Raw genomic sequence first — 55,555 nt, 5'->3', positions numbered from 1 at the left:
CGCCATCGCCAGCGCCTGCTCGTGATGGGTGAAGACCGTCGCGAGCCGCGGGTGCGTGCCCAGCGAATGGTTGAGGTGCATCGCCCCGCCCCCGGTCAGCATGAAGACATGCGCGATGCCGTGATCGGCGAGCCGTTCGGCCACCCAGTCGGAGAGCTTCACTAGAGTCATGGTTTCCATCCGTTGGAGATCGCAGTGCGGCGGATCGCCTCGTCGAGGCCGATGGTGGGCACGACGCCCAGTTCGCTGCGGATCGATTGCGTCGAGGGAACGTAGCGGCCGGGGTTCCAGCCGGGATCGGGCCTGCCGAGGATCTCCACGCCGGGTCCGCCGAGCAGCGTGGCGGTGCGCCGGGCGAGGTCGGCGATCGACACCGCCTCCTCCGATCCCATATTGTAGGTCGCGCCGCTCCGCCCCGCGATCAGCAGCGTCCAGAGCCACATGGTCAGATCGGCGGCGTAGAGGTACGAGCGCACCGCCTGTCCCGATCCCTCGACTCGGATCACCTGGCCGGCCATCGCGTCGCGGATGAAGTTGCCCGCTGCGAAATGGATGTCGAGCGAGAGCAGGGGCCCCAGCAGCGCGAAGATTCGCGCAGTCACCACGTCGAGCCCGAACTGCTTGCCGTAGATCGCGCAGAGCATCTCGGCCGCGCGCTTGCCCTCGCCATAGGCCGAACGCGGATCGCGCGGGTCGGGGCCGCCGTGCCAGTCCTCGGCAACATGAGGGACGTCCCAGGGCTGCGCGCCATAGACCGCGCCCGAGCTCAGGAACAGGAGGCGCGCGCCGGGCTGCGCGGCAGCGAAATCAAGCGCGCGCCGCGTGCCGCTCACGATCGTATCGAACATCCGCCGGGGGTCGTGCGCATTGAGCGCGGCGCTCGCGTCGGTCGCGGCGTGGATGATGTGCGTGAAGCGCCCTTCCGGCGCTGCGAATCCGGTGACGTCGCCCGCGACGAGCCGGAACCGCTTGGCCAAATGCGGCGCGCGCGCGGCGAAAGCGGCCGGATCGCGGCTCAGCACCGTTACCTCGGCGTCGATCCTGGAATGCGCCAGCGCCTCCAGCATCCAGCGCCCGATGAACCCGGTCCCGCCGGTCATGAAGATGCGCGCCCCGCCCAGCCGCGGCCAGAGCGGCGCCAGCGTGCGATCGATCGCATCGAGGTCCTCTTCGAAGATCATGCCGGGACCAGCCCCAGCGTCGGCCGATATGCGCGGTGCGCGCGCACCACCTCGGAAATCGCGTCGAGCGACAGCGCCACCACGATGGCGACGACCAGCCCCGGCCGCAGGAAATGACCTATGGCCAGCCCGAACTCGGGGTTCACCGGCCGCCCGCCGAGCCAGCTGTTGATCGAAAGCTCGAGCACGGTCGAGAGCGGCCAGTCGGCCACCAGGCAGAGCAGATAGGCGCAGACGATCGCCACCGCCTGCCCCCCACGCCGCCACGGCTCGAGCAGGACGAGGAACAGCAGGAAGGTCTGGGCGTAGCCGCCCGGCGATTGCGTCACGAGATAGGCGCCCAGTAGAATTGCCGCGATCCGATACGCCGGCAGCGCGCGCGGCTGGAGCCAGGCCGCGGCGAGCGCGAGCAGCGCGATCCCCTGCGTCGAGCGGATGACCAGCGGCACCAGCCACTCGATCATTTCGACGGTGCGCGACGGCACGAACTGAAGCACCGGAATCTGCGATCCGCGGATCAACAGCAGGGGGGCATAACTCGTCGAATAATGGACTTCGTTCCAAACTTGGCCGCTCTGGAACACCACCCAGTTGGCGGTGTTCGCCGCCAGCTCCATCGGCGTTCCCGAGCCCACGAGCGCGAGCGTGACGAGATAGAGCGCCACGGTCGCCACCCCCGCGAGCTCGAACGGGCGCCATTCGCGCTTCACGGCGTGCGCGAGAACCGGGAGCAGCAGATAGGGCTTGAAGTTGATCGTCGCCGCCGCCGCGAGTGCACGCCAGCGCGCCGATTGCACAAGCGGCCCGTGCGCGACCACGAAGGCAGCGAAGGCGACGAGGATCAGGTTTCCGCGCTCGAGCGTGAACAGCAGCGGCAGGCCGAGCCCGAAGCCGATCGTGCGCATCGGTGCGGTGCGCGGATCGGCGCGGCGGAAGCTCAGCCAGACCAGCGCCACGTCGAGCAGGTAGAAGCCCAGGATCGTCGCGCGGCCCAGCCAGTCGCAATCGCGCGCGTGAAAGGGCGACTGAAGGTAGCAGCCGGGCAGGCTGAACGCGTCGAGGAACACGAACGAGAGCGGCGGATAGATGCTCCGCCACACGTCATAGGCGCCGGGGTTGTTCGCCCAATAGGCCGTGTTGAACCAGTCCATGAATGTGTCGTTGGTGTCGAACACGAAGGGCTGGGGCAGATAGCCGGCCTGGTCGAACTGATAGGCAGTCCAGCCGAGGCTCACGACGACCGCGAGCGCGAGCATGACTTCGCATATGAGGCGGAGCCGCTCCCTCACGGCCGGCGGATCAGCACGCGCGCGGCGGGCCGCTCGCGCCCCGCAGGGAAGTTGATCCGCTCCTCCTCGATCACCAGCGGCACGTTGCGGCTGCGTTCCGCGAGCATGCGCACCTGCTCGCCGATCAGTCCCAGGAAAAGCAGCAGCGCCGCGAACATCGCGAAGCCGATCGTGAAGCCCAGCAGCGCCCAGGCGGGACCATCGGCCGCGAGCGCGACGAGCGTCGCGACGAACAGCAGCAGCGCTATTCCGGCCGCGCCGAACGAGAGCGCGATCGGCAGCCGCAGCAGCGACTTGGCCGATCCGGCGAGCCCCGAGAGCGCGAAGGAGAAGAGCGCGCCGAAGTCGTTCTTGCTCTCCCCCGCTGCGCGCTGCGGGCGATCGAACGGCACCACCGCGAGGCGGAACCCGCTCTCGACGAGCATCCCGCGAAAAAAGGGCTCGGGCTCGTTCCAGGCCGCGAGCGTATCGACCACCTCGCGGTCGAACAGGCCGAAGCCGGTGGCGCCGGGGATCACCGGATAATCACCGAACCGCCCGAGGAAGGCATAGCCGAGCCGCCGCGCGAGCCGGAGCAGCGGCGACGCGCTTTCGGAGCGGCGCTGGCCGAGCACCACCTGCGCGCCCGCGCGCCACTGGCGGACGAATTCGCCGATCATCTGCGGCGGGTCTTGGAAGTCGGCGCACATGCCGATCACCGCCGCGCCCTCGGCCTGGTAGATGCCATAGGTCGGCGAGCGCATCTGGCCGTAGTTGCGGTTGTTGAAGATTGCGCGGATGCGCTTGTCCGCGGTGCACAGCCGCCGCATCAGCACGCGCGTGGCGTCGGTCGAGCAATTGTCGATCAGGATGATCTCGTGACTCCGTGCGTGCAGCATCGCCTCGGCAGTGACCGCGGCGCAGATCGCCTCGACATTCTCCTCCTCGTTGAAGCAGGGAATGACGATCGAGAGTTCGGGCGTCCCGTCGTTCACGGCTCGGTGCCCGCGCGCCGCCCGAACCGGAGGTCGATGCCGGTCGCGGGGGCATAGACTTCGGTGAAGAGCGCCGCGACGATCACCAGCAGGAGCAGTGCGACTGCGGGGATGTTGTATTTACGATCCGCGTCGAGCCTCGGGGCCTCGATCACCTGCACGTCGGAAGCGGAGTCGGCCGCCAGCGTCTCGACCGCGACTTCCTCCGAAGAGCGCGCATAGACTTCGTACAGCGCCTGCGCGAAGCGATAGTCGCGGTAGCGGTTGAGATATTCGCCGGAGATCTCGGTCAGCCCCGCGACGTTCGGCCCCGATGCGCCGCTGCCGGGGCTGGTGGTGCGCGCGATCTGCGCGCGCAGCGACTGTACTTCGGTCCGGACCGCCGCGAGTTGTGGATTCTCCGGGCCCTGGAAGCGTTCGAGCGTCTGCAATTCGACCAGCTTGGCCTGGAGCTGCGCCTCCAGCCCGGCGCGCAGCGACAGCGCGGCGCCGAGCTGCGCCTCGGGCTCGGCTAGCCGGTTCTGGCGTCGGAAGTTGTTGAGCGCCGCCTCGGCGGTGACTACCCGGTCGGCCGCCTCCTTGAAGCGCGCGAGCACCACTTCGCGCTTGCGCTTCACGCGATCACGGCCGAGCGCAATGATCCGGTCGCTGATCGCGGCCACATAGGCGCGCGCCAGCGCCTCGGCCTCACGGGGATCGTGCGTGCGCGTCTCGACCTCGACGATCCCGCCGGTGAGCGAGTGGATGTCGACCTTCTTCGCCAGCGCCACGCGCGCCGCTTCGACGCTCGAATAGCCGCCGGGGCCCACCAGCTTGAGCCGGCGGATCACATCGTCGGTCACTTCGGTGCCGCGCCCGATCGCCAGGTAGAAATCGATCGGCTGCTTCGCTCCCCCGAACAGCGCCGCAAAGCCCTGAAGTTGCCCGCCGAGCGCGTTCATCATCGATCCGAGACCAATGCTGCTGCTGTCCTGCGGCACCACCTTGGCGCGCGCGACCCAGGGCCGGGGCACCACGCACAGCACCGCGAGCAGCAGCGCCAGCGCCGCATAGCCGCGCAGCCGCCAGCGCCGGTCAGCCAGCAGCGCCGCGATCCGCTCCACCCGGCTCATTCGGTGATCGCCTGGACCGAAGCGAGGCCGACTAGCCCGCCGAACAGCGTGCCGGTGATGTCGCGCAGCCGCGCCCAGAACTCGCCTCGATCGGCTTCGATAGGCACGTAGATCAGGTCGCCCGGGAGCGCCGGGGCGCGCAGCACCCGCTTGCCGTTGGAAAGCACGGTGCCGTTGGCGCGCACCACGAAGATCTCGCCCTTGTCGCCGAGCTTCTGCACGCCGCCGGCCGCCGTGACGAAGTCGCCTACCGTCGCCCCGTCGCGCCACGCGAAGGAGGCTGGCGTCGGAACCGCGCCGAACACGCCCACCGTCACCGGCCGGGGCGGCACATAGATGGTGTCGTTGTTCTCGAGGATCAGATCATTCGGCAGCGCAGTCGCATCGACCGGAAGGTCGAACACCAGCCGCCCGCTCGGCTCGCGCTTGCGCAGCTGCTCGACCACCGAGCGTACCAGCGCGAGGTTCGCCGGCTGGACGAGCTGCGCACGGTTGACCGACGTCACCGGCTGCGCGGTGAGCAGCAGTTCGACATCCTCCACCGCACGCTCGAAGCTCAGCCTTTGCTGTTGCTTGACGCTCTCGCGCGTGATCACGCTGGCATAGGGAAAGGCCTCGCGCGTGAGCCCGCCCGCCTGCGCCACGACATCGGCGAGCCGCGTGCCGGGCTTGAAATAATAGCGGCCGGGCTTCGCCACTTCACCGCTGATCGTCACCAGCACCGACTGCTGCTGGAGCGGGCGCGCGATGCCGGTGTTGGAGAGCACGCGCACCACTTCGCCACGCTGCGCCTTGCGCGTCTGCGCCTCAGCGGCGCTCACCTGCTGCCAGCCGTCGTCGCGGCCGAGCGCGTCGAACACCATCAGCCGCGTCGCGTCCGCCACCGTGCTGACTCCGCCCGCGTAGAGCACGGCGTCGGCCAGCGTCTCGCCGGGGCCGACTTCGAAGATGGCTTCGTGGTTGACGCTGCCGATCACCGCGACCTGCTCGCCCGCGGGGGCGATGTAGAGCACGTCGCCGTTCTGGAGCATCGCATCGCCGCTGCGGTCGCCCTTGAGCAGCAGGTCGTAGAGGTCGAAGTCGGAGACCAGCCTGCCGCCGCGGCGCAGCTGGATCGATCGGAAGCTTCCCCCCGCCGCCGGGCCACCGGCTGCGAGCACGGCATTGGCCAGCGTCGACAGGCTGCCGAGCGTGTACGAACCCGGGGTCGCCGCGAAGCCGGTGACATAGACGGTGATGCCATGCAGCCGCCCCGGGGTCACTTCGAGCTGGAAGCTCTTGTACTGGCGCGCGACCTGGCGCTCGATCACGCCGTGCACGTCGCCGTAGCGCACGCCGCCGACGCGGATCGCGCCCACCCGCGGCACGAAGATGCGGCCCTCGCTGTCGACCACCAGCCGCAGGTTCGATGCCTGCACCGATCCGGTGAGGCCCAGCAGCAGCTCGTCGCCGGGGTTGAGGCGGTAGTCGGGCGGGATGGTGGTGGTCGGCGGCGCCGTGAAATCGCGTGCGCTCGGCACTAGCAGCTCGGCGCCGAAGCGGCGCAGCGGCTTGCCGACCATGTCGGAGACGAGCTGCTCAAACTCATTGGGCGGTGCGATCGGCTTCGTCGGCACGGGCCGAGCGGGTGCTTCGGTCCCACCAGTCTCGGGAGGCACGCCATCGAGCACCACCGGCTGGAAAGGCGCAGGCTCGACCGCGGGAATCGCGGCCTGGCTCGCTGCCGCGCGGCGCGCCGACGGGTCCCCCTGCTGCTGCGCTCCCGTCGCCACCGGCGAGGCAAGCTGCGCGGCAGCAGCCGGCGCCAGCAGCAGGGCGAGCGCGCAGCCGAACGGCCGCATCCATCGAACGATCATGCAAGAAACTCTTCGACTGGAGTCAGGCCGCATTCTGGCCCGAGCAATATTTCCGCGGCGCGCTGCAGCAGCTGCGCGCCCGCAGCCGCGAGCAGGCCATAACCGCCGCCGACACGATAGGGCGTCCCGTCCCAATGAATCGCCCGCCCGCCGGCTTCGGTGAGGAACAGCACGCCGGCTGCGTGGTCCCAGGGGAGCGTGCGCTGGAACAGCGCGACGTCATTCTCCCCGAACACGATCCGCGGATAGCTCTCGGCGGCACAGCGCGGGACCGGCGTCAGATCGAAATGCCGGCTGGCATGCGCATGGACGCGCGTGCGCCGCTCGGCGCTCAGGAAATGCGTGCCGAGCGCCGCGATCGCCGTCCGCGCCCCGCTCGGCCGCGCGCGGACGCGCTCGCCATCGCATGTCGCGCCCCGGCCCAGCGCGGCATGGCACAATCTTCCGCTCAGCGGGTCGAGCAGCCAGCCCTGGATCGGCTCGCCGTCCTCGACCAGCGCGACCATCATGCCGAACGGCGATCGCCCTGCTGCGAAATTCGCGGTGCCGTCGAGCGGATCGATCAGCCAGACCAGTCCCTCACCGATTCCGTCGAGCAGCGCCGGGTCCGCCTCGGCAGCCTCCTCGCCGACGATCCGGGCGCCGAGATCGAGCGCGGCGAGGCCATCGTGCAGCCGGCGCTCGGCCTCCCGATCGACGATCGTGACGACTTCACCCGGGCTCTTTTCGGCGATCTCGTGCGCCGCGAGCATGCGGAAGCGCGGCGTCACCACTCGTTCGGCAACGCCGCGCATCAGCGCCGAGACTTCGTCACGAAGCGTCATCGGCAATCAGGCAGCCACGCTCTTGAGTTGGGCGCGGGCGGCGGTGCGCTCGCGCTCCTGGATCATGCGGATGCGCGGCAGATCCTCATCGGCGATCGCGCGATAATAATCGCGCTTGTTCTCGAGCCAGGCGAGCTCGAACGCCACGGCGTTCGCGATTCCCCCTTCGAAATCCGCCATCTCCGCCGCCGCGCCGTCGAAGATCACCTTGCGGGTTTCGAACCGGTCGAGCCGGACGCTGCGGATCTCGCGGAGCGCAGGCCCCGCCTCCACTGCAACCGATCCGCCCACCACCAGCTCGAGATCCTGCTCTGCGCAGTGATGCGCGGCCACGAGCACCGCATCGGTGATCTCCCGCGCGTTGATCGCGCCGCGCGGCAGCCCGCGCGACAGCGTGAAGTCGACCCGCCCGAACACGATGCCGTCGAGCTCGCCCTTGGCGAAGGGCAGCATCGCCTGGAGGTTGCGCAGCGTCGCCTCGGTCTCGAGGTTGAAGAGGAACTGGGTGCCTTCGGGATTGGCGCCATAGGTCTTGGCCTTGGCGTCCACGAACTTGGAGAGCGCATAGGGCGTCTCCACCATCGGCGCGATGATATAGTCGATGCCGTAGAGCTTGGAAGCGTGGAGATCCGAAACCGCTTCGCAGCCGCCGATCTTGAGCGCGACCCTCAGGTCGGCACGATAGGCGAGTTCGAGCAGGCGAAGCAGCTCGTCCGGGCGCGTGCCTTCGGCTTCGAACTCCGCCTTCACCGCCACTACGCCGAAGCGGTCGCGGCCTTTCTTGAGCATGTCGAGCATGCGGCGTTCCGTTGCATTCATCCTCGCCTCCCGGGTACAGAGCGGTTACTAAGGCCGTGACGGAGCCTCGATGCGCTTTCCGTAAGGCTTTGCAGCGATCGAAAAATTTTCCCGCGGAGGCATGCGGGATCGCCCGATCGGCTCCGTCTTCGGGCGATGCCCGGATTTTCCACCCTCCCGCTCCCGCTCGTCCTCTGGCTGATTTCGGGCGCCGGCGCGGGTCCGCCGGCAGAGCTCCCCACGGGTAGCAGTCCGGTGTTCCGCGCGCGGATGATGGACTGGTCGGCAGCGCCTCCTCCTGCGCAACCCTCCAGCTCACCGGTCCAGCGCAGCGGACACGCAGTGCTGCCGCGACTCTCCTCCGGCTTCGGCCATCGCAGCGATCCGATCCACGGCGCCCGTGCGATGCATGCGGGGATCGACATTCCCGGCGCCCTGGGCACGCCGGTGCGGGCCTCCGCCTCAGGCGTCGTCCGCTTCGCGGGCAGCGCGGGCGGCTATGGCCAGATGGTCGAGCTCGACCATGGCAATGGCCTGAGCACCCGATACGGCCATCTCGCGCGCCTGCTGGTGCGGCCGGGCGCGAGCGTGGCGCAGGGCGAGACGATCGCGCTGATGGGCTCCACCGGCCGGTCGACCGGCAGCCATCTTCATTTCGAAGTCCGCGCGGGCGGGCGCGCCGTGAACCCGCTGTCCTATCTCACGGGGTCCACAGCGGCCGAGCCGCACAGCGGCGTCATGACATCAACTTCAGCAGAGCCCCACCGTTCGGCCTTTGCCCGGGCACGCGAGGGACAACGGGATTGGCAAGCGTGCCGCGAAGTGCTTTGCGTCGCGCCATGACCGCTGAAGGCGAGAATGACGGGCTCCGGCAGGTGCTCCTCCACGAGCGAAGCCGCCTGCTTCGCTTCCTCGCTGCGCGCGGCGCGGGCGACGAGGCGGAGGACGTGCTCCACGATCTGTGGCAGCGTGTCGCTTCGGTCGCGGGGCAGCCGATCGGCGAACCCGTCTCCTATCTCTTCCGCGCCGCCGAGAATCTGATGCGCGATCGGCGGCGATCGATGGTCAGCCGCCAGCGCCGGCAGCACGAGTGGCACAGCACCAGCACTTCCACCGAAGAGGAACCGCTCGGCGAACGCGTGCTGATCGCGCGCGAGCAGCTTCGCCAGGTGAAGGACACGCTCGCCACGCTCGGCCCGCGCGCCGAGCTGGTGTTCCGGCGCTACCGGCTGGACGGAGTCGGCCAGGCGGTGATCGCGCGCGAATTGGGAGTCAGCTTGAGCTCGGTGGAGAAGGATTTGCAGAAGGCTTATCGTGCGCTGGCCGATCTCAGGACGCGGTTCGATGCGGAATAGCAGGGTGGGCTACGTCTCGACAGGCATATGGGCATGACCGCGCATCCACCGGAAACCGCCGAAACGGCTCGCCTCTGGGCGATCCGCGTCAACGATCCGTCGTTCGACGATTGGGACGGTTTCACCCGCTGGCTCGAATCCGATCCGGCGCATCTCGCCGCCTATGACGCCGCGATCGAGGACGATTCCTGGGCGGCGGAGCTGTTCGCGCATGAGCCGAAGCCGCTGCCCACACCCGTGCAGCGCCCGCGCCGGCGATGGCAGTTCGCCGGGGGCGCAATCGCCGCCGCCATCGCCGCAGTCGGCGGATGGGCAGTGCTCGACCGCGATTCGCCGCCCCAGCGGATCGCCACTGCGCCGGGCGAGCACCGCACGATCGACCTGGCCGACGGTTCGCGCGTCATCCTCAACGGCAGCACGCAAGTGACGATCGACCGCGACACGCCGCGCCATGTCGAGCTCGCGCAGGGCGAGGCGCTGTTCGAGGTGCGTCACGACGCAGGCGATCCGTTCGTCGTCGTCGCGGGGGCCACGCGGCTGGTCGATGCCGGCACCGTGTTCAACGTGGTGCAGGACGGCGGCGCGCTCGACGTGGCGGTCTCCGAAGGCGCGGTGATCTACGAGCCCGGCCCCGCCCAGATCCGGCTGGATGCCGGCGCGGCACTCTCGCGGGCGAGCGCCGATGCCGCTCCGGTCGTGCGCAAGGCGGCTCCCCAGACGGTGGGAAGCTGGCGGACGGGCGAGCTGCAGTTCCGCAACGCCTCGCTGGAGGAAGTTGCGCGCGACCTGAGCCGCAACATCGGCCAGCCGATCCAAGTGCGGAGCGGGGCGAGGGCGAAACCCTTCTCGGGCACGCTGCCGCTGCGCGGGCGGCCCGAGGAGGTGCTGGCAAACATAGGTCCGCTGATCGGCGTGCGGTTCGTGCGGGAAGGAGATGGGTGGACGATGGCCCCTGTCGATGGTGCGCGCCGCTAGCCTGATCCCTTGGATTGCGCTGATGGCTGCGGTTCCTGCCCAGGCGCAGGACCGGGCGGCCGAAGTTGCCGTGCCTGCGTCGCGGCTCGAAGACGCGATTCGCGCGCTCAGCCGCCAGACCGGCGCGAGCATCGGCTTTCGCGATCCCGGCTTCGCGGAGCTGCGCGTGCGACCGGTGCGCGGCCGCTTCACCGCAGGCCAGGCGCTCGAGCGCATGCTTGCCGACAGCGGCGTCCGCGCGCGCCGCGTCGCGCCCGCCGCCTATCTGATCGAGCGGCAGCCCAAGCGTGCGCCCTCCCGCCGCATCGCCCGCGCGCCGTCCCCCTCGCCCGTTCCGCCCAGTCCGGAGATCGAGCCACAGGAGATCGTGGTCACCGGCACCAAGCGCGACGTGCCGCTCAGCGCCTATCCCGGCGGCGTGCAGATCATCGACGGCGATCGCCTCACCGCTGCCGACGGGCTGCGCGGCACCGGTGCGATCGAGGCGCGCGTCGCCAGCGTCGTCTCGACGCACCTCGGCCCCGGCCGCAACAAGCTCTTCATCCGCGGCATCGCCGATTCGAGCTTCGTCGGTCCCACTCAGGCGACCGTCGGCCAATATTGGGGCAACAGCCGCATCACCTACAGCGCGCCAGACCCCAGCCTGAAGCTCTACGACGTACGCAGCGTCGAAGTGCTCGAAGGGCCGCAGGGCACGCTCTACGGTGCAGGATCGCTCGGCGGCGTGGTGCGCGTGGTGCCCCAGGCGCCCGATCTCACCAGCTTCGGCGGCAGTGCCTGGGCCGGGGCGCAGGCCATCCAGCACGGCCAGCCGGGTGTCGACGGCGGCGCGGTGCTCAACCTGCCACTGGTCGAGGGTCGGCTGGCGTTGCGCGCGCTGGCCTTCGGATCGATCGAGGGCGGCTATATCGACGATCACGGCCGCGGTCTGGAGGACGTCAACGAGGTCCGCACCGTCGGCGGTCGCGCCGCGCTGCGCTTCGAGCCCGGCGACGATTGGACGATCGACGTCAATGGCGTCGGCCAGCGGATCGACGGCGCTGACGGCCAATATGCCGAGCGCGGCGGCGACGGGCTCAGCCGGTCGAGCACGATCGCGCAACCCTACGACAATGAATTCTGGTTGGTCGACTTGGTCGTGCGCAAGCAATGGGGCTCGCTCGAGCTCACCTCCTCGCTTGGCTACGCGCGGCAATATGCGTTCGAGGAGTTCGAAGGAGCCGAGCTCGTCGATCCGGCCGATCCCGCGCTGATGCCGGAGGCGAGCGCGTCTCCGGCAGCCTATTCGCAGACCAACCGCATCCAGATGATCACCGCTGAGACGCGCCTCGCTCGCCGCGGGCCCGACGGAACCGGCTGGCTGGTCGGCGTGAGCCTGCTCCACAACGAAGCGCGCGCCAATCGCCGGATGGCCGCGCCCGACGTGCGCTCATCGCTCACCGGCGTCCGCAACGAAGTCGACGAAGCGACGCTCTACGGCGAGGGCACCGTCGCGCCGGTCGACCGGCTGACGCTCACCTTCGGCGGGCGACTGACTCATTCGCGGCTCACCGGCGATGCCGAAGATGTCGCCACCCTCAGCGCCTTCCGCTACGATCCCGGCGCTCGCGCGGACCGCGAGGAGACCCGGCTGCTGCCCTCCGCCGCGCTCGCCTGGCGCTCCAGCGACGCGCTGACGCTGTTCGCGCGCTACCAGCAGGGCTTCCGCCCCGGCGGAATCGCCGTCCGCCGCGATTTCATCCAGCGCTTCACCGGCGACCGCGTCGCCACCACCGAAGTCGGCGCGCGGTACAGCGACACCGGCTTCGACCTTTCGCTCAGCGGTTCGTGGAGCGTGTGGAGCGATATCCAGGCCGACCTGATCGACGGCTTCGGCTTTCCCACCACTGCCAATGTCGGCGACGGGCGCGTGCTCTCGGTGGGCGTCGCCTCACGCTGGCGCCCGACCCCCGGACTGGAGATCGACGCCGCGCTCTATCTCAACGACAGCAAGGTCACCGACCGCACTGTGGTGACACTCCCCGCCTCGACCGGTCTCGACCTTCCGGATCGCACGCTCGATCTCGACAATTTCGAGCGGCTGCCCAACATCGCCGACGCGACCGGGCGGGTCGGAGTCACCTACACCACGCCGCTGTCGGGCAATCTCGGCCTCGATGTCAGCAGCTTCGCCCGCTACGTCGGCAAGTCGACCCTCGGCGTCGGCCCGATACTGGGCCAGCTCCAGGGCGATTACGTCGATACCGGACTCGAAGTCCGCGTGGGAACGCAGCGCCGCGGCATCAGCCTGTCGCTCACCAACCTGCTCGACGCGCGCGGCAACCGCTTCGCGCTCGGCTCCCCCTTCCAGATCCGCGACCGCAACCAGATCACCCCGCTCCAGCCGCGCAGCATTCGCCTCGGCTTCGACCTGGCGTTCTGACGCGCGGGCGATCAGCGCGAATGGTAGAAGTCGTACACCTGTCGCGCCACCGCCGCCGAGACCCCCGGGGCCTTCTGCAGATCCTCCAGGCTCGCCGAGCGTACTGCGCGCGCTGTCCCGAAGTGCATCAGCAGCGCCTTCTTGCGCGCGGGGCCGATGCCGGGGACTTCGTCGAGCGGGCTCGCGCCGATCGCCTTTGCGCGCTTCTGCCGGTGCGCGCCGATGGCGAAGCGGTGGACTTCGTCGCGCAGCCGCTGGAGATAGAATAGCACCGGTGAATTGACCGGCAGCGTCAACTCGCGCCCGTCCATCAGGTGGAAGACCTCACGCCCCTCGCGCCCGTGATGCGGGCCCTTGGCGACGCCGACCAGGCACACGTCCTCGATCCCCAGATCCTCGAGTACGCCGCGCGCCGCATTGAGCTGCCCGCGCCCGCCGTCGATCAGCACCAGATCGGGCCAGTCGCCCTGCGTCCGATCGGGGTCCTCGCTCTGCGCGCGGGCGAAGCGGCGGCCGAAGACCTCGCGCATCATCGCGAAATCGTCGCCCGGCACGGTCTCCGCGCGCTTGATGTTGAACTTGCGATACTGGTTCTTGCGGAACCCCTCGGGCCCGGCGACGACCATCGCCCCCAGCGCATTGGTGCCCTGGATGTGGCTGTTGTCATAGACTTCGATGCGATCCGGCGGCTCGGGCAGCTCGAAGATGTCGGCGATCTCGGCGAGAAGCTTGGCCTGGGTGGTGCTCTCCGCCAGCCGCCGGTCCAGCGCCTCCACGGCGTTGCGCTTGGCCTGATCGAGCAGCCGCCGCCGCGCGCCCCGTTGCGGCATCGACAGCGCTACGCGGTGCCCCGCCCGCTCGCACAGCGCCTCGGCGATCAGCTCGGCCTCGCCCAGCTCGCGATCGACGAATATGTTCCGCGCCGGGGGCACTTCCTCGTAGAATTGCATCAGGAACGCGCCGAGCACTTCGTCCTCGGGCACGTCCTGGGTGTGCGCGGGAAAGAAGCTGCGGTGGCCCCAATTCTGCCCGCTGCGGATGAAGAAGGCTTCGATCCCCATCACCCCTGCCTTATTTGCCAGCGCGAAGATATCGGCGTCGCCCACCCCCTCGGCGTTGATTGCCTGGCTGCCCTGGATGAAGGTGAGCGCCTTCAGCCGGTCGCGCAGCACCGCCGCGAGTTCGAAGTCCAGGTTCTCCGCCGCGGCCTGCATCTGCTGGCCGAGCTTCTCCTGCACCTTGGTCGACTTGCCCTGGAGGAAGTCCTTGGCATCGCTCACCAGCTCGGCATAGGCCGGCGCATCGATCCGCCCCACGCACGGCGCCGAGCAGCGGCGGATCTGGTAGAGCAGGCACGGCCGGTCGCGCGTCGCGAAGAAGCCGTCGGTGCAACTCCGCAGCAGGAACAGCTTCTGGAGTGCGTTCAGGGTCTGGCGCACCTGTCCCGCCCCCGCAAACGGCCCGAAATAATCGCCCTTGTAGCGCCGCGCGCCGCGGTGGAGCTGGACGCGGGCGAACGCGTGATCCTGCCGCAGCAGGATGAAGGGAAAGCTTTTGTCGTCGCGCAGCAGCACGTTGTACGGCGGGCGGAAGCGCTTGATCAGCTGCGCCTCGAGCAGCAGCGCCTCCGCCTCGTTGTTGGTGGTTACGATCGTCATCGACCGCGTCTGCGCCACCATCCGCTGGAGCCGCTTCGAAAGCCGCGTCACCTGGGTATAGTTGTTCACCCGGTTCTTGAGCGCGCGCGCCTTGCCGACATAGAGCACGTCGCCGCGCGCATCCTGCATCCGGTAGACTCCCGGGCGCGCCGGCAGCGTCTTCAAGACGTTGCGGATCGCGGCGACCCCGGCCTCGAGGTCGGGAGCCTCGGTGCCGCGCACCGCATAGGTGGCCTTTTCCTCGTTGAACCGGCTGGGAGAATTGGGGTCGGACATGCGCGACCGACTTAGGGACTCCTCTCGCGGCTAGCTACCCGTCTCGGCTGTCCGAGTACCGCCGATACTCCCTCGTGCTCCTGCGGAAGCAGGAGCCCCGGGGTCACAAGCAACATCGCTCTTGGCTCTGGGCTCCTGCTTTCGCAGGAGCACGGGGTTGGTGACGCGGGCAAGACCGACCAGTTCGTCTTCAAGTTCAGAAACCGAGCCGAGCCCTTATACCCTTATCCTCCCCCGCCAGGGGGAGGTGGCGCCGAAGGCGACGGAGGGGGAGGAAGCCCGCCGCAATGTTCTGGCATCCGCCCCCTCCGTCATGCTGCGCATGACACCTCCCCCTGGCGGGGGAGGATAGGAGGGCGCTCACTCCTTCGCCGCCTCGCGCTCGATCCGCGCGGCCTCGGCTTCGATCTGGTTCATGATCTCCGCGGCGCGCGCGCCGATGTCGTCGCGCTTGCGGTGATCCTCTTCGTGGCGTTGCACCGCGAGCACGACCATCAGCACCGCGAGCAGCAGCATCACAACTCCTGCGATCTGGAGCCAGCGATATTGGGGATCGGAAGCCATGGCCTCGTCCTTAGCACGCCCACCCGCCGCCGCCAGCGCTTGACGCTTCGCATCGCCGATGCTCCATTTTCGCGATGATCCGCACTGCCGTTCTCGCGCTACTCTGCGCCACCGCCGCTCCTGCCCTCGCCCAGACCCAGGCCCCACCCGCTGCGGTGGAGAGCAGCGAACTTCAGGCTGCGCTCTCGGCCCAGCCGCACCCGGTGGCGATATTCGTGCTGGGCGACGGACCGGGCCGGGGTGCCGCCGCGGGGCTGGCCGACCCGACCACCGGCCGCCGCCTCACCATCGATACGCCGATGCGGATCGCGAGCAACACCAAGACCTTCGTCGCCGCCACGGTGCTGCGGCTGTGGGAAGACGGCCGGATCGGCCTTGATGCGCCGATCGGTCCCTTGCTCGATCCCAAGCTCGACGCGCTGCTCCGCAAGGACGGGTACGACACCAGCAAGATCACCGTCCGCCACCTGCTCAGCCACAGCGCCGGGCTCTACGATCATGGCAGCGACGATCGTTTCGTCGAGGCGATGCGCAACGACCCGAAGCGCCGCTACACGCGCGAGAGCCTGATCGGGCTGCTCGTCGAATGGGCCGATCCGCAGACCCAGCCCGGCACCGAATTCCGCTATTCGGACGACGGCTATATCCTGCTCGGCGACATCGTCGAGCGGATCGCCGGCAAGCCGCTCGCCGCGGCGGTGCGCGAGCAGCTGGGCCTCGACCGGCTCGGGCTGCGCTCAACCTATTGGGAAGTCTACGAGCAGCCCCGCCCCGGTGCGCCCGAACGCGCCCGCCAGTTCCTGGGCGAGACCGACGTGACGCATGTCGATCCCTCGCTTGACCTGTTCGGCGGCGGCGGGCTGGTGATGTCGCCGCGCGACCTGGCGACCTTCATGAAGGCGCTGTTCGAGGGCCGCGTGTTCAAGCGGCGGCGCACGATCGAAGTGATGCTCACCGAGGGGCAGCACAAGGACGCCGACAAATATCGCTTCGGCATCTTCGTCCGCCACACCCCCGCGGGCGACATCTATTGGCACAGCGGCTTCTGGGGCACCTGGGCAGGCTATTCGCCCACCACCGGGATCGCCGTGGCGGGGATGGCCACCCGGCAGGGCGGGTTCAAGGCGATGATGCCGATCGTCGACGACCTGCTCGCGCCGAAGAAATAGCGGCCGGAGTCGCCGCGGCCAGTTTTGACTCTTTTCACGGAAACGGCGCGCATCTCGCAATATTCTTGCGCGGCGCGAAGGCGATTGCGGACCTGTCAAAGAGCGGCGGGGTCCCCGGCGATGCGAGCCAAGCAGGCGAAATCCTACATTGCAAGTGAAGCCGGGTGAGCCAGGACGCCGTGGTAGCAGACATTAAGCCCCTCCCCTTCAGGGGAGGGGTTTGGGGTGGGGGCTGTCTGCGGATACGTCCGTCTCGGTGAGACACATGCCCCACCCCAACCCCTCCCCTGAAGGGGAGGGGCTTAGGAACGAACGAGCACCAACCACAGCCCGCAAAGAAAAAGCCGCCCCGGATAACCCGGAGCGGCTTGGATTTCCTCGCGACGGTTAGCGCGGCTCAGTTGAGCCGGCCGATTCCCGAGATCGTCTTGTCGACCAGCGCCTTGTCGGTGCTGGCGTCGTGCTTGGTGGCGATGATCGTCGCGGCGGCCCTGGTCGCGGCTTCGGCGGCCTTGGCGCGGATTGCCTGGATCGCGGCGCGCTCGGCGGCTGCGATCTTGTCCTCGGCCATCTTGGTGCGGCGCTTGGTGAGCTCCTTGGCGTCGGCCTCCGCCTTGGCGAGGACGGCCTTGGCCTCCTCGTCGGCATGGGCGAGCATCGCCTGGGTGTCCGCCTCGAGCCCGGCGATCTTGCGCGCATATTCATCGCGCAGCGTCTCGGCCTCGGCGCGGAGCTGCTTGGCTTCCTCGAGCCGGTTGCGGATCTCGGCGATCTTGGCGTCGAGCCCGCGCCCGATCAGCGCCGGAACGCCCTTCCACACCAGCACGAGGAGGAAGGCGAGCATCGCGATCGATACCCACACGGTGGCGTCGAGCCCGAACACGGTGGGGTCCGGATGCTCCTCGCTCGGGCCGCCATGCTCGATCGTCACTGCCTTGGCGCCGGTCTCGGGAACGCCCATGCCTTTGCCGTGCGCCGCGGCGTTGACGTTGTCGGCGTAAGTGGGATGTGCTGCCTCAGCCATTGAGCGCTGCCTTCACTGCCTTCTTGGCCTCGGCGGCCGTCACCTTGGCGCCCGAGAGGCGCGCGACGATGTCCTGCGCCGCTTCGGCCGCCACTGCCTCGATCTCGGTGGCCGCTGCCGCGCTCGCCTCGGCGATCCGCGTCTCGGCCTCGGTGATCTTGGCGTCGATCTTGGCGGCCGCGGTCGCCAGCGTCTTCTCGGCCTTGGCGCTGCCCTTGGCGCGGGCGTCGGCGATCCGCTTCTGCACCGCTTCGCGCGCAGCATTGTCCTGCGTGCGCCAGGCTTCCTCGGCCGCATCGGCCGCAGCGCGGGCGGCCTCGGCCGCCGCCAGGTCGTCCGAAACCGTCTTGTCGCGCTCGTCGACGGTCGAGAGCACCTTGGGCAGCATGCCCAGGCCCACGACGAGGAAGACGAGGCCGAACGTCAGCAGCGTCCAGAAAATCTGGGACGCATAGGTTGCGGCGATCTGTTCTATCTGAGGCATTTTGATCCTGCCCGAATGCGGGCCGGCTGCGTGCCGGCCCGGACACGGAATGTTAGGCGACGAAGATCAGCAGCACTGCAACGACGAATGCGAGCAGGCCGAGAAGCTCGGCGGCCGCGAAGCCGATGAACATGTTGCCCTGCTGGCTGGCAGCCGCACCCGGATTGCGCAGCGCGCCCTGCAGGAAGGCGGCGAAGACGTTGCCCACGCCGAGCGCGGCAAGGCCCGCACCGATTGCCGCGAGGCCGGCGCCGAGGAACTTGATCGTGTCTGCTTCCATTTGAGTAACTCCTTGATAAAATTTCGATTGAACTCGGATACGAAAGATCAGTGATGGTCGTGCAGGTGCACGGCATCGTTGATGTAGAGCGAGGTCAGCAGCGCGAAGACATAGGCCTGCACGCCCGCCACCAGCATCTCCAGCGCAGAGACGCCCGCCATCAGCGCGAAGCTCGGCACGCCGACCAGGATGCCCAGGCCCGCGCCGGCATTGCCCGCGTTGATGATGAAGCCCGCCAGCACCTTCAGCAGGATGTGCCCCGCGGTCATCGCCACGAACAGTCGCAGTGCGAGGCTGAAGGGGCGAACCATGAACGACACGAACTCGATCGGCGCCACCAGCAGCAGCACGGGGATCGGCGTGCCCTTGGGCGCGAACAGCGAGAAGAAGCGCAAGCCATGCTTGGCGAAGCCCACGACCAGCACGATCGAGAAGCTCAGGATCGCCAGCACGCCGGTGACGGTGAAGTGGCTGGTGACCGTGAAGGGATGGAGGCCGACAATGCCGAAGGGCAGCAGCCCCAGCACGTTGGCGAACAGGATGAACATGAACAGCGAGAAGACATAGGGCGTGAACTTGCGCCCTTCCTTGCCGATGTTCGCCTTGAGCAGGTTATCGATGAAGCCGGTGAAGCTCTCGACCATCATCTGCCAGCGGCCGGGCACCATCTGGCGCTTGAGGCCGCCGAGCATGAACACCCACAGCGCGACCGCGGCCGCGCACATCCACAGCGCCGAGTTCGTGAAGGCGATCTGGTGCCCGGCCAAATTGAAGCCGTCCCAGATCGTCTGCACCTCGAACTGGTGCATCGGGTCGATCTTGCCTGATTCCGCCGCCACGCTGGTGCCCTGGTCCCATATTAGCCAAAGCGCCCGAAGGTTCACTTCGAGCGCCGATTCGAAATCCTGATGATGTTCCTGAACGCGCTCACGATTCCGAGGAAAAGGAGAGCGAGCAGGAGCCACGGGGAGGTGCCGAGCAGCCAATCGAGGGTACCCCCGATCACTGCCCCTCCGACCATGCTTCCGATCAGTTCGGCGAGCACGCGGTTGCCCATGCGATAGTTGCTATCGCCCGGTTCCGCGGCGCCGGTCCTGATCGCCTCGTCCGATTTCGCCCGCTTCAGCCGCGCGTCGAGTGCGGCGATGCGGGGATCCTCGGGCAAGGGGTCCGGTCCGGGCTCGTTTTCGGCCATTTCGCCTCTCCTATCAGCCGTTTCCGGCAGGTCCAGGCGCAATGTGCCGAGGGCGAGCCCGCCAAGGCAGGGGCGCTTTAGGAAGGGTGGCCGGGTGAGTCAACACCGGTGGCTTCTAACCCTCTACCGCTTGCGGGAGAGGGTGGCCGAACGGAGTGAGGCCGGGTGAGGGTGAGTAGTAGCCGCACCGGAATCGTTTCGCCACATCGGACTCACCCTCACCCCGACCCTCTCCCGCAAGCGGGAGAGGGAGATTGCGCGCCGGCCAGCCTCCGCGCATACCTCCACCCATGCCCGCCGACGCTCCCGACAACTCCGGCCACCGCGCGCGTCTGCGCCAGCGGCTGTTCGAGGGCGGACCCGAGGCGCTGCTCGATCACGAGCTGATCGAATATCTCCTCGCGCTGGCGATTCCCCGGCGCGACACCAAGCCGCTCGCCAAGGCGCTGCTCGCCGAGTTCGGCGGGATCGCGGGGCTGCTCACCGCCGATGCCGAGGCGCTGGCGCGCGTCGAGGGGATGGGCGAGACCAGCGCCGCCGCGCTCAAGGCCGCGCACGCCGCCGCGCTCCGGCTGCTGCGCGCCGAAGTCGCCGAGCGCCCGGTGCTCGCCAATTGGCAGGCGCTGCTCGACTATCTGCGCGCCGACATGGCGCCCCACGCGATCGAGCGGGTGCGTGTGCTCCACCTCAATTCCAAGAACATGCTGATCCGCGACGAATTGATGTGGACCGGCTCGACCGACGAGTCCGCGGTGTACGTCCGCGAAGTGATCCGCCGCGCGATCGACCTGGGGTCGGCGGCGATCATCCTCGTGCACAACCATCCCTCGGGCGATCCCGCGCCCAGCCGCGCCGACATCGACATCACCCGCAACATCGCCGAGGCCGGCAAGCGCCTCGGCATCGCGCTCCACGATCATGTCATCATCGGCACCCAGGGCCATTCGAGCCTGCGCGCAATGGGGCTGATCTAGAGGAGCCTGAGACGGCGTTGCAGAGGCGTGCCGCAGCTCAGAGAAGATAGACGACGACGTAACGGAAGACGAGCGCCGACATCACCACCCTGCTCCCGCGTTTGCCACGAACGAACATCGCCGCCAGCATCAATATGACGAGGATGAAGGTCAGCGCCATCGGCAGCGGGCGAGCCAAAAGCGCAGCCAGCGCCGGAACGCTTGCATACCAGCCGAGCTGGCACAGCAACAACGCGAACAGGATGCCGATCACGATCCGCCGTACGCGGAAGAAGTGGGCGTCGAAGTCCGGCTGCTCCTCGATCCCGCGGGGGAAGACAAGGTGGGCAGCAAGATAATAGGCGCTGGCGAAGACGGTAACCGCCATCAGCGCCTTGCCGGACACGCCGACGATATCGCGCACAGTCCAGGCCGCCTGCCAGAAGGATAGCAGGTCGAGCATGACGAACGCGCCGAGCAATGGCGTCAGCCACCCGATCCGTGCAATCGATCGCGGTCGCAATCGGACCTCGATAGCACGCGCAAGACCACCGAGAACTTCCGCGAGCGAGAGCCCGAGAAGGAGTCCGAACAATGCGAAAATGAACTCGAAATCCGACATCGTGCGCCCCCCACGCCTGGCCTTGGGCTATAGTGCCCTCGGCCCCGCGGCAAGATCTCGGTAGGGAAGTGCTATCGCCGCGGTCTCCGGCGGAGTGGCACCGGCACGGGCCTGCAACCTGGTTCAGCGCGGCTCGGGCGGCGGTGCGGGGGGATCGGTGGTCGGCTGGGTCGAGGGACTCTGCGGCCTGGGCGTCGGGCTCTGGGTGGGGGACGGCGAGGGTGTCGGCTGGCTCGCCTCGGTCGCCGGCGGCGGGTTCGGGGTCGGTGCCGGATCGGCGGGAACCCCGTCGGGCACCTCGTCGGGCTCGTCGGTCTTGGGTGCCGTGTCGTCCTCGGGCGGCGCGTCGGGCGTCGGGACCGGCGTCTCGCGCTTGTCCTGATCCTGCTCGGCCGGCTTCATCTCCTGCGCCAGGCCCGGTGCCGCGATCAGACAGGTCGCGGCCAGAAGCATTGCCTTCATCATCGTGCATTCTCCTGACCGACCAACCAGGCGATCCCCGCGCCGGTTCCGCCGCCCCGGCGTTGCGGCACCGCCTTGCCCCTGCTAGGGGCCGCCCCGTCGCAATCCGCTGGCCCGGTGCCATGCGGCAGCCTGCCCTCGGAAAGGAAAACCATGGTCCCCCGCTATGCGCGTCCGGAGATGACCGCGATCTGGTCGCCCGAAACCCGCTTCGCCATCTGGTTCGAGATCGAGGCGCACGCGACCGAGGCGCTGGCCGAGCTCGGCGTGGTGCCCAAGTCGGCCGCCAAGGCGCTGTGGGACTGGTGGGCGACCAAGCCGGCGATCGACGTCGCCGCGATCGACGCGATCGAAGCCGTGACCAAGCACGACGTGATCGCCTTCCTCACCTGGGTCGCCGAGCAGGTCGGCGACGAGGCGCGCTTCATGCACCAGGGCATGACGTCGAGCGACGTGCTCGACACCTGCCTCTCGGTCCAGCTCGCCCGCGCGTCGGACATCCTGCTCGCCGATCTCGACAAGCTGCTCGAAGTGCTGGAGCGCCGCGCGAAGGAGCACAAGCTCACCCCGACGATCGGCCGCAGCCACGGCATCCACGCCGAGCCGGTGACCTTCGGGCTCAAGCTCGCCGAGGCTTATGCCGAGTTCAAGCGCAACAAGGAACGCCTCGTGGCCGCGCGCTCCGACATCGCCACCTGCGCGATCTCGGGCGCGGTCGGCACCTTCGCCAATATCGATCCGCGCGTCGAGGCGCATGTCGCCGAGAAGCTCGGCCTCTCGGTCGAGCCGGTCTCCACCCAGGTCATCCCGCGCGATCGCCACGCGATGTTCTTCGCGACGCTGGGCGTGATCGCCAGTTCGATCGAGCGGCTCGCGGTCGAGGTCCGCCACCTGCAGCGCACCGAAGTGCTCGAGGCCGAGGAATATTTCTCGCCCGGTCAGAAGGGCTCGTCGGCGATGCCGCACAAGCGCAACCCGGTGCTGACCGAGAACCTCACCGGCCTCGCCCGCATGGTGCGCAGCGCGACGATCCCCGCGATGGAGAATGTCGCGCTGTGGCACGAGCGCGACATCTCGCACTCGTCGGTCGAGCGCTACATCGGCCCCGACGCGACGATCACGCTCGATTTCGCGCTCGCGCGCCTCACCGGGGTGATCGACAAGCTGCTCGTCTACCCTGCGCGGATGCAGAAGAACCTCGATCGCATGGGCGGGCTCGTCCATTCGCAGCGCGTGCTGCTCGCGCTGACGCAAGCCGGCGTCAGCCGCGAGGACAGCTATCGCCTCGTCCAGCGCAACGCGATGAAGGTGTGGGAATCGGACGGTGAGCTCTCGCTGCTCGAGCTGCTCAAGGCCGATCCCGAAGTCACCGCGGCGCTCTCGCCCGCGGAGCTCGAGGACAAGTTCGACCTCGGCTACCATTACAAGCACGTCGACACGATCTTCGACCGCGTCTTCGGCTGATCCCGCCCGGGGTTGTCCCGTCCTTCCAATGTAGGATTTCGTCACCTACCTCCTCTGCCGGGGCAGCAGGGGAACGGTGATGGCGATCACGGCGTCGGTCGGCAGGGACGGCATCAATGCGCGCGGCGACGTGCGCGAGGTCCAGCGGCTGCTCAACCGCTGGCGCGCGGCAACCGGCCAGCCCGCGCTACCGGTAGACGGCGACGCCGGCCCGCGCACCGTTGCCGCGATAGAGACCTATCAGGCGCAGGTCCTGGGCATCGCCCGGCCCGACGGGCGCGTCGATCCGGGCGGCCGGACGTGGCGCGCGCTCGCGGTCGAAACGGCTCCGGCGATACCGCTCAGCGGCGCCGACTGGTGGCATGCCAACCAGGCACGCTTCCCCAACAGCGCCTCGCTCGCCGACCTCGCCTCGCCTTTTCGCCAGCGCGCGACCGCGTTCGTCGAGGCGATGCGCGCGGCCGGCGCCCGGGTGGCGGTCACCTCCACGCGCCGCAACGCCACTCGCGCGGCGCTGATGCACTACAGCTGGAACGTCGCGCGCGGCGCGATCGACCCTGCCGACGTGCCCGCGATTCCGGGCGCCGCGATCCGCTGGGACCATGGCGACTCCGCCGCCTCTCGCCGCGCTGCTCAGGCGATGGTCGAGCTGTTCGATATCGCTTTTGCGCCCTCGCTCACCTCGCGCCATATCGAGGGCCGCGCAGTCGACATGACGATAAGCTGGTCGGGCACGATCCGAGTCGAGCAACGCTCGGGGCACAAGGTGGCGATCGGCGCGCCCCGCTCGGGAGCGGAGAACCGCGCGCTCCACGCGGTGGGCGCCACCTATGGCGTGCACAAGCTGCTCAGCGATCCGCCGCACTGGAGCGACGACGGCCACTAGGGTTCAGACCCTGATCAGCGCACCCCCAGCCGCTCCATCGTCTGCTCGTCCGCAGGGAAGAAGGCTTCGATCGCCAGCTCGTCGAGCGTCACGTCGCGCGGCGTGCCGAAGATGGTGGTGGTGCTGAGGAAGCTGAGCGCGCCCAGCGGCGTATCGAGCCGCAGCGGCACCGCCACGCTGTCGAATGTCCCCGCATCGCCCGAGCCTTCCGCGCTGGGATAGGACCAGAGCTCGTCGAGCAGCGCGGCGAGCTCGGGATCGCTGGTCAGCCACGCCTGGCGCCGCAGCCGCTCGAGCAGATGCGCGCGCCATTCGCCCAGGTTGCGGATCCGCGGCGCCAGCCCCTCGGGATGCAGGCTCAGCCGCAGCACGTTGACAGGTCCTTCGAGCAGGTGCGGCGCCACGCCTTCGAGCAGCGGTGCCACCGCGGCATTGGCGCTCACCATGTTCCAGTGCCGGTCGATCGCGAGCGCCGGGAACGGCTCGTGCCCTTTGAGCACCAGCTCGATCGCGCGCCGCGCGGCGGCAAGCTCGGGGTCGTCGAGCGGGCGCTCGGCATAGACGGGCGCATGGCCCGCGCCGAGCAGCATCGCGTTGCGCTCGCGCAGCGGCACGTCGAGATGCTCGGCGAGCAGCAGCACCATCTCGCGGCTCGGCCGCGCGCGCCCGGTCTCGATGAAGCTCAGGTGCCGCGTCGATATTTCGGCTTCGAGCGCCAGGTCCATCTGGCTGAGCCGCCTGCGCTGGCGCCATTCCCTGATCTGCTCGCCGAGTGGCCGGACCTGAAGCTGCATCGCTCTCTCCTTCGCCCCGGAGCTACAGGCTGCGCCGCGCCGATCCAATTACCTGCGACGTAATCGACTTGCTCGCTGCAACCGCCATGCTTGGCGGGTCCTCAAGCAAGGGAGACCAACATGACTGCCAATTCGATGCTCCGCCCGATCCTCGCCTTCGACGCCGCGACCTGCGCCGCGATGGGCCTGCTGCTCGCGCTCGCCGCCGAGCCGGTCGCCGCGATCACTGCGCTTCCGGTGCCGCTGCTGCGCGAGGCGGGAATCATCCTCCTTCCCTTCGCGGCCTTCGTGCTCTGGGCAGCGAAGCGCGGCGGCGGCTGGCCGGTACGCGCCGTGATCGCCGCGAACATCGCCTGGGTGGCGGCCAGTCTCGCGCTGCTCGCCAGCCCCTGGAACGGCAATGCGTTCGGCATGGCCTTCGTGACGATGCAGGCCGCCACGGTCGCGCTGCTCGCCCTTCTCCAGTGGCGCGGGCTCGGGCAAGCAGCCACTGCGATCTGACCGACGATCAGAACCCCTCCCCTTCGGGGGAGGAGTTCGTATCTCACCAAACCGTCCGATGCCCGCTCAAGCGGCAGGCATCGGCATTTCCGTCTTGGCGTCGCCGATCATCCCGGGCGTCCCGCCGACGATCATCCTGCCGCGCAGATCGGGCAGGGCGAAGGCCGATCCGCCGCCGCCATAGGTGTAGCCGAGCAGCGAGAAGAGCGCCTGGAATTGCGCCTCCGGCATCATCGTGCCGTTGCACGCCATCCACCCCGCGGGCAGCTCGACTCCGGCATAGGCCAGCACCTGCCCCAGATACGCCTCATTGTCGGGGAAGCTGCCGTCGCCGCTCGGCATGGGATAAAGGCCCTCGGCGCAGATCGCGTAGTTGAGCCCCAGCCCGGGGAGGGTTCCGGGGACCTTCTGGCCCAGCGCGACGCCTTTCCCCGCGCCCACCGCTGCGGCACCGCTCAGGTTGGGCAGCGCGAAGCTGGAAACGCCGTCGCCGCCATAGAGGGTGCCGATCACCGAAAAGAGTTCGGTATAGGCGCTGATCTGGAGCAGCGAGCCGTCGCACGCCAGCCAGCCGGCCGGTGCGCGCCCACCGCCGAACGCCGCCACCGCGCCGGCGGCGGGCGCCATGCCGCCGCTCTCGGTCGCGATCATATAGGTCATCGCCAGGCTTTCCGCGCCGCTCTGCCCGGGCGCGCCTCCCACGATGCTGCGCTTGTCGAGATCGGGGAGCGCGAAATTCTGCCTCCCGTCGCCGCCATAGCTGCTGCCGTAGATCGAGTAGAGCACCGGATATTGATTGATCGACAGCAGCTGGCCCTTGGCCTGCGGCGCGTTGAAGGCCGGCCCGGCGCCGGCATAGCTCTGGATCATTCCCACGCTGAAGGCGGGCGCCCCTTCATAGGACGGATAATAGCCGTTGGTCGCAACGAGCTGCTGCACCGCAAGCGTCGACATTGCATTTCTCCCCCAGAGGCGCGGATTCGCGCCCGGGAGGAAGCTATGCCTTTCCGCATATTCCAGCAATCATGCAGGACCGGCGGACCGGAGCCGCAGGCTGTCAGCCCAGCGCCGCCTTGATCTTGGCGAAGAACCCCGTCGCTTCGGGGCATTCCTCGCCGGTCTCGGTCGCGCGGAATTCCTCGAGCAGTTCGCGTTGTCTTGCGGTGAGCTTGCTGGGCATCTCGACCTCGAGCCGCACCACCAGATCGCCGCGTCCGCGCCCCTGGAGCACGGGCATGCCCGCGCCGCGCTGGCGCACTTCGCGGCCGGGCTGGGTGCCCGGCGCGATCCGGATCGCGATCTTCTCCCCGTCGAGTGCGGGAAGCTCGATCTCGCCGCCCAGCGCGGCCGTGGTGAAGCTGATCGGCGCGCGCATAGAGCGTGGTGCCCTGGCGCTCGAAGATCGCGTGCTGCTTCACATGGAGGAAGATGTAGAGGTCGCCCGCCGGCGCGCCGCGCGCGCCTGCCTCGCCTTCACCCGAAAGCCGGATGCGCGTGCCTTCGTCCACGCCCGGGGGCACGTTGATCTTGAGCGTCTTGGTCTTGTCGGTGCGCCCCTCGCCGCGGCAGTCGCGGCACGGATCGGCGATCACCTGGCCCGCGCCGTGGCACATCGGGCAGGTCCGCTCGACCATGAAGAAGCCCTGCTGCGCGCGCACCTTGCCGTGGCCGTGGCAATGGCCGCAGCTCTTGGCCTGGGTGCCCGGCGTCGCGCCGGTGCCGCTGCAGCTGTCGCACACGCCCGATACGTCGACGGTGACTTCGGTGGTGGTGCCGTGGAACGCCTCTTCCAGGCTGATTTCCATGTCGTAGCGCAGATCGGCGCCGCGCAGGTTCGGCCGGCCGCCACCGCGCCCACCCATGAACTCGCCGAACACGCTTTCGAAGATGTCGCTGAACGCCCCGAAATCGGCGTTGCCGTGCGGTCCGCCGCCGCCCATCCCGCCGTTCTTGAACGCGGCATGGCCGAACCGGTCATAGGCGGCGCGCTTCTGCGGGTCCTTCAGGCATTCATAGGCTTCGCTGATCGCCTTGAACTTGGCTTCGTGATCCTTGCACCCCCCGTTCTTGTCGGGGTGATACTTCATCGCCAGCTTGCGATAGGCGGATTTGAGCGTCGCTTCGTCCGCCCCGCGCTCGCATTCGAGCAGCTCGTAATAATCGACTTCGGTGGTCATCTAAACCCGGCCCCCGGAGATTCCCCCGTCACCCCCGCGAAAGCGGGGGCCCATCTTCCATCCGTACAGCCTAGCACGGCGGCCGGGAGATGGGTCCCCGCTTTCGCGGGGATGACGAGCGAAATCCATGTTTTACGCCTTGTTGTCGTCCACCTCGGAGAACTCGGCGTCGACGACTTCCTCGCCGCCTGCCTCCGAACCGGCCGCCTCGCCCGCGCCTGCCTGGGGCGAGGCATTCTCCGCGGCCTGCTTCTCGTAGATCGCCTGGCCGAGTTTCATCGCCACCTGCGCGAGCGCCTGCGACTTCTCGGTCATCGCGTCGGCATCGCCGCCCTCGACCGCAGACTTGGCCTCAGCGATCGCGGCCTCGATCTCGCCCTTCAGCGAAGCGTCGACCTTGTCGCCATTCTCGGCGAGCTGGCGCTCGGTGGTGTGGATCAGGCTCTCGGCGTTGTTCTTCGCCTCGGCCGCGGCGCGCCGCTTCTTGTCCTCTTCGGCGAACTTCTCGGCGTCGCGGACCATCGCTTCGATGTCGTTGTCGCTGAGCCCGCCCGAGGCCTGGATGCGGATCTGCTGCTCCTTGCCGGTGCCCTTGTCCTTGGCGGAGACGTTGACGATGCCGTTGGCGTCGATGTCGAAAGTGACTTCGATCTGCGGCACGCCGCGGGGCGCCGGGGGAATGCCGACCAGGTCGAACTGGCCGAGCATCTTGTTGTCCGCCGCCATCTCGCGCTCGCCCTGGAAGACGCGGATCGTCACTGCCTGCTGATTGTCGTCAGCGGTCGAGTAGACCTGCGACTTCTTGGTCGGGATCGTGGTGTTGCGGTCGATCATCCGGGTGAACACGCCGCCCAGCGTCTCGATGCCCAGCGACAGCGGAGTCACGTCGAGCAGCAGCACGTCCTTGACGTCGCCCTGGAGCACGCCCGCCTGGATCGCCGCGCCGATCGCCACGACTTCGTCGGGGTTCACGCCGGTGTGCGGCTCCTTGCCGAAGAACGACTTCACGATCTCGCGCACCTTGGGCATGCGCGTCATGCCGCCGACGAGCACGACTTCGTCGATCGCGTCCGCCTTGAGGCCCGCATCGGCCAGCGCCTTGCGGCACGGCTCCAGCGTGCGCTGGATCAGGTCGTCGACGAGCCGCTCGAGGTCGGCGCGCGTGATCGACTTGACCAGGTGCTTCGGCCCGTTCTGGTCGGCGGTGATGAAGGGCAGGTTGACCTCGGTGGTCGCCGCCGACGAAAGCTCGATCTTGGCCTTCTCGGCAGCTTCCTTCAGCCGCTGCAGCGCGAGCTTGTCCTTGGTCAGGTCGATGCCCTCGGCCTTCTTGAACTCGTCGGCCAGGAACTGGACGATCTTGGCGTCGAAGTCCTCGCCGCCCAGGAAGGTGTCGCCGTTGGTCGCCTTCACTTCGAACACGCCGTCGCCGATCTCGAGGATCGAGATGTCGAAGGTGCCGCCGCCAAGGTCATAGACCGCGATGGTCTTGTTGTTGTCCTTGTCCAGGCCATAGGCGAGCGCCGCGGCCGTCGGCTCGTTGATGATGCGCAGCACGTCGAGGCCCGCGATCTTGCCCGCGTCCTTGGTCGCCTGGCGCTGCGCGTCGTTGAAATAGGCCGGAACGGTGATCACGGCCTGGGTGACCGTCTCGCCCAGATACTGTTCGGCGGTCTCCTTCATCTTCTGCAGGATGAAGGCGCTGATCTGCGACGGCGAATATTCCTCGCCACCCGCCTTGACCCACGCGTCGCCATTGGGGCCGCGCGCGATCGTGTAGGGCACCAGCTCGGTGTCCTTCTTGGTCACGGGATCGTCGAAGCGGCGGCCGATCAGGCGCTTCACTGCGAAGATGGTATTGTCGGGATTGGTCACTGCCTGGCGCTTGGCCGGCTGGCCGATCAGCCGCTCGCCGTCCTTGGCGAAGGCGACGATAGACGGCGTGGTACGCGCGCCTTCCACATTCTCGATCACCTTGGGCTTGCCGCCTTCCATCACTGCGACGCAGCTGTTGGTCGTGCCCAGATCGATACCGATAACTTTAGCCATGGTCCCTCGTTGGCCCCCAGTCCGAAATCAAAAACAGTTCGAAGTCAAAAAACTTGCCTCCCGCACCCCTGAACAGGCGATGCGGCGCGGCAGTCCGTGAGCGGATATAGGTGCGGTTCGGCTTGCCGCAAGACGGAGGAAAATCTACGAAGCCCCACGCTTTGAAAGGGATGTGGATGCGCGGATTTGCCGGGATTGTTGCAGTGGCGCTGCTCGCCGCCGGATGCCAGCAGGCCCCGGCCGAGACCCGCGTCGACGGCGCCTGGGTCCGCCTCCCCGCCGTGTCCGGCCGGCCGGGCGCGGCCTATTTCACCGTCCACGGCGGATCGAAGGGCGAGACGCTGCTCCAGGTTTCCACCCCCGCCGCAGTGCGCGCCGAGCTCCACGAGACCATGGATCATGCCGGCACCAAGTCGATGCGCCCGGTCCGCGACGTGGCGGTGCCCGCGGGCGGCACGCTCGCCTTCGCGCCCGGCGGCAGGCACGTCATGCTCTTCGACATCGGCCCCAATGTGAAGCCCGGGGACACCATCCCGCTCGGCGTGGCGTTCGCCGGCGGCCGCACGATCGTCGCACCGGCCAAGGTCGTCGGCGCGGGCGATCCGCCGCCGGGGGAATAGCTTTCCCGCCTTTCCGTCCCTCGGGCCGGGGTGACGAAGCAATTGGGCAGCGCTATCCTCCCGCTCTCACGGGAGGGAGCCCAGCATGACCCAGATTCTCGATCGTTTCCGTTCGTCCACCTGGGGCTGGCTGCGCGGCACGCTCGCCGGCTGGGGCACGCTGCTGCTGCTGCTCGTGGGGCTCGGCGGCTCGATCTGGGCGCTCGCGCAGCGGCCGGTCGAAGGCTGGGCCTGGCTTTTCCCCGCGATGCTCGCCGCGGGAATCGCGATCTTCCTCGCCAAATGGTTCGGCAATCTCGCCACCACCTATGTGGTCACCGAAGACCGGCTGATCCTCCACAAGGGCATCTTCGTGAAGTCGATCGACGAGGTCGAGCTCTACCGCGTCAAGAATGTCCGCATCGATTTCTCGCTGATCAACCAGATGGCCGACATCGGCTCGATCGGCATCGTCTCTTCCGACGAGACGACGCAGGGCGCCCCGCTGGTGCTGCGCCACGTAGACCGCGCCCGCACACGCCGCGAGCAGCTGCGCGACCTGGTCAACGCCGCCCGCAGCAGCCGCGGCGTGCGCGAGATCGACATGATCCACGAGGATATCGACCGCATCTGACCTTCGTTCGCACATCCGCGAAATTGGGGAGCCGCCACGCTTCGATACGATCGCAGAAAATTTTTTCGCGGCCCTGTCGAATCCGCCGCAACCCGTTCGTCGTGTGAGCGAGGCCGCATGGGCTTCGATGACCCAAGGAGACGAAAGATGCGTGTAATGGTATTCGTGAAGGCGACCGAGGACAGCGAAGCGGGCGCCCCGCCCCCGCCCGGACTGTTCGAGGAAATGGGCAAGTTCAACGAGGAGCTGATCGCTGCCGGCGTGATGCTCGGCGGCGAGGGCCTCAAGCCTACGTCGCAGGCCAAGCGCGTCGCGTTCGACGGCCCGAGCCGGTCCGTGATCGACGGCCCCTTCGCCGAGACGCGCGAGCTGGTCGCCGGCTATTGGCTCTGGGAAGTCAAGGACATGGCCGAAGCCGTCGAATGGGTGAAGCGCTGCCCCAATCCGATGCCGGGGCCGAGCGAGATCGAGATCCGCCCGGTCTATGAGCTGGCCGATCTGGAAAAGTGGATGACTCCCGAAAGCGCGGAGATCCACGACCACAACCGCGAGCAGCTCGAAAAGCGCTGACGCTGCGGGTCGCCGCCGCTTCCCCGATCGGCTATCCGACGGAGCATGGCGGCGACCCCAGCCCTAGAGGCCGTCGAGGCGGTCTTCCGGATCGAGCGCGCGCGGCTGATCGCCGGGCTGGCGCGGATGACGCGCGACATGGACGCCGCCGAGGACCTGGCGCAGGACGCGCTCATCGCCGCGATCGCCGAATGGCCGAGGAGCGGCATCCCCGATCGCCCCGGCGCCTGGCTGATGGCAACCGCCAAGCGCCGTGCGATCGACGGTTTCCGCCGCGCGGCGATGGCGGAGCGCAAGCACGCCGAGATCGGCCGCGAGGCCGAGGGCGAAGCCGACCGCTCGATCGAGCGAATCGAGGCTGCGATGGACGACGATGTCGGCGACGAGCTGCTCGCGCTGATCTTCACCGCCTGCCATCCGATCCTGTCGGCGGAGGCACGCGCCGCGCTCACGCTGCGGCTGATCGGCGGGCTCACCACCGCGGAGATCGCGCGCGCCTTCCTCTCCACCGAAACCACGATCGCGCAGCGCATCGTCCGCGCCAAGAAGACCATTGGCAGCGCCGGCCTGGGGTTCGAGGTCCCCCGCGGCCCCGATCGCGCCGCGCGCCTCGCCTCGGTGCTCGAGGTCGTCTACCTGATCTTCAACGAAGGCTATGCGGCCACCGCGGGTGAAGACCTGATCCGCCCCGCGCTCTGCGCCGAGGCACAGCGGCTCGGCCGCATCCTCGCCGGCCTCGCGCCAGAGGAGGCCGAGGTCTGGGGGCTGCTCGCGCTGATGGAGCTCCAGGCCTCGCGCCTCGCCGCACGCGTGGGGCCAGACGGCGCCGCCATACCCCTCCCCGAGCAGAACCGCGCGCGCTGGGATCAGCTCCTCATCCGCCGCGGCCTCGCTGCGCTGGAGCGCGCCGAGGCGCTCGACGACACCGGCCCCTATGCCCTCCAGGCCGCGATCGCCGCCTGCCACGCACGCGCGCACCGGCCGGAGGATACCGACTGGCCGCGGATCGCCGGCCTCTACGATCGCCTCGCCGCAGCGATGCCGTCGCCGGTGGTCGAGCTCAACCGCGCCGTCGCGTATTGCATGGCGTTCGGCCCCGCGGCCGGGCTCGCGCTGGTCGACGCCATCGCCGACGCCGCGGCGCTCCGCAACTACGCCCCGCTCCCCGCCGCCCGCGGCGACTTCCTGTTCCGCGCCGGCCGACTCGCGGAGGCGCGCGAAGCCTTCGAAGCAGCCGCCGCCCTCAGCACCAACACCCGCGAACGCGACTTCCTCCTCCGCCGCGCGGCGGCCTGCGGGTGAGGCGCAATCCTCCCCTGCCAGGGGGAGGTGGCATGCGAAGCATGACGGAGGGGGAGGTAAGCGACCAACCAACGGCGTGCGTCCTCCCCCTCCGACGCCTTCGGCGCCACCTCACCCCTTGCGGAGGAGGATTGATGGCTCGCAAGCTCGCCGCTTCCGACATGCGCCAAAAGTCGATACCCCTCCCCCATGACCACCCGCCCCCTCACCGAAGGCGAGACTCGCCTTGCCGCCTCCGTGTTCGGCGACGCGATCGACTATCGCACCGCCCGGGTCGCAAACCGCAAATGGGCCTTCTTCCAGCCTGCCGGCACCACCATGGCGCCGCTCGGCACGATCCATTTCCACCCCAGGGGCGGGCTCTATCACGAGGATTTCAGCCAGGCGGAGCTCGGCGTCCAGGGACTGTTCGTCCATGAGCTGGTGCACATCTGGCAGCATCAGAAGGGCATCTTCCTGCCGCTCAGGCGCCATCCCTTCTGCCGCTATGCCTATGCGCTCAAGCCCGGGCAGAAGTTCGAGAAATACGGGCTCGAGCAGCAGGCCGAGATCGTCCGCCACGCATTCCTGCTGCGCCACGGCGCGCAGGTCCCCGGCGCGCCTTCGCTCAGCCAGTACGAGAGCCTGCTCCCCTTCCGACCCGCCTGAGGTTCACTCCACCCGTTCGCTGCGCGGATCGAGCCCGAGCTTGGGCGGCCGCGGAGGCGCCGGGCGAGGCTGGGCGGCCGGACGCGGTTGCGGCGCCGGACGCGCAGCAGCCGGGGGTGCGCTGCGCGGCGGCTGGGTGATGCGGGGCCGCGGCTGGGCTGCAGGCGGCGTCATGCGCGGAGCCGAAGTTCCCGCCCCCGCCGGACGCTCGCGAGACCAGGGCCTCCCCTCGGGACGCGGGCGCGGGGTCGCAGGCGCCGTATTCTCAGCCCCGCCGGGCCGCGGACGCGGACGCCAGAGCCCTCCGCCGGGGCGGCGCGGCCGCTCGCCCGCCGCGGGAGGCACGGGCACGGTCGCACCTGGCTCGGCGGCTTCGATGGGCTCGCGCGCGACCGGCTTGTCGGGACGCGGGCGCGGGCGATCCGGCCGGCGCGGGCCGTTCCAGTCCGGGCGCGGCCGATCGGGCCTACCCGCCCCGGGCTGGCGCGGACCATCGGGACGGTCCGGTCGCCCCACGCCCGGCCGGTTCGACCCGCCGGGACGGTCCGGACGATCAGGCCGCGCCTCGCCCGGGCGCCGCCAGCGGCCCGGCGGCGGTCCTTCGAACCCGCCCGCGCGCCAGCGGCGGAACGCTTCGGAAAGGTCGCGCCGCCGCAGCTGCTCGGCTTCGATCCGGTGGCGCCAGTCGCTCGCGCGCACCTTCTCGCGGTGGCGGCGCCATTCGGGATAGCGCTGCGGGCCCGTATCCCAGATCTGGATCATGCTGGTGAAGAGCAGCGGGCTGGTGTCGATCCACGCCTGGGTATCCACCGGCTCCCACTGCCCCTGGGTCAGCGTCGCGCGGATCCGCCGCGCCCGCGCGAACAGCGCCATCGCCTCGGTCAGATAGGCCGCGCCCTCCGCCCGCGGCAGCGCCCCGCCGTCGGGGCCATAGACCACCGCCACCTGGTCGCCCTCGAAGCCGAAGCTGCGCCCCGGCTCCACCGCCAGGAACGGCGCCATCTCGTCCGGCTCGAAATAATAGCTGCGCATGCCGTCGCGCCCGTCCTCGACGACGATCCAGTAACCCGCCTCGGTCTGCCACGCCCAGGGCTCGGCGCCTTCGAAGGCGAAGCTGTGGTCGGGCGGCGCGTCGCCGATCGCTTCCCACAGCGAGTCCGCGCGGTCGATATAGGCATAGGCGTCGACCACCTCGGCGGCGGTATAGGCAGGCACCGGCACGGGCGCATAGCCATAGCCGTCGCCATAGCCTGCCCCATAATCGCTCATCGTGCACGCCGACAGCGCCAGCGCCGCGACGCCGATCGCTCCCAGCCGCATCCTCTGCCCTCGCCGCATCTCGGCCTCCTGTTACGTGCGCCCAGCATCCGCCCGGGTCACTGAACGCCGGCTGACCGTTGCTGCGCAGTAACCGGTTGAATTTGCAAGGCCGTCCCAATCCGGGCCGCCTAGGGAGCGCCTTCACAGCCGCAGGAACAGCGCCAGGCTCAGGCCCTCGCCGATCTTCTCGGCCTTCTCCGCGATCGCTTCCGCCTCGCCGGGCGGAAACACCTCCGCCGCGGTCTCACGCCACAGCGCCAGCCAGCGCACGAACATCTCGGGCGTCAGCCGTGCGCCGTGCTTCAGGTGCGCCGCCACCGGGCTGCCCTTGTAGCGTCCGCTCGTCAGCATCACCGAAGACCAGAAGGCCTGGATCCTGCCCAGATGGTGCGGCCAGTCTTCCACGGCGTCGTCGAACACCGGCCCCAGCAGCGCGTCGACCCGCGCCCGGGCGTAGAATTGTTCCACCTGTTCGGCGAGCTGTTCCTCGGTCATGCCGCGCGCGATACACCGGCACCGCCGCCCTGCCGATGCGACAAAAGGTCTCAGCGCCTGTTTGCGGTACCTGCCCGCTCCCCCACCCGGCCACCCATAGGATACTGGCGTGGGTGGCCGGGTGGGGAGCGGGCGGAGCAGCCCAAGGTTCCGGCGATGCGCAGCATCGATGGAAAGGCTGCGGAGGGCGGTGCCGCCTGGAAATGCGCTCTTCCGCGCATTTCCAAACAGACTCTCAGCGCGCCGGAGCGCGCGATGCCGGAAGGGGGAGGATGCCACGACAGTGGCACACCTCCCCCACCCCGCTCAGAACGAAGCGCGGACGCCGAAATTATACCGTGCGCCGGTGTCCTGGAGCATCAGGAAGCGGTCCTCGATCACCGACCATTCCTCCACGCGCGCGTTGGTGATGTTGACGCCCTGGACATAGAGCTGGAAGTTCGGCGTCACGTCATAGGCCAGGTTGAAATCGAGCTGGCCATAGGCCGATCGGTTGCGCGGCCGCGCCTGGTCCGAACGGCAGGCGCGCAGATAGTCCGAGCGCCAGTTGTAGGAAGCGCGCGCCGACACGCCGTACTTCTCATAGAATACGCTGCCGTTGGCCGAATGCGGCGACAGGCCGTTGTAGCCGCACTCATAGTCGGACAGCGCGATGTCGCGATTGGCCTCGCTTTCGACATAGGTGTAGTTGCCCGCCAGGCCGAAGCCCGATGCGAATCCGTCGAGGAAGTCGAACGCATATTGGCCGCCCACCTCGATCCCGCGGATGAAGCCGGTCTGGCCGTTGCGCGTGCGGGTATCCTGGAACACCCGCCCGAACCGCTCGACCGGCAGCGTCTGGAGCTCGAGGAAGTCGCTCAGGTTCTTGTAGAATCCGCCGATGCTCAGATAGCTGACCGGCGACAGATACCATTCCAGCGACAGGTCGTAGTTGGTCGACTTGAACGGCTGCAGCGAAGGATTGCCGCCGCTCGACAGCGGCACGGACACGCGCCCGCCGAACGAATTGTCCACGCCCAGATCGGTCAGCGTCGGCCGGGTCACCGTCTGCGAAAAGGCCGCGCGCGCGATCAGATTCTCGGTCAGATTCACCTTCAGGTTGGCCGAGGGCAGCGCGTTGACATAGCTGTTGCGCACCGAGACCGGCACGGCCTCGCCGAACTGATATTGCAGCGTGTCGTCGCCGGGGGTGTTGGTGATGTTCAGCACCGGCTGGGCGAACCCGCGCGAGAGGGTCTGGGTGCGGACCACGCGGATGCCGGCGTTGCCCGACCAGTTGGTTCCGCCGAAGTCCATCGCGAAATAGGCCGCCGTCACTTCTTCCTGCACGTCGAGCCGGCTGTTCAGGTTCTCGCGCACGCCATAGGGCCCGCCCGGCAGCGCCAGCAGCCGCGCGGCCTCCGCCGCCTGCTCCTCGGCGGTGCGCCCCTGCCGCGGGCGGGCGAGGTTCGCCGGATCGGACATGAACGCGATCACCGCGCGCGGATCATAGGTGAAGAATTGCGCAGGCACATTCTCGCTGCCCGAGACGCCCGTCAGGAAGTCGTCGAGCATGAAGGGCTGGAGCAGCGAGGGGTCCATCGGGATCTCATAGCCGCAATAGGCGCAGTTCCCGTCCCGGTTGCTCTGGTTGCGGCGCACCTTGCTGCGATCGGAATAGAAGAAGCCGATCCGCACTGCCTTCAGCGGGCTGTCGTGCACCCTGAGCTTGGTGTCGAGGTGGAATTCGGAGCCCTTGTCCTCCACGCGATTGTCGTCGACTCCGGTGAAGTGCGCGCGCATCAGCGAGGGATCGGTGATGTTGCCCGAATTGGAGACGATCGGCAGGTCGTTGCCCTTGTTCAGATCGAAGCGCGGGCTGGTCTGCGCCAGCGATCCGACCACCACGAACATCCCCGGCGCGCGCTGCTTGGCGCGCGTGGTGGAGGCGTCGAACTGCACCTCCACGTCCTCCGACGGGTTCCATTTCAGGTTGCCGCCGATCTGGTAGCTGTTGGTCAGCCGCTCGCTGGGATTGACGATATTGTCGTTCTGCGAAAGCGACACCGCGTCCGCCAGCGCCGGATTGGCGGCCAGGAACTGCTGGCCCGGGCGGTTGAAGCCCAGCACGGTGCCGTTCTCGTCCGTCTCCATGCCGATGTAGGGGGCGGAGAAGAAGTTCGCGAAGATGTTGCGGTCGCTATAGACGTCGAACTTCGAATAGATGCCGTCCAGGGTCACCAGCAGCGTGTCGGTCACCTGCGCCTGGAAGGTGCCCGAGACGTTGATGCGCTTGCGGCGGTCGAGCTGGCGCGCGAACTGGACGTTCTGCGGCGTATGCACGTCGCCGGGCGTGGTGACGATCGCGCCGGGGGTAAGCCCGGTCGAATCCGCGGTCCCGTTCACCACCCGCTGCGGCCCGAACAGCCAGCCTTCGGTGCGCACATAGTCGAGCTGGCTGTAGCGGTCGGTGTAGGACCCCGCCAGCACGATGCCGATCGTCTTGTCTTCGTTGGTGTAGGAGGTGACCGCCGACAGATCGGGGCTCACCTTGTCGCGCAGCGTGTCATAGATGCCGCCCGCCGATGCGGCGATGTGGAAGCCGCTGCGCCCTTCCAGCGGGCGGGCGGTGATGATGTTCACCGTCGCGCCGATTCCGCCTTCCTGCAGCTCGGCCACGCTCGACTTGTAGACGTCGGTACGCTGGATCATGTTCGAGGACAGCACGTCGAACGAGAATTCGCGCCCCGGATTGTCGGTCGCCATCACGCGGCCGTTGACCAGCACCGTGTTGAACTCGGGCCCCAGCCCGCGGACGGTGATGAACTGGCCCTCGCCGCCCGAACGATCGATCGCCACGCCGGTGATGCGCTGGAGCGATTCGGCGATGTTGGCGTCGGGAAACTTGCCGACGTCCTCGGCCGAGATGCTGTCGACGATCAGCTCGGCGTCACGCTTGACTCGCGCCGAAGAGGCAAGGCTGCCGCGGATGCCGGTCACCACCACTTCGTCGGCGGGCGGCGCGTCCTGCGCCGCGTCTGCGGCGGAGGAGGCGGGATCGGGCGTTTCCTGTGAAGCTGCGGGGGTGTCGGTCGGTCCGGAAGATAAGGTTGCGTCTTGTAGTTGTGCCAGCACCGGTGTGGAGATCGTCAACGCACTTACGAGCAATCCTGCCTTGAACGACAACTTCATACTTCTCTCCCTTTTACAACGCTTTTTGGTGCTGACGCGATCAAGCCAGACCGTGCCCCCGAACGTATCATTTATATGATTAAGGCTACTGACAACCTTGACATTGTAAAGTCGTAGAGCCGGAGTTGCGGCGTTCCTTTCCGGCAGCCCGTCGCAAAAACCGTGGGTTGTACCGCGTTCTGCGCAAGTTTCGGGTGGGGCATCTTCCTGGCTCGGGAGACTCGAAATCGCCGCTCCGCCTCCCTATCTGCCCTCTGGAATCTCCCAAAGAACAAAGCTAGAACCACCGGCATGGCACTCATCACCATCGCTCAGCATAGGTGTTCCGTATGCTGACCCACATAAGCGTCCGCGGCGCGCGCGAGCACAATCTCAAGGGCGTGGATGTCGATATCCCGCGCGATACGCTCACGGTGATCACCGGCCTGTCCGGCTCGGGCAAATCCTCGCTCGCGTTCGACACCATCTATGCCGAGGGGCAGCGCCGCTACGTCGAGTCGCTCAGCGCCTATGCGCGCCAGTTCCTCGAGATGATGCAGAAGCCCGATGTCGATCATATCGAGGGCCTCTCGCCTGCCATCTCGATCGAGCAGAAGACCACCAGCCGCAACCCGCGCTCGACCGTGGCCACGGTCACCGAGATCTACGATTACATGCGCCTGCTGTGGGCGCGCGTCGGCATCCCCTATTCGCCCGCGACCGGCCTGCCGATCGCCGCGCAGACCGTCAGCCAGATGGTCGATCGCGTCCTCGCGCTTCCCGAGGGCACCCGCCTGCTCCTCCTCGCCCCCGTCGTCCGCGGCCGCAAGGGCGAGTACCGCAAGGAGCTCGCCGAGTGGCAGAAGGCCGGCTTCCAGCGCGTCCGCATCGACGGCGAGACCTATCTGATCGAGGACGCCCCCGCGCTCGACAAGAAGTACAAGCACGACATCGAAGTGGTGGTCGATCGCCTCGTCGTCGGCCCCAGCATCGCCACGCGCCTGGCGGAGAGCTTCGAGCAGGCGCTCAAGCTCGCCGAGGGGCTGGCCTACGTCGACCTGGTGGATACGACGGTGGCGGAGCTTGCTTCTCCCCTCCCGCTTGCGGGAGGGGCCGGGGGTGGGCGCCCGGCCTCCGCGAGCGAAGGTCTCGAAGGAGAGCGGGCACCCACCCCCCAGCCCCCTCCCGCAAGCGGGAAGGGGAGCGTGCAGGAGGCGCGCGGCACCTTCACCGCCGACATCGGCGGCGCGATGAAGGGCGCCGGCATCCCCGACAACCGCATCGTCTTCTCCGAAAAGTTCGCCTGCCCCGTCAGCGGCTTCACGATCGCCGAGATCGAGCCGCGCCTGTTCAGCTTCAACGCCCCGCAGGGCGCCTGCCCCGCGTGCGACGGCCTCGGCGAGAAGCTGGTGTTCGACGAGGACCTCGTCGTCCCCAACCACGACCTCACGATCAAGAAGGGCGCGATCGTCCCTTGGGCCAAGTCCAATCCCCCGTCGCCCTATTACATGCAGGTGCTGGGCAGCCTCGCCCGCGAGTTCGGCTTCAGCCTCGACACGCCGTGGAAGGACCTCCCCGGCGAGGTCCGGCTGATCATCCTCCACGGCACCGGCGGCAAGCCGGTCACGCTCACCTTCGTCGACGGCCGCAAGAGCTACGACGTGCGCAAGCCCTTCGAAGGCGTGATCGGCAACCTCAACCGCCGCATGCTCCAGACCGAGTCCGCCTGGATGCGCGAGGAGCTGAGCAAGTACCAGGCATCGCACCCCTGCGAGACCTGCGGCGGCGCGCGCCTCAAGCCCGAGGCGCTGGCGGTCAAGGTCGCCGGCCGCGACATCTCCAGCGTCACCCGCCTCTCGGTGGTCGACGCGGTCGCCTGGTACCAGAACCTCCCCGAGCACCTCACCGATCAGCAGCGCGAGATCGCCCGCGCGATCCTCAAGGAGATCGACGAGCGCCTCGGCTTCCTCAACAACGTCGGGCTCGATTACCTCAACCTCGATCGCACCAGCGGCACCCTCTCGGGCGGCGAGAGCCAGCGCATCCGCCTCGCCAGCCAGATCGGCTCGGGCCTGTCGGGCGTGCTCTACGTCCTCGACGAGCCCAGCATCGGCCTCCACCAGCGCGACAACGACATGCTGCTCGCCACGCTCAAGCGCCTGCGCGACCTCGGCAACACCGTGCTCGTCGTCGAGCATGACGAGGATGCGATCCGCACCGCCGACTATGTCATCGACATGGGGCCGGGCGCGGGCGTCCACGGCGGGGAGGTGGTCGCGCGCGGCAGCCTCGATCAGGTCCTCGCCACCCCGGGCAGCATCACCGCCGACTATCTGAACGGCACGCGCGAGGTTCCCCTCCCCGCAAAGCGCCGCAAGGGCACCGGCAAGAAGCTGACGGTCCACAACGCCACCGCGAACAACCTCACCGGCGTCACCGCCAGCATCCCCCTCGGCACCTTCACCTGCATCACCGGCGTCTCGGGCTCGGGCAAGTCGAGCTTCACGATCGACACGCTCTACGCCGCCGCCGCGCGTCAGCTCAACGGCGCGCGCCTGCTCGCGGGCAAGCACGACAAGATCACCGGGCTCGAGCATTGCGACAAGGTGATCGACATCGATCAGTCGCCGATCGGCCGCACCCCGCGCTCGAACCCGGCCACCTACACCGGCGCCTTCACCAACATCCGCGACTGGTTCGCGGGGCTCCCCGAGGCGCAGGCGCGCGGCTACAAGCCCGGCCGCTTCAGCTTCAACGTCAAGGGCGGCCGCTGCGAGGCGTGCCAGGGCGACGGCGTGCTCAAGATCGAGATGCACTTCCTCCCCGACGTCTATGTCACCTGCGACGTCTGCCACGGCCAGCGCTACAACCGCGAGACGCTGGAGGTGAAGTTCAAGGGCCGCAGCATCGCCGACGTGCTCGACATGACCGTCGAGGACGCGGTCGAGTTCTTCAAGGCGGTCCCGCCGATCCGCGACAAGATGGCGATGCTCGCCGAAGTCGGCCTCGGCTACGTCAAGGTCGGCCAGCAGGCGACCACGCTCTCGGGCGGCGAGGCGCAGCGCGTCAAGCTCGCCAAGGAGCTCGCCCGCCGCGCCACCGGCAACACGCTCTACATCCTCGACGAGCCCACCACCGGCCTCCATTTCGAGGACGTCCGCAAACTGCTGGAAGTGCTCCACGCGCTGGTCGAGCAGGGCAACACGGTGGTCGTCATCGAGCACAACCTCGACGTCATCAAGACCGCCGACTGGATCCTCGACCTGGGCCCCGAGGGCGGGGTCAAGGGCGGCGAGGTCGTCGCCGAGGGCACCCCCGAGGAGGTCGCCAAGGCGCCGCGGAGCTATACGGGGAAGTATCTGGCGCCGCTGCTCAAGCCGCGCAAGGCGGGACGGGAAGCGGTGGCGGCGGAGTAATTCTTGTTAGGAGAAATTGCCGACGTCTTGTTCCAAGTCTTGGACTTCTCTGGATATGAGACGGCTAAACTCCTGCTCGATCGCTTGGACGTCCCACGCGCCAACTTCCTCTAGTGATAACTTTCCTCCTGATAGAGCCGCTATTGCGGCAGCTTTGTCATTGGAATTGAATGCATCAAAGTTTGGAATATATGCGCTATTCGTTAGATTAAAGCGTATTTCATGATAGGTTTTTATAAAACGCTTTATTTCACCTAATCTATTTTCTGGAAATCCACATCGTATGAGCTGCGCCCTCACAAACGCATCAAGGTGGGATAATTGCTTTTTATCCTCCGTGTAGGAGAAAAACATCATCCACCCCCTCTTTTTCCCATCAACCTGACATCCCGTTATCTTGAGATTCAGGCGAAAAATCAATCTATCGATGCTCTTTCGATAATTGTAATCGGTGATAACCTTCAAAAGGTTCTTAAACATCTTCCGATAGGACGAACTTCTTATAGAAATCTCGCTCTCGCAAATTCTATAACCCAGAAAATCGACACCGTCTTTGACTGGACTAATTTCTGTTTTTCCAGCGACGCCCTTCTTATGGATTATAAGACCCCTACTGCTAAGAGCTCTACCAATAGATTCTAATTGGCTATCGGCATCTTTAGTATCACATATCAAAAGTATATCATCGACATATCGGAAGTAGTTTGTATTTTTGGATAATTGCTTTTTGTCGAACCTTATCATATAGAGCGAAGATAGGGCTCCAGAGATACTAAGTCCTTGCGGAATGCCTCGGGGATTTGCTTCTTTAGCTGACCCCGTCGGAGTGGAAACTGCTTGCGAACATAGGTTCAAAACCATGTCATCCAGAGAAAAGTGCCGCATTTCTCGCTCAAGAATGGCATGGGAAATGCTAGGAAAGAAGTTCTTAACGTCAACTCGAACAAACGATTTCGAGGTTTGATCACCAGTGCGAATCGCCGCAGCGACCCGACTCACCAATGCGTGTGGCGATGAGCCGCGGGTGTCAGGAACGTGACTATGCAGCAATTGGCATATGGCACGGAGCGTAAGACGATCGCGAACGGTCGGAATCGAAATTTGCCGGGGCTCTCTGTCCGCCCCGCGCAAAATCAACCGTTCTTTGAAGGTCGTGAACTTGTAAGAACCAGAAGCCACCCGCTTTTCGATGAGCGCAGCCTCTGTAGTCAACACCTCTTCAAATCTGCCAACGCGTACACCGTCCTTGCCGGCAGCTCGTGATTTGGCGATTTTAGATTGAAAAAGCTCGATAAGGTGAGCCGCTTTGAAGTGATCCTTCTGAGGAAGGGGAGCACTCGACTGCTCGAGAAAGGATAATAGATCCATCATCGGAGCTTACGGCAGAACACGAACCCAGAAGATGCCGACCGCCACGGGAGCAATAAATAGAGTTAGCAGTAGGCCACTTGTGACCGCGCGCTTAGCCAGAACTTTCCAAAACGACGATCGCGATATCTCCACGGGCCCGGTAGCATTCCGCAATGCTTGCCCCCGCCACCACGCGTCAAATAGCATGTCATCGTAATCGGTATCAGCCTGATTCTCGTAATGCTCAAGTATCTCAGCGTACTTTCTCATCTTTTGAGCCGCGTCGACTTGGCTTTCATAAAGTTTTTGAAGCTTAAGATAGCAGCTTCTAAATTCACTCGCGCGCTCGCTGTAGCGTTCGCCGTAGATGAACAACGATAGCGCGAACATTGCTGTCGAGGCGACGGCAGAAACAATGCCAGCATTATGAATTTCGAACTTCTGCGATATGTCTAAAAATGACAAAATAATGCTGCAAAATGCATACCATGCGAGCATGACGTGAAACAGAACACCGGTCCTGCGAAGACGCGCTTCCGTTGTCATCCGAGTCTTATATGTCAGGTAAATCTTTTCTACGGGATTATAGTTTGTCATTTGGCGGGCGCAGACAATGATTCACTAATTCCTCTAACGAAGACAGCGCAAACTCAGACAAACTCAGCGATAAGGACAACCCCACTTTCATGGAGCTAATGGCTTTCGCCATTCCGCCCGCCAAGGCAACGTATAGACCCGTCGCAGAACGTACGCAACTTTGCTAACCTTCCCCTTTACGTTGGCCACTTCGCTTCGCGGATGCATACATGCCCCACCTCCCCACCAACCCCGCGCATCTGGGCCTCGGCGCCAGCGCGTCGATCGAGCCCAAGTTCACCGGCCCCGAATGGTACGCCGCCTATGGCGAGCGTCACGGTGCGGACGGCGCCGAGGGGCGGCTCGTCTCGCAATACAGCTTCGATACGAGCTGGGACGCGTGGGAGATGCACCCGCACGGCGCCGAGCTGGTGATCGTCACGGCGGGCAGCCTCACGCTCCACCAGCAACATGCCGACGGCAGCGCCGAGAGCATCACGCTCCACGCCAACGACTATGCGATCAACCCGCCCGGCACCTGGCACACTGCCGATGTACCCGAAGGCACCACCGCGACCGCGATCTTCATCACCCCCGGCCTCGACACCCAGCACCGCCCGCGCTGATCCAGGGTTCGCACGCGAAGCCGCGAAGGCGCGAAGAAATGGTTCGCGCGGCGACGCGACGACGCGGCGGGCGTTCGTTTGTCCCCCGCGTTCGCCGTGCAAGCGGCCTTTGAACCTGCATTGCCACCGGGACCGAAGAGTCTCGCTGGCGCGAGGCCCGGCAGCAAGCCACCCCCTCTTCGCGTCGTCGCGTCGCCGCGCGAATTCCCTCTCACTTCTTTTCGCGCGGAGGCGCAGAGGTGACGCGCCACGCCGCCCCGTCTCGCGCCAGCGAGACCCTCAACCCTGACGGCCGCGGCAAGTTGAAACGCCGCTCACGCGGCAAGCATCGAAGCAAGCAGAAACCCCTCTGCGCCTCCGCGCCTCTGCGACTCCGCGCCTCTGCGCGAACCACCTTTCCCTTCTTCGCCCCTTCGCATGAACCAATCAAAAACCCCGCCACCACCCCTGTCCCACAATAAGAACAAACAACGAACAAAACGCTTTCCTACAGCCCCCGGTCCGGCATATCTGGCGAGTCCTCTGCATTGCATCGTGAGGACAGACCCATGAACGCACAGACCGAGACGCTTCCCGCCGAGCCCGCCGCCCCTGAGGTATCGGGCTTCGATTACGCCGCCTATCACGGCTTCCGCCCCGCCCCCGGCGCCACCCGGCACGAAGGCTGGACCCCGGACAAGCAGCGCACCTTCCTCGAGGCCGTGTCGGAGGGCTACACCGTGATCCAGGCCTGCGAGATTGTCGGCCTCTCCAAGCAATCGGCCTATGCGCTGCGCGGCTCCCCGCGCGGCGCCGGGTTTGCGCTCGGCTGGGACGCGGCGGTGATCAAGGCACGCGACGCGCTGGCCGACGAGCTGATGGAGCGCGCCTTCCGCGGCCAGCGCGACAAGGTCGACGACGACGGCCGGATCATCACGCGCCACCGCTTCGACAATCGCCTCGCGCTCGCGATGCTCGGCCGGCTGGATCGCATGGCCGATGCCGAGCAGGCGCCGAGCACCGCCGCCGCCGCGCGGCTGGTCGCGTGCGATTTCGCGCAATATCTCGATCTGATCGGGCGTGACGCCGGCCCGGCACGCGCAGGCGTGTTCCTCGGCGCGCGCTTGCCCGCTGGGGTCGAGCCGGCGAGCGACGACGATCTCGCCCCGATCCGCACGCTTGCCCGCGCCGATCGCTGGCTGCGCACCCACACCGACATCGCCGAGCCCCTCGACATCGCCGATCTCGATCCCGCCGAGCGCGCGAGCTGGACCGGCGAGCAATGGAACCGCGCCGAGGCCGCGGGGCTGGTCGCGGTCGCCCCGCCGCCCCCCGAAAACGTCGAATCGAGTCAAGCGAGTCAACCGGCACCCCCGCCGGAGCCCGCCTCGCTGCTCGACGATCTCTACGCCCCGGTCTGGTGGGACGAGCATGCCGAGGAATGGCGCACCCGCTTCCCCGCACCCGAGGATTTCGACGGCGATGAGCAGGGCGATTACGGCGACGACGACTATTCCCGCGAGCTGACCCTCGAAGAAGCGAAAACCGTCGCCGCCCGCTGCGAGGAAGAGCTTGCCGCGCTGCGCGCCGGCGAAACCCTGGAGCGCACCGCCTGGTTCGCCGCGCTCGCGGGGACGACGCTGGAGCAGAAGGGGGAGATCGCCGCCGGCGCCGAGGCTGTCGAAGTGCCTGAACCCACCCCCGCCCCCGTTAGCCCTGAGCCTGTCGAAGGGCGCGGGCCGGCGGAGGACCCGGGCTTCGACAAGCTCAGCCCGAACGGGGAATTGCCGACCATTGGTGCCGAGCCCGTCGAAGGCCCCGAGCCCACCCCCACCGTCCGCCCTGAGCCTGTCGAAGGGCGCGACCCCGCGGAGGACCCGGAATAGCGCGGACCAAGCCCGAGGCGCCGCCCCCTTGCGCCCCGCCGCCCTGCACCCCATCTATGTTCCAGCAGGGCGCCGGCCGCATGGCCTGTCTTTCCGCGGAATCGCGGGAACCTTCGCGCCCCCAGCTACATTCCGCTTCCTGCACGGGTCCGGCGCCGCATGGTTCCCGTCCGTGCACCCGAAGAGCGGGCAATTCCCACGCCGCAAGGCCAAGAAACAGAAAAAAACCAAGGTAAGACATGAATTTCTTCGACAATATCCACGAAACCCAGATCACCCGCCGTGTGCGTCAGCCGCGGCCGGCCCGGGGCGCGAAGGCCAAGCCCTTCGTTCCGCTCCACCGCCGGCTCTTCCCGGTCGACCATTCGCAGGGCGCGATCGCCCGCGCCGCAGTGCGCGAGGTCCTCGGCTGATCGCCGGGGCACATTCCACGGCTTCCGGGCCCCGGGGTTGCGCCTCGGGGTCCGCAGGCCCATATTGCCCGATGCTACAGTCGCAATCAGACGGTCTTTGGCGCTTTGCGGCTCCTTCTTCCTTCTCCTCGCCTCCGCAGCACGAGGTCCGCCCATCTGGGGCGCGCCGACCATAGAAGGAACCATCCAATGACCCAGCAGGGCACCGTCAAATTCTTCAACGCAGACAAGGGCTATGGCTTCATCGCCAGCGACAACGGCGGTCCGGACGCATTCGTCCACATCACCGCCGTCGAGCGCGCCGGTCTGCGCACGCTGAACCAGAACCAGCGCGTCACCTACGACCTCGAGCCCGACAAGAAGGGCAAGATGGCCGCGGTCAACCTTCAGGCCGAATAAGGCTTTTCGCGGCGTCGCGGGCCCCCGGGTCCGCGGCGCCGCTCTATTTCCTCCCGCGGGAGACTGACATGGCGAAGCTCGCCGAATCCTACCGCGAATATGCCGCCAAGGCCCAGGCCGACGCGGCCGCCGCCACGCTCGACAACGTCCGCGACCGCAATCTGCGCGCGGCCGATGCCTGGCTCCAGATGGCGGACCGCCACGAGCGCACCGAGCGCGCGCGCGCCGAGCGCGAGGGCACCCCGGCCGTCACCGACTGAGCCGGCGGCGCCGGCTCGCCGGTGCCTCAGCCAGCCACCCGGTTGGCGACCAGATCGTCCACCACCGCCGGATCGGCGAGCGTCGAAGTGTCGCCCAGGTTGGCGACGTCTCCCTCGGCGATCTTGCGCAGAATCCGCCGCATGATCTTGCCGCTGCGGGTCTTGGGCAGCCCGGGGGCGAACTGGAGCGCGTCGGGAGCGGCGATCGGCCCGATCTCGCTCCGCACCCAGTCCCGCAGTTCCTTGCGGAGTTCCTCGCCGGCCGCGCAGCCCGCGTTGAGCGTGACATAGGCGTAGATGCCCTGCCCCTTGATGTCGTGCGGCATGCCCACGACCGCCGCCTCGGCGACCTTGGGGTGGGCCACCAGCGCCGATTCGACCTCGGCGGTGCCCATCCGGTGCCCCGAGACGTTGATCACATCGTCCACCCGGCCGGTGATCCAGTAATAGCCGTCCGCGTCCCGCCGGCACCCGTCGCCGGTGAAATATTTGCCGGGGTAGGTGGTGAAATAGGTCTGGAAGAAGCGGGCATGATCTCCCCACACCGTCCGCATCTGCCCCGGCCAGCTTTTGGCGATGACCAGATTCCCCTCGGTCGCGCCGTCGAGGACATTGCCCTCCGGATCGACGATCTGCGGATCGACGCCTGGAAAGGGCAAGGTGGCCGATCCGGGCTTGAGCGCAGTCGCTCCGGGCAGCGGGGTGATCATGTGCCCGCCGGTCTCGGTCTGCCACCAGGTGTCGACGATGGGGCAGCGCCCCTCGCCGACGACGTCGTAATACCAGCGCCACGCCTCAGGGTTGATCGGCTCGCCGACGGTGCCGAGCAGCTTGAGCGATTTGCGGCTGGTGGCAGTGACGAACTGGTCCCCCTCCCGCATCAGGGCGCGGAGCGCCGTGGGGGCAGTGTAGAGGATCTCGACCTGGTGGCGGTCCACCACCTGCCAGATGCGGCTCGCGTCGGGCCAGTTCGGGACTCCCTCGAACATCAGCGTCGTCGCCCCGTTGGCGAGCGGTCCGTAGACGATGTAGCTGTGCCCGGTCACCCAGCCGATGTCGGCGGCGCACCAGTAGATCTGGCCGGGGCGGTAATCGAACACCAGCTCATGGGTCATCGCCGCCCACAGCAGATATCCGCCGCTGGTGTGGAGCACGCCCTTGGGCTTGCCGGTCGAGCCTGAGGTGTAGAGGATGAACAGCGGGTCCTCCGCCCCCATCGGCTCGGCGGGGCAGTCGGCCGAGACCAGCGCCGCGGCCTCGTCGTACCAGACGTCCCGGCCGGGCTGCATCGCCACCTCTCCGCCGGTGGCGCGGACGACGATGACCTTTCTGAGCGCCGGGGCGAGCGCTGCCGCCGCGTCGACATTGGCCTTGAGCGGCACCCGCTTGCCGCCGCGCCGCCCCTCGTCGGCAGTGACCAGCACGTCGCTGTCGCAGTCGGTGATGCGGTTCGCCAGGCTGTCGGGCGAGAAGCCGCCGAAGACGACCGAGTGGATCGCCCCGATCCGAGCGCAGGCGAGCATGGCGAACGCCGCCTCGGGGATCATCGGCATGTAGATGGTGACGCGGCTGCCCTTCCCGACCCCCTGCGCCTTGAGCACGTTCGCGAAGCGGCAGACCTCTTCGTAGACCTGGAGGTAGGTGAAGCGCCGCGGCGCCTCGCCGGGCTCGTCGGGCTCCCAGAGGATCGCCATATCCCCGCCGCGGCTGGCGAGGTGCCGGTCGAGGCAATTGGCGGCGACGTTGAGCTTGCCGTCGGCGAACCAGTTGATGTGGAAGTCGGCTTCGTCGAACGACCAGTCGCCCGCCATCTCGGGGCGCTTGATCCAGTCGAGCCGTTTCGCCTGCTCCAGCCAGAAGCTCCCCGGATCGGCCAGGCTCCGCCCGTGGAGCCTGGCATATCCCTCGGCATCGACGCGCGCGCTGCGCGCCCATTCCGCGGGCACCGGGTACAGATCGTCGGACATCGCGCTCTCCTCGGCGGCGCTTCTAGGTCGGGCGCGGCGGGTTCTGCAAGGCGGGCGAGAGCGAAACTCTGGATGATACAAGTTGCGACAAGTTTTCGATGGAACTCGTTGCCGCTCCGAACCATCTTGCAGCCCATGGCCAATCGCCCGCCGATCCTGAGCGTGTCCCTCGTGCTGCTGCTCGCAGCCTGCTCCACCGGACCCGACTACCGCCCCGGCAGCCCTGCCGAGCTCGGCGTACCCGAAGGCTATTCGGTCCCCGCCGACCAGCGCGCGGCTGAGGATCTGACACGCTGGTGGAACAGGTTCGACGATCCGATGCTCGGTTCGCTGGTCGAGCGCGCGCAATCGGCAAACCTCGACGTGGCACAGGCAGTCACTCGGCTGCGGCAGGCCCGCGAGTCGCTGGTCCAGGCCCGCTCCAGCCTCTTTCCCAATATCGGTGCTTCGTTCGGCACGTCGCGGAGCGAACCGCTGCGTGGCGCCTCGACCACGGTGACGCTTCCGGACGGCAGCGTGACTTCCTTCTCGCAGGGCGGCAACAGCAGCTTCTCGCTGGGCGCGGACGCCAGCTACCAGGTCGATCTGTTCGGCGGCGTCGCCCGCAGCGTCGAGGCGGCGCGCGCGGGCTATGAGGCTTCCGGCTTCGATTATGCCACCGTGCTGATCTCGATCGAAGCCGAGACCGCGCGCAACTATGTGCTCGCCCGCGCCGCCCAGGCGCAGCTCGCCAATGCCCGCGAGACGCTGGCGATCCAGGAGGACAATCTCCAGATCGCCCAGTGGCGCGTGCAGGCCGGACTCGTCTCGTCGATCGACCAGGAGCAGGCGCGCGCGCAGCGGGCGCAGACCGCCGCCACCATCCCCACGCTCGAGACGAACTACAACGGCTTCGTCTCGCGCCTAGGCGTGCTCACCGGCCAGGCGCCGGGCGCGCTCAAGGCCGAGCTCGAAGCCGTCAAGCCGATCCCGCGCGGGCCAGCGAGCGTCGCCGCCGGCATCCCCGCCGATTCGCTCCGCCAGCGCCCCGATATCCGCTCCGCCGAGCGCAACCTCGCCGCCGCCACCGCGCAGATCGGCGTCGCTACTGCGCAGCTCTATCCGGCACTGTCGATCGGCGGCAGCATCGATACCGGCGCGAGCGCGATCGACGCGCTGTTCGACACGATCACCGGCCGGCTCTTCGCCAACATCGCCCAGACGATCTTCGACGGCGGCCGCACCCGCAGCCAGGTCCGCTCGGCTCAGGCCGCAGCCGACGGCGCCTTCCTCGCCTACAAGCAGACCGTGCTCACGTCGCTCGAGGAGATCGAAAATGCGATCGTCGCACTCGACGCCGCCAAGCGCCGGGAGGCGGAGTTCCGCGTCGCCTTCGATGCCGCGAACAACCAGGCGATCTTCGCCCGGATGCAATATCGCACCGGCCTCACCGATTTCCTGACGCTGATCCAGAGCGAGAGCTCGCTGCTCTCGGCGCGCAACGGCATCGTCCAGGCGCAGTCGGACCAGTCGACCGCGCTCATCCAGCTCTATCTCGCGCTCGGCGGCGGGTGGGACAGCAGCACCGTCCCGCAAGCCCCCGCTCCGACCCTCTCCACTGCAGGCAGCACCGCCGATGGCAACTGATCCCAACGCCAATCTCGACGAATTCCTCGGCACCCCGGCGCGCCCCTGGTGGCGGCGCTGGCTCAAGTGGATCATCATCGGCGCTGTGGTGCTGCTCGCGGTACTGGCGCTCGGCCGCTTCTTCTTCGGCGGCAGCGCCGCGCCGCAATATTCCACCGAGGAAGTCGAGCGCGGCGCGCTGACCGTCACCGTCTCGGCCACCGGCAAGCTCGCGCCGACCAACCAGGTCGACGTGGGTTCCGAGCTTTCGGGCCTGGTCGAGACCGTCACCGTTGACGTCAACGATCGTGTCATCAAGGGCCAGCCGCTCGCGGTGCTCGATACCTCGCGCCTCGACGACGAGATCACCCAGAGCCGGGCGTCGCTCAGCGCCAACCAGGCGCAGGTCGGTCAGGCGCAGGCGACCGTCGCCGAAGCGCAGGCGCAGCTCGCACGCATGGAGGAAGTCAGCCGGCTGTCGGGCGGCCGCGTCCCCGCCAAGGTCGAGATGGAGCAGGCGCGCGCCGCCGTACAGCGCGCCGTCGACGCGCTCCGCGCCGCCCAGGCGAACGTCGTCTCCGCGCGCGCCGCGCTCTCCTCCTCCGAGACCCAGCGCTACAAGGCGGTGATCCGCTCGCCCGTCAACGGCGTGGTGCTCGCCCGCCAAGTCGAGCCCGGCCAGACCGTCGCCGCCTCGTTCAACACGCCGACGCTGTTCGTCATCGCCGAGGACCTTTCGGCAATGGAGCTCGAAGTCGCGATCGACGAAGCCGACGTGGGCTCGGTCAAGGAAGGCCAGCTCGCGAGCTTCACCGTCGATGCCTTCCCCGGCGAGACTTTTCCCGCGACGATCACCCGTGTCGATCTCGGCTCCAATCTCTCGGCGCAGAGCAGCACGTCGAGCAGCACCAGCACCTCGACCACTGCCAACCAGGTCGTCTCCTATGCCGCGACGCTGAGCGTCACCAATCCCGAGCAGAAGCTGCGCCCGGGCATGACCGCCACTGCCGAGATCATCACGCGCGCCAGGCCCAATGTGCTGCTGGTGCCCAATGCGGCGCTGCGCTTCCGCCCTGCCGCGACGGACGGTCAAGCCGCGAGCAGCGGCCAGGGCGGCATCGCCGGTGCGCTCGTCCCGCGGCGCCGGCGCGGCAACGAGGCCGAAAAGTCGGCCACGATGCGCCGCGGCGCGACCCAGACCGTCTACATCCTCGGCGAGGATAGCCAGCCGCGCCCAGTCCAGGTCACCACCGGCGACACCAACGGCACCGTCACCGAAGTCACCGGCGGCGATCTCAAGCCCGGCATGCAGGTCATCACCGGCCAGCTCGCCGCGGGCGGCACCCAGCGCAAGGCAGGCAGCGGCCAGCGCCGCCAGGGCGGCGGCGGTCAAGGCGGTGGCGGCCAGGGCGGCGCATCGAAGGGCGGCGCCGCCAGCGGAGGCCCGAGTGGCGGCTAGCGATCCGCCCCTCATCCAGCTCCGCCGCGTGACCAAGGTCTATGGCGAGGGCCCGACTGCCTTTCCGGCGCTGAAGGGCATCGACCTCGACATCCAGGCCGGCGATTTCGTCGCGGTGATGGGCCCCTCGGGCTCGGGCAAGTCGACGACGATGAACATTCTTGGCTGCCTCGACGTGCCGACCAGGGGCGAGTTCCGATTCAAGGGCGTGCATGTCGAGAAGCTCGAGCGCGATCAGCGCGCGCTGCTCCGGCGCAAGTACCTCGGCTTCGTCTTCCAGGGGTTCAACCTGCTCGCACGCACCTCGGCGCTGGAGAATGTCGAGCTTCCCCTGCTCTACCGTGGCGATCCCAAGAAGGAGCGGCGCGAGGCGGCGATGGCGGCGCTCGACAAGGTCGGGCTCAAGGAATGGTGGGACCATACCCCGGCCGAGCTCTCGGGCGGGCAGCAGCAGCGCGTCGCGATCGCCCGCGCGATCGTCACCAACCCCGCCGTGCTCCTCGCCGACGAACCCACCGGCAACTTGGATTCGGAGCGTTCGATCGAGATCATGAAGCTGCTCACCGATCTCAACGCGACGAGCGGCATCACCGTGCTGATGGTCACCCACGAGCCCGACATGGCTGCCTTCGCGCGCACCATCGTCCACTTCAAGGACGGGCTGGTCGAGCGGATCGACACCAGGCACGCCGCAGGGGAGGCGGTGGCGTGAGCGCACCCGCATACTTCCACTTCTCCCCTCCCGCTTGCTTCTCCCCTCCCGCTTGCGGGAGGGCCCGGGGGTGGGCGCCCGCTCTCCAATTGCCGGACCGCTGGAGGATGGCGGGCGCCCACCCCCCAGCCCCCTCCCGCAAGCGAGAGGGGGAGCGATAATGCTCGGCACCACCTTCTTCCTCGCGATCCGCTCGATCTTCCGCCACAAGCTGCGCTCGTTCCTGACGACGCTGGGCATCATCATCGGCGTCGCCGCGGTGGTCGCGATGGTGACCCTCGGCAAGGCGACCACCAAGGCCGCCCAGGACCAGGTCGCGAGCCTCGGCACCAACATCCTCCAGGTCCGCCCCGGCCAGGGCTTCGGCCGCGGCGGCGGCGGCCCGCGGCCGCCCGATTTCAAGCAGGAGGATGTCGACGCGGTCGCGCGGCAGGTGGCGGGCGTCACCGCCGTCGCGCCCCAGGCGCAGTCGACCGGCACTGCGATCTACCAGGGCGCAAACTGGTCGACGACGATCAACGGCACCACCGGCGACTATTTCACCGTCCAGCCCTGGCCGCTCGTCTCGGGCCGCAATTTCACGCGCCAGGAGGAGCAGGCAGGCAAAGGCGTGTGCATCATCGGCAACACGGTGCGCACCAATCTCTTCCGCGGCGGCGAGGCGGTGGGCGAGCGCATCCGCCTCAACGGCATCTCGTGCGACGTGATCGGCGTGCTCTCCACGCGCGGCCAGGGCGGGTTCGGCGATCAGGACGACGTCGTCATCATGCCGATCAAGCAGGTCCAGCGCCGCTTCACCGGCAACCGCGACATCCGGCTGATGCTGGTCGGCGTCGATCCGGCCTATGAAACCGGGCAGGTGCAGGAATCGATCAAGCAGGTGCTGCGCGAGCGGCGCAACATCACCGGCGGCAAGGAAGACGATTTCAACATCTTCGACACTGCCCAGATCAGCCAGGCGCTCACCGGCATCACCACCCTGCTCACGTCGATCGTCACCGCAGTGGCGGCGATCAGCCTGGTGGTGGGCGGCATCGGCATCATGAACATCATGCTCGTGTCGGTCACCGAACGGACGCGGGAGATCGGCATCCGCCTGGCGATCGGCGCCGTGGCGCGCGAAGTGCTGATGCAATTCCTGATGGAGGCGGTGGTGCTCTCGTGCCTCGGCGGCCTGGTCGGGCTGCTGGTCGCGCAGCTCGTCGTGCTGATCCTCGCACCGCTGATGCAGGTGCAATGGATGTTCGATCCGCAGATCAACGTCATCGCCTTCCTCGTCTCGGCGCTGATCGGCGTGGTCTTCGGCTATTTCCCCGCCCGCCGCGCCGCCAGCCTCAACCCGATCGACGCACTGCGGCACGAATAAGGACGGGCGCGGACCGCGCGGGTTCACGCCCCCCGCAGGCCCGCTATGCCGCGGCGGATTTCGCCACTGCCGCGCGCGCGGTCAGCTTGCGCACCATCTCGCGCACTTCGGCAGGGGTGTTGCCGGTGACGACTTCGACATAGCCGATGCCCGCCCGGCGCAGCGCTTCCTTTTTCACGGCGTCCCGGGCGGCGGTCTCGGCGCCGAGGTGATGGCCGCTGCCCTGAAATTCGATTGCGTGGAGCGGCCTACACTCGGCATCCACGATAAGTAGGTCGACTCGCTTGGCGTTGATGGCCCAGAAGGCGTCCTTGTCGTCGCTCCACAGTATCTCGCCGAGCGACACCTGGCCCATCGCCCGCCACCCGGGACTTTCCTCCGCCAGCACCTTGTCGATGCACGCGAGCAGCCGGCGCTCCGGCTTGTTCAGCAGCGCCCGCGGCTTGAAGTGCGCATCCATCACCCGGCGCAGTTGCTCGGCGGCGTCCAGCGTCGCGCGCTCCGGCACGGCTCTGGGCGAGCCGCTGCGATTTGGCGCGAGCCTGCCCTTGTTCGCATTGCGGCCACGCCAATAGGCCCGGCGCTCGGCGCTATGTTGCCCCTCTACGAGCCGCTCGACCGAAATCCCGATCACCGCTCCCACCGCAAGGATCAGGAGCAGCAACAGCGGCTGTGCAAGCAGAGAATCGAAACCGGCAAGCATCCATGAAATGCTGTCAGAGACGGTAAGAAAAGGGTAAATCACGATGTGCAAAGGCCAAGACCGCGGCGGTGGCGGACTGTTCGCTACTGCCGATCATCCCCTGACTTCTTGATCTCACGCGGAGGCGCGAAGGCGCGGAGAGAAGAAGGTTGTTCGCGCAGAGGCGCAGAGGACGCAAAGCGGTTCCAGCCGCGAAAGCGGCAGGAATCCTCGAAGCGAGCAATCGAAGCCGCTGCCGCGGCACGCTCGAACTCGAAAAGGCGTCATCCCTTCGCGCCTTCGCGTGAACGAACTTCTTCCTCTCTGCGCCCTCTGCGCCTCCGCGCGAACACAAAGCTACTGCACCGCCGGGCACCCCGCCCCCTGATGGATGCGCGAAAGCCACAGCACGCGGAAATATCTCCTGCGCCCATTTCAAAATAGGATTTCGCCTGCTCCATCCTTTCGGATGGAAAGCCAGCCCATCGCTCCGCCGCCGCCCGCGCGTCCCGCGCCCGCGGCTCCTGCCCCCAGCCGTCCGGCCGCACCGCCGATGCGCGCGCAATGGACGCCTGCCAAACAGCGCATCTTCCTCGCCGCGCTGCTCGAAACCGGCAGCGTCACGCGTGCCGCCCAGGCGGCCGGCATGTCGCGGACGAGCGCGCAACGCTTGCGCCGGCGGCTCGCCGGGACGCCGTTCGACCAGCTCTGGGATCAGGTGCTCGCGCAACACGCGCGGCGCATGGTCAATCCGTTCGCTCCCGAAGCCCAGCCCGCCGCGCGCGAGCCGCAACGCT

51 protein-coding genes and 2 pseudogenes (2 of these 53 running past the window's edge) are annotated in these 55,555 nt (G+C 67.7%); 25 read left to right on the top strand and 28 right to left on the bottom strand.

What is annotated here, in order from left to right:
* The 8 genes in view from ACMGDH_RS05390 to ACMGDH_RS05355 are tightly spaced (at most 29 nt apart) and all read right to left on the bottom strand, a layout consistent with a single transcriptional unit that may run on beyond the window.
* Positions 1-171 carry the 5' end (the start) of a thiamine pyrophosphate-binding protein gene (locus ACMGDH_RS05390; RefSeq protein WP_436826876.1) on the bottom strand. Its footprint begins 1,650 nt before the window's first position, so the window shows 171 of its 1,821 coding nt (coding positions 1-171); it begins with the start codon at positions 169-171; the stop codon falls past the left edge of the window.
* Positions 168-1,181 (bottom strand): NAD-dependent epimerase/dehydratase family protein, encoded by a 1,014-nt coding sequence (locus ACMGDH_RS05385; RefSeq protein ID WP_436826875.1) that lies wholly within the window; start codon positions 1,179-1,181, stop codon positions 168-170. The genes ACMGDH_RS05390 and ACMGDH_RS05385 overlap by 4 nt, the downstream gene beginning before the upstream one ends.
* Entirely contained in the window at positions 1,178-2,437 is a 1,260-nt protein-coding gene (locus ACMGDH_RS05380) for a hypothetical protein (protein WP_436826874.1), read from the bottom strand. Before ACMGDH_RS05380 ends, ACMGDH_RS05385 begins: the two co-directional genes overlap by 4 nt.
* Before the next feature lie 29 nt (positions 2,438-2,466).
* Positions 2,467-3,444, bottom strand: a complete 978-nt coding sequence (locus tag ACMGDH_RS05375) for a glycosyltransferase family 2 protein (RefSeq protein ID WP_436826873.1) — start codon at positions 3,442-3,444, stop codon at positions 2,467-2,469.
* Positions 3,441-4,556, bottom strand: a complete 1,116-nt coding sequence (locus ACMGDH_RS05370) for a capsule biosynthesis protein (protein ID WP_436826872.1) — start codon at positions 4,554-4,556, stop codon at positions 3,441-3,443. The genes ACMGDH_RS05375 and ACMGDH_RS05370 overlap by 4 nt, the downstream gene beginning before the upstream one ends.
* A complete protein-coding gene (locus tag ACMGDH_RS05365) occupies positions 4,553-6,412 on the bottom strand; it encodes a polysaccharide biosynthesis/export family protein (RefSeq protein WP_436826871.1) in 1,860 nt (619 codons plus the stop codon). The genes ACMGDH_RS05370 and ACMGDH_RS05365 overlap by 4 nt, the downstream gene beginning before the upstream one ends.
* Entirely contained in the window at positions 6,409-7,236 is an 828-nt protein-coding gene (locus ACMGDH_RS05360; RefSeq protein ID WP_436826870.1) for an inositol monophosphatase family protein, read from the bottom strand. The genes ACMGDH_RS05365 and ACMGDH_RS05360 overlap by 4 nt, the downstream gene beginning before the upstream one ends.
* A 6-nt stretch (positions 7,237-7,242) precedes the next feature.
* Complete coding sequence (locus ACMGDH_RS05355; RefSeq protein WP_436826869.1) at positions 7,243-8,055, bottom strand: aldolase/citrate lyase family protein; 813 nt, start codon at positions 8,053-8,055, stop codon at positions 7,243-7,245.
* A gap of 135 nt (positions 8,056-8,190) precedes the next feature.
* Here ACMGDH_RS05355 and ACMGDH_RS05350 point away from each other — a divergent pair, with 135 nt between their 5' ends.
* From ACMGDH_RS05350 to ACMGDH_RS05335, 4 genes are read left to right on the top strand one after another with little or no spacing between them, the layout of a single operon-like run.
* Complete coding sequence (locus ACMGDH_RS05350) at positions 8,191-8,877, top strand: M23 family metallopeptidase (RefSeq protein ID WP_436826868.1); 687 nt, start codon at positions 8,191-8,193, stop codon at positions 8,875-8,877.
* Positions 8,874-9,389, top strand: coding sequence for an RNA polymerase sigma factor (locus ACMGDH_RS05345; RefSeq protein WP_436826867.1), 516 nt, complete (start codon positions 8,874-8,876; stop codon positions 9,387-9,389). The genes ACMGDH_RS05350 and ACMGDH_RS05345 overlap by 4 nt, the downstream gene beginning before the upstream one ends.
* Before the next feature lie 33 nt (positions 9,390-9,422).
* Complete coding sequence (locus ACMGDH_RS05340) at positions 9,423-10,364, top strand: FecR family protein (RefSeq protein WP_436826866.1); 942 nt, start codon at positions 9,423-9,425, stop codon at positions 10,362-10,364.
* A 22-nt stretch (positions 10,365-10,386) separates the two neighbouring features.
* A complete protein-coding gene (locus tag ACMGDH_RS05335; protein WP_436826865.1) occupies positions 10,387-12,786 on the top strand; it encodes a TonB-dependent receptor in 2,400 nt (799 codons plus the stop codon).
* An 11-nt stretch (positions 12,787-12,797) separates the two neighbouring features.
* On the opposite strand, the gene uvrC is transcribed toward ACMGDH_RS05335, so the two are convergent.
* Together uvrC and ACMGDH_RS05325 are read right to left on the bottom strand one after the other, a co-directional pair.
* Positions 12,798-14,720, bottom strand: a complete 1,923-nt coding sequence (gene uvrC, locus ACMGDH_RS05330) for an excinuclease ABC subunit UvrC (protein WP_436826864.1) — start codon at positions 14,718-14,720, stop codon at positions 12,798-12,800.
* Positions 14,721-15,080: 360 nt separating this feature from the next.
* Positions 15,081-15,284: a hypothetical protein gene (locus tag ACMGDH_RS05325; RefSeq protein WP_436826863.1), complete on the bottom strand. Its 204-nt coding sequence runs from the start codon at positions 15,282-15,284 to the stop codon at positions 15,081-15,083.
* Positions 15,285-15,358: 74 nt separating this feature from the next.
* Here ACMGDH_RS05325 and ACMGDH_RS05320 point away from each other — a divergent pair, with 74 nt between their 5' ends.
* A complete protein-coding gene (locus tag ACMGDH_RS05320; protein ID WP_436826862.1) occupies positions 15,359-16,453 on the top strand; it encodes a serine hydrolase domain-containing protein in 1,095 nt (364 codons plus the stop codon).
* 397 nt (positions 16,454-16,850) lie between these two features.
* Here the strand turns inward: ACMGDH_RS05320 and ACMGDH_RS05315 are convergent, their stop codons facing one another.
* Genes ACMGDH_RS05315 through ACMGDH_RS05295 form a run of 5 tightly spaced genes read right to left on the bottom strand, consistent with a single transcriptional unit; the run spans position 16,851 to position 19,436 of the window.
* Complete coding sequence (locus ACMGDH_RS05315) at positions 16,851-17,477, bottom strand: F0F1 ATP synthase subunit B family protein (RefSeq protein WP_436826861.1); 627 nt, start codon at positions 17,475-17,477, stop codon at positions 16,851-16,853.
* Complete coding sequence (locus ACMGDH_RS05310) at positions 17,470-17,961, bottom strand: F0F1 ATP synthase subunit B family protein (protein WP_436826860.1); 492 nt, start codon at positions 17,959-17,961, stop codon at positions 17,470-17,472. The genes ACMGDH_RS05315 and ACMGDH_RS05310 overlap by 8 nt, the downstream gene beginning before the upstream one ends.
* A 52-nt stretch (positions 17,962-18,013) precedes the next feature.
* Positions 18,014-18,241, bottom strand: a complete 228-nt coding sequence (locus tag ACMGDH_RS05305; RefSeq protein ID WP_436826859.1) for a F0F1 ATP synthase subunit C — start codon at positions 18,239-18,241, stop codon at positions 18,014-18,016.
* Positions 18,242-18,288: 47 nt separating this feature from the next.
* Positions 18,289-19,080 (bottom strand): F0F1 ATP synthase subunit A, encoded by a 792-nt coding sequence (locus tag ACMGDH_RS05300; protein WP_496047869.1) that lies wholly within the window; start codon positions 19,078-19,080, stop codon positions 18,289-18,291.
* A gap of 41 nt (positions 19,081-19,121) precedes the next feature.
* Positions 19,122-19,436, bottom strand: coding sequence for an AtpZ/AtpI family protein (locus ACMGDH_RS05295; protein WP_436826858.1), 315 nt, complete (start codon positions 19,434-19,436; stop codon positions 19,122-19,124).
* Positions 19,437-19,726: 290 nt separating this feature from the next.
* Here ACMGDH_RS05295 and radC point away from each other — a divergent pair, with 290 nt between their 5' ends.
* Positions 19,727-20,410 carry a RadC family protein gene (gene radC, locus ACMGDH_RS05290; protein WP_436826857.1) on the top strand — a complete coding sequence of 228 codons (684 nt, stop codon included), beginning with the start codon at positions 19,727-19,729 and terminating at the stop codon, positions 20,408-20,410.
* Positions 20,411-20,447: 37 nt separating this feature from the next.
* On the opposite strand, the gene ACMGDH_RS05285 is transcribed toward radC, so the two are convergent.
* Both ACMGDH_RS05285 and ACMGDH_RS05280 read right to left on the bottom strand, forming a co-directional pair.
* Positions 20,448-20,870 carry a hypothetical protein gene (locus ACMGDH_RS05285; protein ID WP_436826856.1) on the bottom strand — a complete coding sequence of 141 codons (423 nt, stop codon included), beginning with the start codon at positions 20,868-20,870 and terminating at the stop codon, positions 20,448-20,450.
* Positions 20,871-21,134: 264 nt separating this feature from the next.
* Positions 21,135-21,476 carry a hypothetical protein gene (locus tag ACMGDH_RS05280; RefSeq protein WP_436826855.1) on the bottom strand — a complete coding sequence of 114 codons (342 nt, stop codon included), beginning with the start codon at positions 21,474-21,476 and terminating at the stop codon, positions 21,135-21,137.
* Positions 21,477-21,626: 150 nt separating this feature from the next.
* On the opposite strand from ACMGDH_RS05280, the gene purB reads away from it, so the two are divergent.
* Positions 21,627-22,937 (top strand): adenylosuccinate lyase, encoded by a 1,311-nt coding sequence (purB, locus tag ACMGDH_RS05275; protein WP_436826854.1) that lies wholly within the window; start codon positions 21,627-21,629, stop codon positions 22,935-22,937.
* A 79-nt stretch (positions 22,938-23,016) separates the two neighbouring features.
* A complete protein-coding gene (locus tag ACMGDH_RS05270) occupies positions 23,017-23,823 on the top strand; it encodes a peptidoglycan-binding domain-containing protein (protein ID WP_436826853.1) in 807 nt (268 codons plus the stop codon).
* A gap of 14 nt (positions 23,824-23,837) precedes the next feature.
* On the opposite strand, the gene ACMGDH_RS05265 is transcribed toward ACMGDH_RS05270, so the two are convergent.
* Positions 23,838-24,617, bottom strand: coding sequence for a helix-turn-helix domain-containing protein (locus ACMGDH_RS05265; RefSeq protein WP_436826852.1), 780 nt, complete (start codon positions 24,615-24,617; stop codon positions 23,838-23,840).
* Positions 24,618-24,737: 120 nt separating this feature from the next.
* Here ACMGDH_RS05265 and ACMGDH_RS05260 point away from each other — a divergent pair, with 120 nt between their 5' ends.
* Entirely contained in the window at positions 24,738-25,118 is a 381-nt protein-coding gene (locus tag ACMGDH_RS05260) for a hypothetical protein (RefSeq protein ID WP_436826851.1), read from the top strand.
* A gap of 66 nt (positions 25,119-25,184) precedes the next feature.
* Here ACMGDH_RS05260 and ACMGDH_RS05255 read toward each other — a convergent pair whose 3' ends face one another.
* From ACMGDH_RS05255 to dnaK, 3 genes and pseudogenes are all read right to left on the bottom strand, one after another.
* Positions 25,185-26,072 (bottom strand): tail fiber protein, encoded by an 888-nt coding sequence (locus ACMGDH_RS05255; RefSeq protein ID WP_436826850.1) that lies wholly within the window; start codon positions 26,070-26,072, stop codon positions 25,185-25,187.
* A 103-nt stretch (positions 26,073-26,175) separates the two neighbouring features.
* Positions 26,176-27,295 (bottom strand): annotated as a pseudogene (gene dnaJ, locus ACMGDH_RS05250) (molecular chaperone DnaJ).
* Positions 27,296-27,427: 132 nt separating this feature from the next.
* Positions 27,428-29,344 carry a molecular chaperone DnaK gene (dnaK, locus tag ACMGDH_RS05245; RefSeq protein WP_436826849.1) on the bottom strand — a complete coding sequence of 639 codons (1,917 nt, stop codon included), beginning with the start codon at positions 29,342-29,344 and terminating at the stop codon, positions 27,428-27,430.
* Positions 29,345-29,520: 176 nt separating this feature from the next.
* On the opposite strand from dnaK, the gene ACMGDH_RS05240 reads away from it, so the two are divergent.
* The 5 genes and pseudogenes from ACMGDH_RS05240 to ACMGDH_RS05220 all read left to right on the top strand — a co-directional run bounded on the left by ACMGDH_RS05240 (position 29,521) and on the right by ACMGDH_RS05220 (position 33,097).
* Entirely contained in the window at positions 29,521-29,964 is a 444-nt protein-coding gene (locus ACMGDH_RS05240) for a copper chaperone PCu(A)C (RefSeq protein ID WP_436826848.1), read from the top strand.
* An 85-nt stretch (positions 29,965-30,049) separates the two neighbouring features.
* Positions 30,050-30,577, top strand: coding sequence for a PH domain-containing protein (locus tag ACMGDH_RS05235; protein WP_436826847.1), 528 nt, complete (start codon positions 30,050-30,052; stop codon positions 30,575-30,577).
* Between the two features lie 147 nt (positions 30,578-30,724).
* Positions 30,725-31,072: pseudogene (locus tag ACMGDH_RS05230) on the top strand (YciI family protein); the annotation flags it as partial.
* Positions 31,073-31,192: 120 nt separating this feature from the next.
* On the top strand, positions 31,193-32,449 hold the full coding sequence (locus ACMGDH_RS05225) for an RNA polymerase sigma factor (protein ID WP_436826846.1): 1,257 nt from the start codon (positions 31,193-31,195) through the stop codon (positions 32,447-32,449).
* A gap of 189 nt (positions 32,450-32,638) precedes the next feature.
* Entirely contained in the window at positions 32,639-33,097 is a 459-nt protein-coding gene (locus tag ACMGDH_RS05220) for a vgr related protein (protein ID WP_436826845.1), read from the top strand.
* A 3-nt stretch (positions 33,098-33,100) separates the two neighbouring features.
* On the opposite strand, the gene ACMGDH_RS05215 is transcribed toward ACMGDH_RS05220, so the two are convergent.
* From ACMGDH_RS05215 to ACMGDH_RS05205, 3 genes are all read right to left on the bottom strand, one after another.
* The gene (locus ACMGDH_RS05215; protein WP_436826844.1) at positions 33,101-34,435 is read right to left on the bottom strand and encodes a hypothetical protein; all 1,335 of its coding nucleotides are present in this window, start codon (positions 34,433-34,435) and stop codon (positions 33,101-33,103) included.
* A 123-nt stretch (positions 34,436-34,558) separates the two neighbouring features.
* Positions 34,559-34,912, bottom strand: a complete 354-nt coding sequence (locus tag ACMGDH_RS05210; protein ID WP_436826843.1) for a group III truncated hemoglobin — start codon at positions 34,910-34,912, stop codon at positions 34,559-34,561.
* A gap of 306 nt (positions 34,913-35,218) precedes the next feature.
* Complete coding sequence (locus ACMGDH_RS05205) at positions 35,219-38,083, bottom strand: TonB-dependent receptor (protein ID WP_436826842.1); 2,865 nt, start codon at positions 38,081-38,083, stop codon at positions 35,219-35,221.
* A gap of 329 nt (positions 38,084-38,412) precedes the next feature.
* Here ACMGDH_RS05205 and uvrA point away from each other — a divergent pair, with 329 nt between their 5' ends.
* The gene (gene uvrA, locus ACMGDH_RS05200; protein WP_436826841.1) at positions 38,413-41,478 is read left to right on the top strand and encodes an excinuclease ABC subunit UvrA; all 3,066 of its coding nucleotides are present in this window, start codon (positions 38,413-38,415) and stop codon (positions 41,476-41,478) included.
* 6 nt (positions 41,479-41,484) lie between these two features.
* Here uvrA and ACMGDH_RS05195 read toward each other — a convergent pair whose 3' ends face one another.
* Both ACMGDH_RS05195 and ACMGDH_RS05190 read right to left on the bottom strand, forming a co-directional pair.
* Entirely contained in the window at positions 41,485-42,846 is a 1,362-nt protein-coding gene (locus ACMGDH_RS05195) for a reverse transcriptase domain-containing protein (RefSeq protein WP_436826840.1), read from the bottom strand.
* A 9-nt stretch (positions 42,847-42,855) separates the two neighbouring features.
* On the bottom strand, positions 42,856-43,425 hold the full coding sequence (locus ACMGDH_RS05190) for an SLATT domain-containing protein (RefSeq protein WP_436826839.1): 570 nt from the start codon (positions 43,423-43,425) through the stop codon (positions 42,856-42,858).
* A 209-nt stretch (positions 43,426-43,634) separates the two neighbouring features.
* Between ACMGDH_RS05190 and ACMGDH_RS05185 the strand changes: the two genes are divergently transcribed.
* The 5 genes from ACMGDH_RS05185 (at position 43,635) to ACMGDH_RS05165 (ending at position 46,967) form a co-directional block, all read left to right on the top strand.
* Positions 43,635-44,030 carry a cupin domain-containing protein gene (locus ACMGDH_RS05185; protein WP_436826838.1) on the top strand — a complete coding sequence of 132 codons (396 nt, stop codon included), beginning with the start codon at positions 43,635-43,637 and terminating at the stop codon, positions 44,028-44,030.
* 548 nt (positions 44,031-44,578) lie between these two features.
* On the top strand, positions 44,579-45,895 hold the full coding sequence (locus tag ACMGDH_RS05180; protein WP_436826837.1) for a hypothetical protein: 1,317 nt from the start codon (positions 44,579-44,581) through the stop codon (positions 45,893-45,895).
* Between the two features lie 239 nt (positions 45,896-46,134).
* Positions 46,135-46,308 (top strand): hypothetical protein, encoded by a 174-nt coding sequence (locus ACMGDH_RS05175; protein WP_436826836.1) that lies wholly within the window; start codon positions 46,135-46,137, stop codon positions 46,306-46,308.
* Between the two features lie 189 nt (positions 46,309-46,497).
* On the top strand, positions 46,498-46,707 hold the full coding sequence (locus tag ACMGDH_RS05170; RefSeq protein ID WP_436826835.1) for a cold-shock protein: 210 nt from the start codon (positions 46,498-46,500) through the stop codon (positions 46,705-46,707).
* A gap of 68 nt (positions 46,708-46,775) precedes the next feature.
* The gene (locus ACMGDH_RS05165) at positions 46,776-46,967 is read left to right on the top strand and encodes a hypothetical protein (RefSeq protein ID WP_436826834.1); all 192 of its coding nucleotides are present in this window, start codon (positions 46,776-46,778) and stop codon (positions 46,965-46,967) included.
* 26 nt (positions 46,968-46,993) lie between these two features.
* On the opposite strand, the gene acs is transcribed toward ACMGDH_RS05165, so the two are convergent.
* Positions 46,994-48,934 (bottom strand): acetate--CoA ligase, encoded by a 1,941-nt coding sequence (gene acs / locus ACMGDH_RS05160; protein WP_436826833.1) that lies wholly within the window; start codon positions 48,932-48,934, stop codon positions 46,994-46,996.
* Between the two features lie 135 nt (positions 48,935-49,069).
* On the opposite strand from acs, the gene ACMGDH_RS05155 reads away from it, so the two are divergent.
* The 4 genes from ACMGDH_RS05155 (at position 49,070) to ACMGDH_RS05140 (ending at position 54,076) form a co-directional block, all read left to right on the top strand.
* Positions 49,070-50,560, top strand: coding sequence for an efflux transporter outer membrane subunit (locus ACMGDH_RS05155; RefSeq protein ID WP_436826832.1), 1,491 nt, complete (start codon positions 49,070-49,072; stop codon positions 50,558-50,560).
* Complete coding sequence (locus ACMGDH_RS05150) at positions 50,550-51,998, top strand: efflux RND transporter periplasmic adaptor subunit (protein WP_436826831.1); 1,449 nt, start codon at positions 50,550-50,552, stop codon at positions 51,996-51,998. The genes ACMGDH_RS05155 and ACMGDH_RS05150 overlap by 11 nt, the downstream gene beginning before the upstream one ends.
* The gene (locus ACMGDH_RS05145) at positions 51,988-52,710 is read left to right on the top strand and encodes an ABC transporter ATP-binding protein (RefSeq protein ID WP_436826830.1); all 723 of its coding nucleotides are present in this window, start codon (positions 51,988-51,990) and stop codon (positions 52,708-52,710) included. The genes ACMGDH_RS05150 and ACMGDH_RS05145 overlap by 11 nt, the downstream gene beginning before the upstream one ends.
* A 160-nt stretch (positions 52,711-52,870) precedes the next feature.
* Positions 52,871-54,076, top strand: coding sequence for an ABC transporter permease (locus ACMGDH_RS05140; RefSeq protein WP_436826829.1), 1,206 nt, complete (start codon positions 52,871-52,873; stop codon positions 54,074-54,076).
* Positions 54,077-54,119: 43 nt separating this feature from the next.
* On the opposite strand, the gene ACMGDH_RS05135 is transcribed toward ACMGDH_RS05140, so the two are convergent.
* Positions 54,120-54,740 carry a DUF2726 domain-containing protein gene (locus ACMGDH_RS05135; protein WP_436826828.1) on the bottom strand — a complete coding sequence of 207 codons (621 nt, stop codon included), beginning with the start codon at positions 54,738-54,740 and terminating at the stop codon, positions 54,120-54,122.
* A 571-nt stretch (positions 54,741-55,311) separates the two neighbouring features.
* Between ACMGDH_RS05135 and ACMGDH_RS05130 the strand changes: the two genes are divergently transcribed.
* Positions 55,312-55,555: the 5' portion of a terminase small subunit gene (locus ACMGDH_RS05130; RefSeq protein WP_436826827.1), read on the top strand. It continues 2 nt past the right edge of the window; only the first 244 of its 246 coding nucleotides appear in the window; its start codon is at positions 55,312-55,314; the stop codon is cut by the window's right edge — 1 of its three bases falls inside, at position 55,555.

Origin of the sequence: Sphingomonas radicis (assembly GCF_051400635.1) — a bacterium.
In the GTDB taxonomy this organism is placed as follows: domain Bacteria; phylum Pseudomonadota; class Alphaproteobacteria; order Sphingomonadales; family Sphingomonadaceae; genus Sphingomonas.
Note: the sequence above shows the minus strand (reverse complement) of the source record. Positions and strands in the feature narration are given on the sequence as shown.

What these genes read in the sequence shown, in the direction of transcription:
- ACMGDH_RS05385 (WP_436826875.1), bottom strand. Translation starts at nt 1,181, where the DNA reads ATGATCTTCGAAGAGGACCTCGATGCGATCGATCGCACGCTGGCGCCG.
- ACMGDH_RS05380 (WP_436826874.1), bottom strand. Translation starts at nt 2,437, where the DNA reads ATGCTCGCGCTCGCGGTCGTCGTGAGCCTCGGCTGGACTGCCTATCAG.
- ACMGDH_RS05370 (WP_436826872.1), bottom strand. Translation starts at nt 4,556, where the DNA reads ATGAGCCGGGTGGAGCGGATCGCGGCGCTGCTGGCTGACCGGCGCTGG.
- ACMGDH_RS05365 (WP_436826871.1), bottom strand. Translation starts at nt 6,412, where the DNA reads ATGATCGTTCGATGGATGCGGCCGTTCGGCTGCGCGCTCGCCCTGCTG.
- ACMGDH_RS05360 (WP_436826870.1), bottom strand. Translation starts at nt 7,236, where the DNA reads ATGACGCTTCGTGACGAAGTCTCGGCGCTGATGCGCGGCGTTGCCGAA.
- ACMGDH_RS05355 (WP_436826869.1), bottom strand. Translation starts at nt 8,055, where the DNA reads ATGAATGCAACGGAACGCCGCATGCTCGACATGCTCAAGAAAGGCCGC.
- ACMGDH_RS05350 (WP_436826868.1), top strand. Translation starts at nt 8,191, where the DNA reads ATGCCCGGATTTTCCACCCTCCCGCTCCCGCTCGTCCTCTGGCTGATT.
- ACMGDH_RS05345 (WP_436826867.1), top strand. Translation starts at nt 8,874, where the DNA reads ATGACCGCTGAAGGCGAGAATGACGGGCTCCGGCAGGTGCTCCTCCAC.
- ACMGDH_RS05340 (WP_436826866.1), top strand. Translation starts at nt 9,423, where the DNA reads ATGACCGCGCATCCACCGGAAACCGCCGAAACGGCTCGCCTCTGGGCG.
- ACMGDH_RS05335 (WP_436826865.1), top strand. Translation starts at nt 10,387, where the DNA reads ATGGCTGCGGTTCCTGCCCAGGCGCAGGACCGGGCGGCCGAAGTTGCC.
- uvrC (WP_436826864.1), bottom strand. Translation starts at nt 14,720, where the DNA reads ATGTCCGACCCCAATTCTCCCAGCCGGTTCAACGAGGAAAAGGCCACC.
- ACMGDH_RS05325 (WP_436826863.1), bottom strand. Translation starts at nt 15,284, where the DNA reads ATGGCTTCCGATCCCCAATATCGCTGGCTCCAGATCGCAGGAGTTGTG.
- ACMGDH_RS05320 (WP_436826862.1), top strand. Translation starts at nt 15,359, where the DNA reads ATGATCCGCACTGCCGTTCTCGCGCTACTCTGCGCCACCGCCGCTCCT.
- ACMGDH_RS05315 (WP_436826861.1), bottom strand. Translation starts at nt 17,477, where the DNA reads ATGGCTGAGGCAGCACATCCCACTTACGCCGACAACGTCAACGCCGCG.
- ACMGDH_RS05310 (WP_436826860.1), bottom strand. Translation starts at nt 17,961, where the DNA reads ATGCCTCAGATAGAACAGATCGCCGCAACCTATGCGTCCCAGATTTTC.
- ACMGDH_RS05305 (WP_436826859.1), bottom strand. Translation starts at nt 18,241, where the DNA reads ATGGAAGCAGACACGATCAAGTTCCTCGGCGCCGGCCTCGCGGCAATC.
- ACMGDH_RS05295 (WP_436826858.1), bottom strand. Translation starts at nt 19,436, where the DNA reads ATGGCCGAAAACGAGCCCGGACCGGACCCCTTGCCCGAGGATCCCCGC.
- radC (WP_436826857.1), top strand. Translation starts at nt 19,727, where the DNA reads ATGCCCGCCGACGCTCCCGACAACTCCGGCCACCGCGCGCGTCTGCGC.
- ACMGDH_RS05280 (WP_436826855.1), bottom strand. Translation starts at nt 21,476, where the DNA reads ATGATGAAGGCAATGCTTCTGGCCGCGACCTGTCTGATCGCGGCACCG.
- purB (WP_436826854.1), top strand. Translation starts at nt 21,627, where the DNA reads ATGGTCCCCCGCTATGCGCGTCCGGAGATGACCGCGATCTGGTCGCCC.
- ACMGDH_RS05270 (WP_436826853.1), top strand. Translation starts at nt 23,017, where the DNA reads ATGGCGATCACGGCGTCGGTCGGCAGGGACGGCATCAATGCGCGCGGC.
- ACMGDH_RS05265 (WP_436826852.1), bottom strand. Translation starts at nt 24,617, where the DNA reads ATGCAGCTTCAGGTCCGGCCACTCGGCGAGCAGATCAGGGAATGGCGC.
- ACMGDH_RS05260 (WP_436826851.1), top strand. Translation starts at nt 24,738, where the DNA reads ATGACTGCCAATTCGATGCTCCGCCCGATCCTCGCCTTCGACGCCGCG.
- ACMGDH_RS05255 (WP_436826850.1), bottom strand. Translation starts at nt 26,072, where the DNA reads ATGTCGACGCTTGCGGTGCAGCAGCTCGTTGCGACCAACGGCTATTAT.
- dnaK (WP_436826849.1), bottom strand. Translation starts at nt 29,344, where the DNA reads ATGGCTAAAGTTATCGGTATCGATCTGGGCACGACCAACAGCTGCGTC.
- ACMGDH_RS05240 (WP_436826848.1), top strand. Translation starts at nt 29,521, where the DNA reads ATGCGCGGATTTGCCGGGATTGTTGCAGTGGCGCTGCTCGCCGCCGGA.
- ACMGDH_RS05235 (WP_436826847.1), top strand. Translation starts at nt 30,050, where the DNA reads ATGACCCAGATTCTCGATCGTTTCCGTTCGTCCACCTGGGGCTGGCTG.
- ACMGDH_RS05225 (WP_436826846.1), top strand. Translation starts at nt 31,193, where the DNA reads ATGGCGGCGACCCCAGCCCTAGAGGCCGTCGAGGCGGTCTTCCGGATC.
- ACMGDH_RS05220 (WP_436826845.1), top strand. Translation starts at nt 32,639, where the DNA reads ATGACCACCCGCCCCCTCACCGAAGGCGAGACTCGCCTTGCCGCCTCC.
- ACMGDH_RS05215 (WP_436826844.1), bottom strand. Translation starts at nt 34,435, where the DNA reads ATGCGGCGAGGGCAGAGGATGCGGCTGGGAGCGATCGGCGTCGCGGCG.
- ACMGDH_RS05210 (WP_436826843.1), bottom strand. Translation starts at nt 34,912, where the DNA reads ATGACCGAGGAACAGCTCGCCGAACAGGTGGAACAATTCTACGCCCGG.
- ACMGDH_RS05205 (WP_436826842.1), bottom strand. Translation starts at nt 38,083, where the DNA reads ATGAAGTTGTCGTTCAAGGCAGGATTGCTCGTAAGTGCGTTGACGATC.
- uvrA (WP_436826841.1), top strand. Translation starts at nt 38,413, where the DNA reads ATGCTGACCCACATAAGCGTCCGCGGCGCGCGCGAGCACAATCTCAAG.
- ACMGDH_RS05195 (WP_436826840.1), bottom strand. Translation starts at nt 42,846, where the DNA reads ATGGATCTATTATCCTTTCTCGAGCAGTCGAGTGCTCCCCTTCCTCAG.
- ACMGDH_RS05190 (WP_436826839.1), bottom strand. Translation starts at nt 43,425, where the DNA reads ATGACAAACTATAATCCCGTAGAAAAGATTTACCTGACATATAAGACT.
- ACMGDH_RS05185 (WP_436826838.1), top strand. Translation starts at nt 43,635, where the DNA reads ATGCCCCACCTCCCCACCAACCCCGCGCATCTGGGCCTCGGCGCCAGC.
- ACMGDH_RS05180 (WP_436826837.1), top strand. Translation starts at nt 44,579, where the DNA reads ATGAACGCACAGACCGAGACGCTTCCCGCCGAGCCCGCCGCCCCTGAG.
- ACMGDH_RS05175 (WP_436826836.1), top strand. Translation starts at nt 46,135, where the DNA reads ATGAATTTCTTCGACAATATCCACGAAACCCAGATCACCCGCCGTGTG.
- ACMGDH_RS05170 (WP_436826835.1), top strand. Translation starts at nt 46,498, where the DNA reads ATGACCCAGCAGGGCACCGTCAAATTCTTCAACGCAGACAAGGGCTAT.
- ACMGDH_RS05165 (WP_436826834.1), top strand. Translation starts at nt 46,776, where the DNA reads ATGGCGAAGCTCGCCGAATCCTACCGCGAATATGCCGCCAAGGCCCAG.
- acs (WP_436826833.1), bottom strand. Translation starts at nt 48,934, where the DNA reads ATGTCCGACGATCTGTACCCGGTGCCCGCGGAATGGGCGCGCAGCGCG.
- ACMGDH_RS05155 (WP_436826832.1), top strand. Translation starts at nt 49,070, where the DNA reads ATGGCCAATCGCCCGCCGATCCTGAGCGTGTCCCTCGTGCTGCTGCTC.
- ACMGDH_RS05150 (WP_436826831.1), top strand. Translation starts at nt 50,550, where the DNA reads ATGGCAACTGATCCCAACGCCAATCTCGACGAATTCCTCGGCACCCCG.
- ACMGDH_RS05140 (WP_436826829.1), top strand. Translation starts at nt 52,871, where the DNA reads ATGCTCGGCACCACCTTCTTCCTCGCGATCCGCTCGATCTTCCGCCAC.